This window comes from Phormidium sp. CCY1219, assembly GCF_035615515.1.
In the GTDB taxonomy this organism is placed as follows: Bacteria; Cyanobacteriota; Cyanobacteriia; order Cyanobacteriales; family Laspinemataceae; genus CCY1219.
The window spans coordinates 1-57671 of the sequence record NZ_JAJENT010000531.1 but is presented as its reverse complement, the minus strand read 5'-3'; the positions used below and the strand labels follow the sequence as shown (position 1 = coordinate 57671).

Genomic DNA, 57671 nt, shown 5'->3' with positions numbered 1-57671 from the left:
AGCCAACATCTCTTGCACCGAAGAAGAGCGCATGAGGGCGGTAGAGGACTTTGCCGTGCAGCAAAAGCTGACCTCGCCAGAAGTTCGAGAAGCCTGGTTAAAAAGCCAAGGCATGACCCAAGAGATGATGGTGCAACAGGTAGAGCGAAAGCTGCTGATAGAAAAATTTAAAACCGCCACTTGGGGGCCAAAAGTGCAAAGCTACTTTATGTCGCGCAAAAGCAGCCTCGATCGCGTCGTCTATTCCCTAATTCGCACCCAAGATGGCGGATTAGCGCAAGAAATCTACTTTCGCATTTCCGAAGGAGAACAGAGCTTCGAAGATGCCGCCCGCCAATACTCCAAAGGACCAGAAAGCCGAACCGGGGGATTACTCGGACCGGTGCCAGTTAACCAGCCTCATCCGCTAATTGGTAAACTGTTGTCAATTAGTCAGCCCCGTCAACTATGGCCGCCAAGGCAATTAGATGTATGGTTTGTGATTATTCGATTAGAAAAATTTATTCCAGCTCAGCTAGATGACGCCATGCGTCAGCATTTAATCAACGAAATGTTTGAAAACTGGTTGCGAGAGCAAATTCAAAAACTTGGCTCCTTGCAACCTATCGGGTTAGGCGCAGCTTCTCAATCATGACATCAACCGTTACACCGTCTCAAATCGCAACATTTCTGGCTCAAACCCCGCCATTCGATCGCCTCGGGGATAGGGCGCTGCAAGACCTGGCATCCAAATGCCAACTGCTGCGCTATCGGACTGGTCAAGCCATCTTTGAACCGGGGAAAATGCCCACCCAAGTCGCGATTCTCTACGAAGGTCAAGCGCGGGAATTGGGTCGCGATAGCCGATCGGAAGCAATGGTCAGCTTGCGACTCGCAGGACCGGGAGAAATTCTCGGCTGGGCCTCCTTAGTGCGCGGCGTCGCCTCAGAAAGCGCGATCGCCTCCTCCGAACTGATTTGCATCACCCTCAGCGCCCAACACTTTCTCGATCGCCTCAAATCCGAACCCGAGTTGCAGCAAGCCTTTCAACAACAAGCCGCCCTGTGTGAAGTCTTTGCACTACTCTCAGCGGAACTGGAACGCAGGGCAGATGCAACCACCAACCTGAAAGAACTCACCCTGAAACTCTGGCCCGATTCGGTGGTAGTGAACTTGCCCAAAGGGAAAGTGGATTTCGGCCAATTAGAGCGCGATCGCCTCTGGTTCCTCAGTGGGGGAGCGATCGGCGAACTAGAAATCAGCAGCCCCCTGATGGTAAATGCCGAGAGCATCGGGAAGCTCTCCAGTCCCCAAGGAGCCAGAGTCGTCGGCTTACCCCCATTCGACCTCGCCGGTTCGAGCGCCCCCGCCGAACCCGTGGAAGCCGAAGTGGTGCCCAGCGATCGCCCAGTAGAGAGAACCGAGTCAGACATTCCCTACGCCCCCGATCGCCCCCCCGAACCAGAACCCGACGAAAAACCCACCCGAGGGAAAACCCGCTACCCCTTCGTTCGGGGGAAAGGCACCATCAATGGTACCGTCGCCTGCTTCGAGATGCTGGCGAAACACTACGGCATTCGCGTGCGCCGCGACGTAGTGCGCCGCGTATTGGACAATCAGTACAACACCCACGGAAAGCTCACCCTGCAATCTTGCGGCGCAGTTGCCGGCATGATGGGATTTAACGGTCAACTGGTCAATGTCCCCGGAGACCTACTCGGTCGCCTGAAAGCACCAGCCATGATTCGCTGGAAAGATAGCTTTGCCTTATTGTTCAGCATCAGCGATCGCGAAATCGTGGCCGCCATCCCCTCCCGGGGAATCGTCCGCAAAAAACCCAAGAAATTCACTCAACAGTGGCAGCTCGAAGCCCTCCCCCCCACCGATGGGCAGGAAGCAGACACCCAGCAAGTCCTGCTGCTACAGCCACCCCCCGAAGAAAAGCGAGAAAAATTCAACTTCTGGTGGTTCCTACCAGAACTGCTCAAATACAAAGGCATCCTCGTCCAAGTCTTTCTCGCCTCATTTTTCGTCCAGCTCTTTGGCCTCGCCAACCCCCTAATCACCCAGGTGATTATCGACAAAGTAATCGGCCAAAGAAGCCTCGAAACCCTGGATATCCTGGGAGCCTTAATGGTCGGCGTGGCGGTCTTTGAAGGAGCCCTAACCTGGCTCCGCACCTACCTGTTTGTGGATACCACCAACCGCATCGACCTCAGCCTCGGATCCCAGGTCATCGATCACCTCCTGCGACTCCCCCTGAACTACTTCGACCAGCGGCGCGTCGGCGAACTCGCCGGACGGGTGGGCGAATTGGAGCGCATTCGGCAATTTCTCACCGGAACCGCCCTCACCGTGGTTCTCGATGCCCTCTTCTCGGTGATTTATATCGCCGTCATGCTCTCCTACAGCTTGTTAATGACGGCAGTTGCCCTCGCAACCGTCCCCTTCTTTACCCTGCTCATCGTCTTCGTCTCTCCCATCGTCCAGCGACTCCTCCGCAAGCGCGCCGAGCGCTATGCCGATACCCAATCCTATTTGGTGGAGGTCCTCTCGGGCATTCAAACCGTGAAAGCCCAGACCATCGAGATGACCTCTCGCTGGAATTGGTACGATCGCTACGCTCGCTACATCAGTGCCGGCTTTAAAACCGTCCTGACCTCCACCAGCGCTAGCTCGATCAGTAACTTTTTGAATAAACTCTCCGGACTGCTGCTGCTGTGGGTGGGTGCCCACATGGTCTTGAGCGACCCCCCGCAGATGTCCTTGGGTCAGTTAATCGCCTTCCGGATTATTGCCTCAAACGTCACCGGTTCTCTGCTGCGCTTCGTCCAGGTGTGGCAATCTTTCCAAGAAACCGCTATGTCCGTGGAACGTCTGCGCGATATTCTCGAAGCTCACCCGGAAGCAGACGAACAAGACCGCAGCAATATTCCCTTACCCGAAATTGAAGGCGCGGTTCGATTTGAGGGCGTGTCGTTCCACTTCCCCAGCAGCAAGTCCCTACAGTTGGCGAATGTCAATTTGGACTTCGCTCCCGGTCAGTTTGTCGGCATTGTGGGGCAAAGCGGTTCGGGTAAGAGTACCTTGATGAAACTGTTGCAACGCCTCTACGAACCCACTGGTGGTCGGATTCTGTTGGATGGGTACGATATTAGTAAGGTGGAACTCCATTCCCTGCGGAGCCAAATTGGCGTGGTGCTTCAGGATACCCTGCTGTTTAATGGCACGGTCCAGGACAATATTTCCCTGACCAATCCCGATGCCACTACCGATCAGATTATTGACGCCGCCAAAATTGCTGTGGCACACGACTTTATTATGAGTCTTCCCAATGGATATAACACTGTGGTGGGGGAACGGGGTTCTTCCTTGTCTGGGGGTCAGCGACAGCGGATCGCGATCGCGCGGACGGTTCTGCAAAATCCCCATCTGTTAATTCTCGACGAAGCCACCAGCGCCCTCGACTACAATTCCGAACGCCAAGTCAGCGATAACCTCGCCGAAGCGTTTCGCGGTCGCACGGTCTTCTTCATCACCCACCGCCTGTCTACGGTGAGAAAAGCCGATACCATCCTAATGATGGAACAAGGTTCGGTGGTGGAAGAAGGCACCCACGACGAATTAATGGCGCTCAAGGGTCTCTACTACTGCCTGTATCAACAGCAGGAATCCCAAGTATAGAACGTCAGCGGGAATGAAGCTTGACCGAGCGAGGGGCATTTTGATTCCTCCGGATTGCTTCATTCTCGATTCCGACTCTCCTGTATTGTTACCCCTAATTCCTAACCCATAAGCACTATGAAATCAGCAGTTTTCGACCAACCTGTTATTTTAGAGCGATCGCCAATTTGGTCTAGCATATTCATTTGGTTAATTATTGGCATGACCACCTCGGGCGTGGCTTGGGCGGCTTGGGCTAAAGTAGACCAAGCCGTTCCCACCTCGGGCAAATTAGAACCCCAAGGTGCAGTGGTGGAAGTCAAACCCCCCACCGGTGGCGTGGTGCGCGAAATTCACGTGGAAGGGGGCGAACTGGTTAGAAAAGGCCAACTCTTACTCACCCTCGACCCCACCGCTTCGGTGGCAGATGTGGAATCCCTGAAAAAACAACGCGACGCCCTCAAACAAGAAAATCAGTTTTATATCGCCGCCCTCAATGGCAATACGGTGGGCGAAGCCGGCTCGGAACTGGAAAACCTCACCAAACTGCGCGCCAACTTAATCTCGGAAAATCAATTTTTACGCGCCCAGCTTTCCGGCGGCACCACTGCAGGCAATGGCGGCGAATTTGACCTCAACCAAGAACAATTGCTCGCCGCTAGCCAACAAGAATATCGCTCCCGCGTACAAGCCGCAAGACTACAGGTCGAAGAGCTGCAAAAACAACTCGATCAAATTAACAATCAGTTGCCCACCGCGCGCGGACAATTAGTCGTGTCTCGAGGACAATTAGAATCGGCGCAACGGCAATTAGAAACGGCAAAACGCCAATTACCCACGGCGCAAAGTCAAGTAGCCATTGCTACCCAACAATTAGCCACCGCTCAGGCTCAACTGCAAAACGCCAGAAGACAATTACCGAAAGCACAAACGCAATTGGAAAATGCTCGCCGCCAATTACCGCGCGCCATGCAACAGTTAGAAGTGGCTCGCCGTCAAATTCCCACGGCTCAAGCTCAATTGGCAACGGCGAAAAAGTCTCGCGATGTCAATCAAAGTATCATGGATCGCATCCAACCGGTGGTGGCAGAAGGTGCGTTATCTGAACTGCAACAAGAACGTCAAGCCCAAGAAATTTTGCGAAGCGAAGCAGAAGTCTCTAATCGCGAAGCAGAACTTCTGAGTCGTCAGCAACAACTAGCAGCACAAGAAGCGGAAATTATTAACCGTCAAAATGAGATTTCGGCGCGGGAAGCAGAAGTTCTGCGAAGTGAAAATGAGGTTTCGGCGCGGGAAGCGGAAGTTCTGCGGTTGCGAAATGAAATCTCGGCGCGGGAAGCGGAAGTTCTGCGAACTGAAAATGAAATCTCGGCGCGGGAAGGGGAAGTTCTGCGGTTGCAGAATGAAGTGCTGTCCCGTCAAGGGGAAATCGAGCGCCTGACTAATGAAAAACAGCGGATTAATGTGGCGATCGCTCGATCCCGCGAAGAACTGCAAAATACTCAGGCTCTCTCTCGAAAAGATATCCTCAGCAAAATCGCCGAAAACCAAAAACGCATCTCCGATATCAATGGTCAACTGAGTCGCAGCAAACTCGAAAATGACAAGCGCATCGCCCAAATTGAAGGTCAGCTCGAAAAGGCAAATCTACAGTTGCGATACCAAGAAATTAAAGCCCCCGTCAGCGGCTATGTCTTCGATTTGAAACCCAATGCTGAAGATTATGTGGTGGTCGAACGGATGCCGGAACCCCTGTTGAAAATCGTTCCGAATCAGGAACTCGAAGCGTCGGTTTACATCCAAAATAAAGATGTGGCAATGGTTCTCGATGCCCTCCGCAAGGCGAAAGCTGAAGGGGAAGAAGGTGTCCCGGTGGAAGTCAATATCGAAGCCTTTCCGGCGACGGAATATGGCACGGTTAACGGCATGTTAACCGGTGTGGGTTCTGATGTGTTGCCACCGGAACAAACTCGCCCCTACTATGCATTCCCCGCCACCATCGAACTGGATTCTGAAAAATTCTTGTTAAATAACGGATTGCAGGTGGAACTCCAATCTGGGATGGCGGTTCAAGCTAATATTAAAATTGGCAAACGCAGCGTTCTCCAGATTTTCCTCAGCCGCATGACGAACAAAGCCAGAACTATCGAAACGGTGAAGTAAACCGCGATTGTTTTCTCCGTCAAGATGACTTAAAAAGTCTGAATCGTAACGGTTCGGACTTTTTATTTTAAATAACTTGAATCTTGTCATACCGAATCGGGTGGAGAAAATTCGGATCGCATGGGCACCGCCACCTGACTACTTATGCCTTCAGAGGGATGAGTTTTGTCACGGAGTGTGATACACTGGTAATTATTTTGAGCAGTACGATAGGTCTGAAGTTATGGCACCCCAAGAGAAACGACTGGAAGGAGTCGAGTTAATTGACTGTGCAAAAGCCAGTGTAAATCAGGGATTGGAAGCTGCCGCACGACAATGCGGTTATGGGGACGATCTCAGTAGTTTTGAACGAGAACTGAAAAAAGCCGGTCAGAAAACGGGCATCGAAATTAATGATTTGACCGATTTAATTACCCCTCAGCAGCAGATGAAACAAGGCAAAGGAATTGATATTGCTCCAGATTCCCAGGGGAGTTTGTAGGAATTTTTGTGAAATTGGGGGTGAAGAAAAAGGGGGTCGGGATTTTGGGGTGGCTGCGATCGCCGCACTTCTGTTTCCCTACCCTTCACCGACGCTAGGGGATGGGCGATCGCCTCTCTTCCCCCCTCTAATTCCCCTGCCGAATGTATTCTATCCAGTAAGCTGCTGTGATTCCCCACACGGCATTAAACAATACCACAAATACGGGTTAACATCCCCAACTCCAACCCCATCATTCCCTGTTTCGCTTTCCCGGGAAACACTACTAACAATTGCAAGGGTTGGCCCTAAACTCAACACCAACCCTTTGCTTAACGGGTGGTTTTTCAAAATAGGAAGAAAAAACAAAACTCCCCACAATCCACCCCACACAATTCTCGGATAAAGCCAGTTTGGGGTCAGTGCCGGCGCGATATTTACCCCGAGGGCACTGGTAATCCATAATTGCCCAAATAACCACACGGTTAGGGAGTTTGTCAACCCTCCTAAAGCGCCCTCACTGAAAAATACCGTGGCTTGTCTTGCAATCTTGTTCGTCATTATTTCTCGTTGGCATTGGTATCTTTGCCTCACCGTTTAGGCGGTTTTACCACAATTTCCCCCACTTTTCTACCCCTCGCTTTATCTCTCTGACTCCTCCTGAATATCCCAGCGCAACAATCGCGGAATTTCTGACAAGTCTAAGAGGTAATTAATAACCCATACCCCGATTTCTAATATCAATAATCTCTGCACCCAAAGGGTTCCACTGTCTTCCCCAAGCAGCATCGCGCCCCTGGCTAACTGCCAAATTCGATAGGGAATATACACGAATGGCACCGTTACCCACACGCAAGATTGCAGTTGATTCAGGGTGACGCTTTCGGATAAGACTTGCAATCCGACAAGGAGCAAATACGGCGCGATCGCCTCCACCACAAGCCGGTTTCCTAAAAATACTCCCCACCACAGCAATGCCCCCACGGGCAGCAAAATCCCTACAATCAGCACGATATACAACCACGGCGTAAACCAACTCGGCAACGATTCGGGTAGGTGATAGGGCGGTAAGTTTCTCCACCTGCGCCAAAAAATCACAAAAAAAGAATTCGCGATCGCCAAAAACCCTATCGTTTCCAGCAGTAAATTATAATTCATAACGGCTAATCTACCCAACCTCCATATCGACAAAAACTATCGCCAAAAAAGCATCTTCTCCCCTACCAAGCGCTGCACTCAGCCCTTTCCCCCTGTCAGGAAGCATGCAAATTATTTGCCCAACCTGTAAACGCCATTAATCCCATTTCTACAACCGGACCAACAACAACCAACCACCAATGACAAATTACAAATGACCAATGACCAACAACAAATGACCAATGACCAACAACAAATGACCAATAACCAATGACCAATGACCAATAACCAATGACCAACTAAGAGTTCAACTTGTGTTGTCCCAGTTTCTTCAATGAGAGAACCAGAGGCAATAAATCTTTTTTGGTCACGTATTTGAGGTTGTTTCGTTCTAGGTTAGCGATCGCAGTTTTTAACTCTTCTATCTGCTGCTCGAACTCGGTTTTAGAAGAAGCAGGTAGCAAGCCGATTTCTTTTTGCATCTGAGCGATCGCTTCGGAAAGGCGGACTAATTCATCCCCCAATAATTCAATTCTCGCCGGTGGGGGCAAATTTTCCAAGCGATCGCCCAATTGGTTGACCAAATTGAGCAACTCGTCATAATGCTCTTCTAAATTAACAATAGTATGAGAGTGCAAATCAATTTCTTTATGAAGGCGCTCGATTTCGCCATGTTCCAAGGAACTGAGGCGACGTTGCATTTGACCGTGCAGGGCGTTCACCTTCTCAAAAAGTTCGGCGATCGCCGCTTCTAAAGAGCTGAGTTGCTCGGCATCGGTTTGCGGGGAAAGGGCCTCGAATCGGTGTTCCAGTTGGCTCAATCCTGCAGTGGCGAGTCCTAACTCTCGTTGCAATTCTTCAATTTGATGGCGTTCCGGGTGCCCTTCCATTTGGGAACTCAACCCATCGAGTTTTTCTTTCACCGCGCTGAGGGAGTGGGAATTCTCCAATTTTTTCACCATCCCCGTCAGGCGCTGCAAATAGGGTTTGATAATCTTTTTGTTATGCTGCTCTAACCGGGCCACTCGCGCGAGCAAGGGTTCGAGTTCCGGTGACAGCCGATCGCCAGTGGATTCCCTTCCGGAAGCGATCGCTTGCACTTCGGTTTGCAGGTGGGAAAAATTGTGCGAGAGTTGCGCGATCGCCTCTTGCACGTCACTGAAGTTACTCGGCAAATTGGCGTTGTCATCCACCGATTCGGTGGGGATGGAAGTAGGGCCTCCCTCTAGGGTTTCCCACAGCTTGGCGATCTGTTCTTGGAGCAGCAATAGTCGGACATTCACCGTCTCCCACTCGTCTTCTCTTACCGCATTATTCTCTAACCGTTGAGTCAGATTTCGCAACTGAGTCAGTTCGTCTTTAAACGGATCCAAGTCTACGGGGGGTGCGACGGGTTTTTCTTCCCGGGCGGCGTACAATCCATTCACCACCTGACGCAGGTCTGCAATTTGGGCGCTGGTTTCTTGTCCGTGCTGGTGCTTGAAGCGCGATCGCGATGCCAGATTTAAGGACAGGGCCAGGGTCAGGGGAGCCGCTGCATAGACGACCTGTCCGGACAATGCAGCGACAAAGGTGCCCACTGCAGAAACCCCCACGCTGGTCCATTCGGCCCATTCTTGCCAATGACGCTGGTGGAGGTTTTCCCGCAAAGCTTGAAAAGAAGGTTGGATATTTTGCATGGTTTGTGGTAAGATGCCAATTCCCTGGCCAAATCATAACAGCGATCGCGAGCCACAGATGGTGGGAGGGAGAAAATCCACCGGCCATCAATCGGCGATCGCCCCTAAAACGTTCCAAGCGGGAATCTGTATTCCCGCTTGTCGGTCAACTCATCGCCACAAATATCGCCCTTCCCCAACCTGGGGAAGGGTTTAGGCTACTGGGCGGTACAGGAGAGCTTGTTGAGAGTCTCCATCGCTTGGCTGTGATTGAGGGCATCGCCTTGGCGAGAAAACAGGTCGGCGGCGATTTGTAAATCCGCCATTGCTCCTGGGATATCGCCGATTTCAGCGCGAGCCAAACCGCGATTGTTGTAAGCCCCGGCATAATTTCCATTGAGACCAATGGCCCGATCGAAGTCTTCGATCGCTCCTTGATAGTCGGCTCGGGCCGATCGCGCCACGCCGCGATTGGAGTATGCCACGGCATCTTCGGGCTTCAAACTCAAGGCGGTGGTGTAATCCTCGATCGCGCCGGCATAGTCCCCTTGGTTATACCGCGCCAATCCGCGATTATTGTAAGCCACCGCATCGTGAGGATTCAATTGAATCGCTTGGCTGTAATCTTCGAGGGCCCGTGCGTAATCGCCAAGCACCCCGTAAGCTTCGCCTCGGTAAAAGTAAGCGCCGGTTTGTTCGGGAGTTAGGGCGATCGCTTGGCTGTAATCGGCGATCGCGCCTTGATAATCCCCGCCATCGAACCGGGCAAACCCGCGATTGAAATACACCACCGATTCTTGGGGATTGAGTTCCAAGGACCGGGAGTAATCGGCGATCGCGCCTTCAATATCTCCCATGTGAAACTTCGCCAAACCTCGGTTATTATACGCCGTGGGCTGGTTGGAATTCATCGCGATCGCTTGGGTATAATCTTCCACCGCCCCGGCATAATCCCCAATATCCAACCGCTCGAAGCCGCGATTGTAATAGGCGCTGGCATTGGCGGGGTTAAGAGTCGGTTCGCTAAACCGGGCGGTTAGCTCGCGAATAATCCGAGGATCGCTGGTTCGCAATCCCACCTCTCGTTCCGGTAACGCATCGCTGCTGCTGAGGAAGTGGTGCGTCGCCACCATCGCCCAAGCGTCGTCACGGACGATAAAGTTTTCGTGGGTGCCGAGAATCTTAAAGCGCAGTTGGTTGGGATAGCTTTCTTTCAGCGCTTCTAGCTCGTTGAGGGCATCGTACAATCCCCGCTTGACTACCGGATCGCTTTGCCAGCGTTCGTTAATCCGGATGGGAAATTCGCCGGCTTCGATATCGCGCAGATGACCCCACCCGATGTCAATTTGGGCACCGCGTTTTAGGAGTTCTTCGATTTTTTGCACCAGGGAATGGTCGATGCTGGCACGACTGAGCCAGGGACAGACGAGAATCAGCCGCTGTTGAGTGCTGTCGATCGCGGTTTCGAGTTGCTCGCGGATGCTGGGGCGATCGAAGACAAGCTGGTACTCGTGGGCTTGAATCCCTTGCAGCAATTGGTGGATCTGCTCGAGCTGCTGTTCGACGCTTTTGGCGATCGCCAGTCCCATATTTTTCCCATCCACACTCAGCAGTTCGGAGGCTTCTGGGTGGCTGACCATTGCCTGAATCTGTTGGGTGAGCTGTTCGAGTTGCGGATGCAGTTCTCCTTGGGGAATTTGCCCCGCAAATTCTCGCAGTTCGGTTTCGAGTTGTTCGATGTCGCGTTCGAGGTTTTCGATCCGCAGGGGGGTAACTTCGGAAAAGTTATTGGCGGATTCGCTGACGCGCGCTAGGGCGGCGTGCAAATCGGCGACCTCTTGGCGAAGGGCTTGCAGGCTTTCTGGTTCGGTGCCTGGGGTGGATTGACTGGGGGGAGGAAGTTGTTCGAGGTGCTCGTAGAGTTCGCTAACGCTTTCTCGCAGGGTTTGAATCTGCTCGAATTCGGGACGGGCGTTAAATTGCTCTATCAGGTCGTGGATTTGATGGGTGACTTCCCGATCGATGGTGGCGCTGAGCGCGCCGTTGGTTTGGGATTCATCCCCGTAGCGCAAACGTTGCAGTTGTTCGGCGAGTTGGCGCTGTTCTACCCCGGCGTTTTCTAGGCTTTGGTTTAACTCGGCGATCGCGCTTTCTACTTGGGCGATCTGTTCGCGCACTTCGGTTTTGCTGGCGAGTCGATCGCTGGTTTGGTCCAGTTGCGTCACCCTGTCGCTGATGTCTGCTACCGCTTGCTGCAGTTGGGTCAGCTCGTCTTGGGAGGCAATCCCCACGGCTAACTGGCTCAACCGCCCATCGAGTCCCTCGATTTGTTCGTGAATTTCGGGATAGGGCAAGCTGGAAAGCTCGTCTACTCGCTGTTGCAAGGTGGCAAAGGCGGTTTCTAGGTTCGCGATCGCCTCCGGTGACAGTCCGGCGCTGAGTTTGTCGTCGATTTTATCGCTTAAGGCGTTCAGGGAGCTTTCCCAAGACCCCTGTTCTTGTTGCACGCCGACGAGTTGTTCGCGCAGTTGCGCTAGGTCTTTGGTTTGTGCCTGCATCTCGTCTTGCAGCCGATTGAGGTTTACGGCTTCGAGTGGCTCGATCCGTTGTTCCATCTCGGCGATCGCTTCGGCGACGGATTCGGCTATCTTGGCAAGGGATTCTTCTACCCCGGTTAAATCTACCGGTTGGATCGCCGATGCTGCTTGGCTCAGGTTCTGTTCGCCTAAGTGGTCTTTCAGTTCTGGCAATAGGGCGATCGCGCTGGCTAATGCGCTTCGCAATTGTTCCACTTGCTCGATCTCTGGCTGCTGGGCGACTTTCTGGCTCAGTTCTTCGAGCTGATGGCTCAGATTCCGCACCGGGGTGACGGCATCACTCAGGGCGTTTTGTCGGCGATCGAGCTCCTGAATGGCGCTTTCTAGGGCGCTGATTTTTTCTGGATCCCTTTGTTGATTCTCGCTTAAGCGCAGTTGCGCCAGTTCTTGGTTTGACTGTTCGAGTTGCTGCTTGATGCTGCTGAGGTCTCTCTCCTCTAGAGTATCGAGCTGCTGCTGTAGTTGGGAAATTTGCCCGAACACTGGGGTCAAATCCGTGCTGGGCGAGGGGGTTTCAATTTTCGAGACTCTGTTTTGGAATTGGGCAACTTTGCTGTTGATTTGCGCGATCGCCGCTTCTAAGCGTTCGATTCCCGCTGTTCCTTTACCACCGGCTTCTACGGCGTCTAGGCGGGCGATCGTCCCGCTGAGGCTCTCTTGCACGCTGGCATAGTTTTCCCGCAATCGGGCAATGTCTTGTCGCAAGGGATTTAGCTCGAGTCCCTTGGCTAGGGAAAGGGTGGTTTCCACCTGCTGCTGCAGGGCCTCTAGGGTCTCGGAATGTTTGGCTACTGCTGATTGCACGAAGTTAAATTCGCTGTCGGTGGGCAATCCATTGACGCGATCGCGCAACGCTCCTACCTCTTGGGACAGTTGCTCGTTGACTTGGCTGACCTTGTGCGCCGCGAGTTTCTCCTGCGCTAACCGACGGCGGTTAGCTAGATTAATCACCACGGATAGAGATAGAGGGGTCGCTGCATAGATAATCTGCTGCGACGCTACTGCGGCTACGGATCCGGCGACGGATCCCGCAACGGAGACATATTCAAGAATGTCTAGCAAACTTGGCTTAGTCATTTTGAATTGAGGGGCTGATAGTGATTGCTTGGAGGCTTTTTGTTATATGCGGTTCATTTTAACTCGCTTGCCATCCACCCGATCGTCCCAAAAGAAGCGATCGGATTCTTTTCTGCTACCTTTCGCTTGCCTGAAAAGCTCGATGGCAACCGATGCCTTCGATTATGGCATTGTTGCCTACCCTGGAAATTCGCTCGAACCTTTTACTCGCTGCCAAGGGGGGGCACTTCTATGGTGGCTTCCCCAGTGGCAATGTCGAGCAACCTCTCTAAGCCGATCGGTTCCATTGTCTGAGGATGAATCGGTTCTAATACGTCGATGAGCAACATCAGTTGGTCTATGGCAAGACGGGTAATTTTACCCCCCTCAATTCGGTTAATCTGCGGCCCGGATATCCCCGGCACCAACTCTGGATCGATATACAAGTCTTTGCCGCGCTCTTTGAGCAACTCAGACTCTTGGGTGGCGATGTATTGCCCCAGATCGTGTACCGATGTCCAACCCCGATGGTGTCTGAGCCAACGCAGGTATCGACCCAAGTGCAGCAGTCCAACTTGAGTTAACCGGCGATTTTTTGTCAGTGTGTTTTGGGGCATATGGGTAAAGCTATGAGTTTCTTGATTGCAAGACAATGAGTATGATGTTATCTTATCATAGCCAATTGCCTATGATTAATTATTGAGTTTTGGATTTCATATAGTTAATATGCGATTGCCCTGGAATAAAAAAATTCAGGCAAAATCGCGCTTTCCTCTCCTGGGCGGGAAACCCAGGGATGAAAGCGCATTTCCTGGCTCTTTCTGGCGCGTGCCGTTTGTCGTAGCGCGAGCTTTTATTACCACAAAACAGGACAGTCTGTCAACCCTTCAATGAGGGCTTGACAAAAATTAATCTTTGTGCTTTTCGGCAGCGCGTAAAATCAAGTTCCGGGCAACGGTTTGGGTGCCGGTATGCTCGAAGTAGTTGGTGGACATATCTAGGAAAGCGGCGACATAATCGAGTTTATCGTCGGCGATGTCGATAAATTGCTTCAAATGACTGAGTACGTTTTGTGGGTTGAGATTGCGAGATGCCACTAATTTATTCATCCACCCTTGCACGGAGGTAAAGGTTTCCCCTAAAAAGTTGAGTTTTCCGCTGTTGTTTTTGCCCGGAATTGCACTGCTAATGGTTTGAAAGGTGGGATTGGTTTCCAGTTGGGCGGGACTCATTTGCGTGAGAGTGTTATTCGCTTTTTGGATGAAATCCGGTCCGAGGGGAATTATGGCATCCACGCAGACTAATGCCGCCATCCGCATCACCGCTTCGTTATGATAGTTGGATAGAGCCGTGGCAAAGGCGGTAGGAGAGTTGGGAATGCCGTGCAGTTTGCTGTAGGCGATCGCTTCTACGGCAATTTTTAAGCACAGATCCAGGGTTTGCGTGGTGTCGGCTTTCGGGGTAAGTTTATTGAGGAAACCGAGAAATCCGATTTTTTCGCTGACTTTATTCGCCAGTGCTGCAGCACCTAGGGCTGTATCGGCGCGATCGACGGTTTGGTAAAGCCACAGGGCTTGCTGATAGCCCAGGGAGGAGTCATTATACAGGTCAAGGGCGCGATCGCGAATTTTCTTAATCTTTTTTTCCTTATGTTTGCCGGTCACTACAGCTATGCTGTTCTCAAAACCAACCAGGTTTTCCCATTCCCCGGGAACCACAAAATCTAGCGATCGCAGCATGTAAGTGGTGACACTGCTTTCGGGCAGGTTATCCACGGCTTCAATAATAGAAGGTTTTGCCATAACGTTATTTCGGTAAAAACCGACTCATACATCGGTGGGTCTGATTTCTATTGTAGTCCCGTTGCACGGCTTACGGGTTCCAAAAACGATGAAGTTGATTAGAGTCAAAGGATAGAATCAAGATTATGGCTCGATTTTCCGATTTTCCCCAATATTCCGAACGCTACGATCGCGCGGTGCAGTTTGCCCTCAGCGCTCACCGCTACCAACAGCGCAAACATCGCGATCTTCCTTATATCTTACACCCCCAAGCCGTCGCCAGCTACGTTTGGCTGCAAGGGGGTAGCGAATCGGAAGCGATCGCCGGCTGGTTGCACGACTACGCCGAGGATGTGGCCCCCTCGATCGAGGCAGGATTGCATACCCTGGAAGTGGAATTTGGCGCGGAAGTGGCGGCGATCGTTCGCGGTTGCACGGAATGCGATCGCACCGGATCGTGGAAAGAACGCAAGCAACGGTATATCCAGCAAGTCGCATCCAGTTCTGATTCCGTATTGCGCGTTTCTTTAGCGGATAAATACGATAACTTTGCCAATGGATATCTTAGCCTCGGCAAATCGCGCCCGGAATTGATTTGGTTTGGCTCGACTCTCGCCGAAATTTATCAGCAGCGCTTGCAAGAAAGTTGGTTGACCCGTCAGTTTGCTGCTGTAGTGGAGCGCTTGAAATTGCTATAGACAATCTGTTTTTTATTGGATAATTTATTGCATTTTGAGAGTTTTTTAATTGGAATTATGGGGATAAAAATATGGTGTGGTGCGTGACGCCCTGGCGTGGATTTGGGGGTTTGTCCCAGGGATGGGGTGACGGGGGTCACGCACCCTACGGTGGGGTGAATGGGGGGAGGGATTAGAAGTTGCTACTTTCGTTCGATTGAAATTCCAACTGCTGCTGCAACTCTTGGCGCAGGCGATAGAGGACGGTATTGGGTTCTACGCGAGATAAAATATCTTGGATGACCGTATTGGCACCTAAAGGACCCCAGGTACAGCCTTGTGCTAAATATACTTGTGCGGCTTGTCCCACTTTGTAGGTGCCGAAACCGGCCATTGAAGCTTGAGCGATCGCCGCACCAGCATAGCCGGTAATCCCGCCCACATCGCCAGTTGCGCCGACAATCGCCGCCGCACTCTTGCCAAACCCCATAAACAACCCATTTGCCAACTCACTCAGCAACAAACCGCTACTGCTAAATAAAATCTGCTGCCAGAGTTTTCCCGCCTCGTAGCCAGTCATCGGCAATCCGTATAACCGGGCCAGGGCGCGAATCAGCAACAAGTCAGCGATCGCACCGCCCATCAAATCCACCACAGCGATCGGATTGAGTGCCACCACCAACGCCTTATACTGAGCGAAGCGCCAAATCAACTGTTCCGCTTGCTCTTCGCGCGCTTCTATGCTACAATTAGCCAATGCTTCCTGCGCCTCTCTGGCCTGCACCAAGGCATTAATCGCCAATAGCGATCGCCCTTGCTGGTTCACCACCTGCAAAATTTTCTGTTTCAACTCGTCAATTTGTGCTGGTGGCGTTTCCCACTCGTATGACACCTGCCCGTCGGGCCATTCCACCCGCACTTGCAAGGGAGCCGGTTCTGCCGATACCATCACAATATCTTCCTGGTGCGGGAGACGGTCTACGGGTGCTTTTGCCTCCGCCTCACGCCAATCATCCTCCCATTCTGGGACGGTGCGCTTCTGCTTCGCCGAGGCAAAATACTGTAACTGTCGGTAAATTGCCCGCCGATCTTGCTCCGGATACAAGTCAACTTTATTAAACACCAAAATCAACGGCTTCTGGGTGCGGCGCAATTCGCACAGGGCGTCGTATTCGGTGCGGGTAATATCGCCAGAGACGACAAACAGAATCAAATCTGCCGCCTGGGCCACATTGCGCGCCATTTCCGATCGCGCCTGACCTTCCACTTCATCCAGTCCCGGGGTATCGATTAACTCCACCGGTAAATTGTCGGCCACATTCCACTGTACCGATCGCGGCCATTGGGTAATCCCATGGGTCGGGCCGGTGGTCAAGATTTTCTCACCCATCAGTGCATTCAACACCGCCGATTTGCCGCGACTGACCAACCCAAAGGCGGCGATGCGAAGCACATGGCGATCGAGCTTTTCCAGGGTCGCCGAGAGGCGATCGAGTTGCGCTTGTATCTGCGCCTGCTGCTTGACGTCCATTTCCCCGCGTCTGTTGCGACGAATGTGGGAATACCAGGACAGAGCTTGCCGGATGCTGGCGCGGGCGCTGTTAATCTGCGGATCTTGCCGAGGGGAAGCGGTTCCCATGGGCGGGGATTGGGATGAGTTGGGGGAATTAGGTGCTTGGCTCAAGGTTCGGAATCGATAAACGCTCTCCATCTCTATTGTCCTGCAAAGCTTGCACTTGTGCAGTGAGGCTTTCCGACTTCTTGGATTCCGGTGCCAAACGCTTCACCATTTGCTTGACAAATCCTTGCAAAAATGCTACGCGCTGATTTTGCTCGAATACGGCTTTTAACGTTTGTCCCAGTTTCTCCAAATTTACCCCGGATTCTACACTGGCATCTCGAGCTTGGAAATATTCGATCAAGCTCAATCCTGCCAACCGGGTGAGATACGCGGCGCTGATGCCTTGGACTAACCCTCCCGCCACGTAGGTGACGGCGTTGCTTTTCAAAATAGCGGTGACGGTTTGAGTAGACAGTTCCACTAACCCCAGTTTGACCAGTTGTTCCCCCAGGGCGGCGGCGATCGCCTTCTCTCGTTCTACCGAGAATTTTTGCTGGTAAATTTCCCCTAAATCGATGACTAATTGCGTGGTTACGGCACCCGTGGCGACCAAATCCAGTGCCGCCACCGGGTTGGCAAAGGCAGCCGCAGCGGAAATATACTGATATTTTTCTAGAACCCCCAAGGCGCGATCGCGTCTGATGTCATTCAATGTCTGTTGGGCGGCAGCTTTAATCCCGATCGCGGTGCGATAGCTCTGAGCTAACAAGAGCTGTTGCCGCTTTTCGCTGGCGATCGCGCTCAAGCGGGCGGTGAGTTCTCCCATATCCGGTGCGGGTTGTTCCATCGTTTCTTGCCAGGAGTCGTCACTTTGATACTGGCGCACTTTCACCGGGGCGGGTGCGGCGGCGATCGCCACTGCATCTTCGCTCTCCAGGGTCAGTTCCAAGCGATTTCTCACTTGCTGCAAAATTCCCGCTTGTTGTTCGGGCAAATAGCGGTCTTTTTTATTCCACACTACCACCACCGGCACGGAAGCATTCACCAATTGTTGTAAGGTTTGAAATTCCGGGTCGGTTAAGTCGCCGGTGGTGAGGAACAATACCAAGTCGGCGGCGGTGGCGGCATCCCATGCGGTTTGCGAAATGTTCCCGGCGGTATCGCCGCCTTCGGTGGCGGTAAATAATGCCGGAATTTCCCGAAAGGCGATCGCCCCGGCAGATGGTGGCGGGTTAAAGTTGGCATCCAGCCATTCTCGCAGGGTGGTTTTGCCGGTGCCTTTGCCCCCGAGGAGGGCCACTTGCAGGTCTTGGCGCTGGGTATCGCCGCAGAGACTTTCGAGGCGATCTCGCCACTGTTGGACAATCGGGGGGCGATCGCCTTCGCTTTCCACCTGGGTAATGATGGTTTGCGCCTGAGCGATCGCTTTGTCCAAGGTTTCGCGATTTACCGCTTCCGCCGCGATCGCTTTGATGGTGGGGGGGTCGCGTCTTTGGAATAACCAAAATCCGGCCCCCAGGGCGATCGCCCCCAGGATGCCGATTTCTCCCACTTCACTCCAGGAGTCTTGCACGCTCTCGAGTGCCCACAAGGCAAACGACAAACCAATGCCGCCAATTAAAATAGGTCGCCGCAGTTTAACCGCCATGATACTTGAGTTCCAATTTTTTCCGAATCGATAGATAGTTAGAGCGCGGCACAACCCAGAGGAATGCCTCGGCGCTGACGCCATCGCCCTCAATTTTATTGTACCGCTCATCCCCAATACCGAGGGGCAGCGATCGCTTCGTCGGATTTATCAACATGCAACAAACCCCTGCAACCATTTGCGATTGCAGGGGTTTGGGGGGTGGAATGGCGGGAGGCGGATTTGAACCACCGACCTTCGGGTTATGAGCCCGACGAGCTACCAGACTGCTCTATCCCGCGTCGTCGTTGTTTTGATTATAACCATAACTTAACCTGTTTGACAACCCCTTCGGTCAATTTTTTTTTGATTGCCCGGTCAAACCAGGATTGGTTAAGCGTTACAGCGATTATAGCATTCCCCCTGTCACGATGACCACCCTGGGGGCAGGGGAAATTTTTTGACGGGATTGCGGAGGTAGGAGGCATTTCCCCGGGGCATGGGGAGGCATTGCTTAAGAAAACATTAACAAAATGCCTGAATATCTGTTCAGATGTTATAGTTAAAACTGAAAAGCGATTCAAGAAAGGAAAAACAAAAATGGCTCCTGTAACTGACATGAAATGTGCTTGTGACTCTTGCCTGTGCGTGGTTTCCACAGATAAAGCCGTGATGAAAGACGGAAAATACTACTGTTCCGACGCCTGCGCCAACGGTCATCCGAATGGGACAGGGTGCGGCCACCAAGGGTGTGAATGCCACGCTTAAGCAGATCTCCAGCAATAGACAAAAAGACCCTCACTGCCGAACGCGAGTGCTTCGGCGGTGAGGGCGATCGCGTTAAGTAGAAGGCAAGTTATCGGTCGGTGGGGGTTCCGAGGGCGGTTCCTTACCCGGAATAAAATCTGGTGCGGGGTCGATAATGCGATCGCCGGCATCAATACAGATCGCCAACGCTTGGGTAGTAATCAAATCGATTTCATTTTTCAACCCCACCACACACTGGGCAAACCGTTCGGGCAATAAACTGCTACCGCAAAACTGCAAAATTGCCGGGGCATCGCTGACCTCAGAGACTTCGGCGATATCCACCACACAGGTTGCCAACTCCAGAGGACGCCGCACCTGCTGACAGGCAACCAAGGCATCGGAGGCGATAATATCGGTATTGACATCGATATCCACCACGCACTCGGCCAACTCTTCCGGGTCGAGGACCGAAGAACAAGCTAAGGCGACGCTTTCCGGAGGGAGTTGGCGACGCAACAGGTCTTCGGCGCAGATATCGTAAGGGTTAGCCGCCACAGCGGGTTTGAGAAAAGGGGAGAAGGTAGCGATCGCGGGCAACAAACCCATGCCAACGAGGGCCAATTTGAGGGGACTGCGAGGGAGGCGATCGCGGATTTGGCGAAACATTTGGGACTCCTCAGAAAAAAAACAACCGAAATTAGGGCATTACGGGTTTCCCCGACCCAATAAATCCAACAATGGATTTGAAAGTCGTTCCGTTAAAGATCTATACTAGAGAGTCTGGGAAAATAGTTTACGAACTGACGAGGAAACTTCATGGCACGATATCGAGGCCCACGGCTAAGAGTTGTACGTCGTTTAGGAGAATTGCCCGGTTTAAGCCGGAAATCTCCCAAGCGCACCTATCCCCCCGGGGAACACGGTCAGGGTCGGCGGAAGCGCTCCGAGTATGCGATCCGCTTGGAAGAAAAGCAAAAACTCCGCTATAACTACGGACTGAGCGAAAAGCAGCTTTTGCGTTACGTGCGTCGCGCGCGCCGCCTGACGGGTTCCACGGGGCAAGTGCTGTTGCAGTTGTTGGAAATGCGACTGGATAACACGGTTTTCCGTTTGGGGATGGCTCCCACGATTCCCGCCGCCAGACAATTGGTCAGTCACGGTCACATTCTGGTGAATGGTGGACGGCTGAATATTCCCAGTTATAGCTGTCGTCCGGGAGACGTTATCGCCGTCAGAGACCGGGATAGCTCTCGCAAATTAGTGGAAGCGAACCGGCAATCCCCCGGTTTGGCCCACCTTCCCAACCATTTGGAGTTTGATAAAGACAAACTGGAAGGCAAGGTGAACGGGATTATCGAGCGCGAATGGGTTGCCCTACAGATTAACGAACTGCTAGTGGTGGAATACTATTCTCGACAAGCGTAATTATTGGAATTGTGCTGCTTCTTACCGCGCAGCGTCATAAGTTTTGAGAAAGCCCCCAAATCCGTCAGTAAGGGGGCTTTTGATTTGGGGCAGGGTGGAGGAATTTGGCTGATAGGGGTCGCAAAAGCCTCGGGCGGGATGATTGGTTGGTTCCCGATGGGGATTAGCCGCCAATTTGGGACATGGTGCGGCTGTAGGTGCCGGTGGTGCCGGATTCGCGCTGTTTAAAGTTGATTTCGGGTTTGATGGCGAGCAAGCGAGCGACCTGTTCGCGAAGTTCCGGTAGGGGGGTGTGGTGGCGTAAGGCGGATTTTAAGTCGATTTGACCGATTTCGTTGAGCAGACAGGGGCGCAACCAACCATCAGCGGAGAGGCGCATGCGGTTGCAGCGATCGCAGAAACATTCGGACATTTGGGAGATAAAGCCGAGGGTTCCTTGGGCACCGGGGATTTGAAAGACATCCGCCGGGCCGTTCCCGCGAACGCGAGATTCATGCAAGCCCCAGCGATCGCGAAAAAGTTGGCGGAGTTGTTCCGAGGGAATCCACCCGCGATCGCCAAACAGGCGATCGTTGCCGATGGGCATAAATTCGATAAAGCGGACATGCCAGTGGCGATCGCGCGTTAATGCCGCCAAATCGAGCACTTCGCGATCGTTAACGCCAGGAATCACCACCACATTGAGTTTCAGCGGGTCGAACCCGACGCGATATGCCGCTTGAATGCCATCCCAAACCTGTTGCCACCGACTGCGCCCGCGAGTGCCGACAATTTCATCAAAGGTATCTGGATCGAGAGAGTCCAGACTGATGTTAATCCGACGCAACCCGGCATCGTAGAGTTGTTGTGCCATTGGCGCGAGTAAAAAGCCGTTGGTGGTCATCGAGAGGTCGCGAGTGGCGGGCAAAGACGCGATCGCCCGCACGATATCCACCACCCCCGGGCGGATCAGCGGTTCCCCCCCAGTCAAGCGAAATCGCGTAAATCCCAGGGGCACAAACACCTGTTCGAGTAAGGTTAATAATTCCTCATGGGTGAGCAAATTCTGTTGCAGGATATAATCCAATTCCTCTCCTTGCGGCATACAGTATTGACAGCGAAAGTTGCAGCGGTCAATCAGACTGATGCGTAAGTAATCCACTTGATTCATGCTCTCCCCCAATTCGGTGAACTTATCGAAAGCTGCTGCTTTCTTAATTTAACATTTTTTAAAACCGCCCCGGTTCTGGGAGCTTCACAGAACTCGCGAGAGACTCCCCCCTGGTGTCAGCATGACTATCCCCGGCGTTACCGTTTTCGCGAGACGTGGGGCAATCTTAGCGCTCGGTGAGGCTAGGGGCAAATAGCATCCATCGCCAATTCTGTCAAGTTTTGTTACTATTTTTTCTTGGCTATGCAATATTTAGTAATATTTTTTTGGAATAACATAAATCTGCCTTAAAAAGTTATGATTCTCTTACAAAAAGCCAAAGAAACTATTAAAAAGCGAAGGAATTCAAAAATCAGGGTGTATTGTAAGTTACAAGGAGTGAACTCTGGAGGTTGACACCACTGTGTCACGAGCCTGCATCAAACTCCCCAATGGAAAGTTGATTATCCCTGAAGGAATAATAAAGAAAAGTTAAAACTCACCTACAAATCCGTGAAGCAGGAAGACCCATTCCCAGAAGTTGGCAAATGAATCAGGTTTTTATCTGCACAGTGACCAACTGCTAGATAGAAAGCTAGGGGCTAGAAAAAGCGAGGATAGTATTGACCGATACCGGGCAAGCAAGCTATCGCGACAGCAACGAACTCGTATCGAGCGAGGGAGAGTCAGTCAATCCACCGCAACAGAAGCAAGAGGAAAAAAGATGCTACAAAAAATGCTGAGCGAACAAAACTTACAACCGTTCAATCAAAAGCCTGTAGAGAACGACGAATTTGTGGGAGAAAAAGGATTAGAAGAGATTGCTCGGTTAGCCGCTCAATTATGCAGCACGCCGGTGGCATTAGTGCAAAGCAAAGAGGGGGGTCAGCATTGGTTTAAAGCCAGACCAGAAGCGGGAATGGCGGAAATTGTATCCGGGTGGACTGAAGGGCGATCGCTGCATTGTTTTTCCATTGGAGACAAGAGCTGGAACGACTGCACGATCGCGTCTTCGTGCTTTAGCTTTTGCCAGAAGATACCCTTACTCGATGGGGAAGGCACTTGTCTCGGTCATTTGTGGGTAATGGATAACGTGCCACACAAGCTCGATACTGCTGTGGTGATGGCATTAGAAAGCTTAGGAAAAATTGCCGCACAATTGCTAAAAACCCACGGCAAAACACTCAGTCCTTTTTCCCGGAAAGCGGCGCGAATCAAAGCGAGACAGGAGGGGCAAAACCTAGAAGATGCGTTCAACGCCCATCCCGATCCCACTCTATTAATCGATTGTCAAGGAAAGATTTTACTCGTGAATCGAGCAGCAGCGAGACAGCAGGGCTATGAAGCGCGCAAACTCAACGGAACCTGCATTTACGAAATTTTACCCACCGAACTCGCGCAACAGATAAGCCACCACGTTAAAAAAGTAATTCAGACGCAAAAGCGAGAACAGTTTGGGACAAAGCGAGGGGATATCGACGCCAAAGGCACGATCGCGCCAATTTTCGATCGCAGAGGGAAGCTGAGCAAACTGGCGATCGTGATGCGAGAGACACAACTCGAGAACGCACTGCTCAAGACAAAAGCCGGGTTAAAAAACCCAAAAGGCGAGAAACTGCGAGATCCAAGCGGGCAATTGCAAGGGATGCGCGATCGCTTAACCCGAGAAATCGCCCGAGGGAAAACCCTAGAAACGCAACTGAGAGAAACCCAAGACATCGTGCAAGCGCTGCTCAACGCCACCCATGAAATCGCAGGCATTCTAGATCGCGACGGCACCATTTTAGCCGCCAACTCGATTGCGGGGCAACAACTGGGGATGAGTGCCAGTGAAATCATCGGTTTATGCGCCTACGACTTGTTACCATCCAAACTCGCCAACAGCAGAAAAGCCGCCATCGATCGCGTCTTCGAGACTGGAAAGCCGCAACAATTTGAAGACCGACATAATGGCAGAGATATCGACAACAGTATTTATCCCATCTGCACCCGCCAAAATCAAGTCACGAAAGTTGCTATTTTTGCCCGAGATATTACCGAACGAAACCCGTGCCAATTGCAGTTAAAAACCGAACGGGAAAGACTCTATCAACTCCTGGATAGATTACCCGCCTTCGTCTATTTGCAAGCCCCGGATTGCTCCATTCGGTTTGCCAACCGTTATTTTCGGGAAACCTTTGGCGAACCGCAAGGAAAATGCCGAGATAACCCGCCGGCAAAGATTCAAAACCCCGGCGAAGGATGTCCCACAAAAGAAGTGTTTAAGAGCCAAAAATCGCGTCAGTGGGAGTGGCACAGCGAAGACGATCGCACCTATGAAATCTACGACTATCCCTTTGCCGATATAGATGGGAAACCGTTAGTATTAGAACTCGGAATTGACATCAGCGATCGCAAACGAGCCGAAGAAGGATTGCGCTCCTCCGAAGCCCTGTATCGACTCATCCTCACCAATGTTTCCGATGCGGTATTCATCACCGACGACGAAGGAGCCTTAACCTTTATCTGTCCCAACGCCGAAGCCTTTTTCGACTATTCCGTTGCCGAAATGCAAGCAATGGGAAATATCAGCCACCTGATTGGCGAGGACCTATTCGATTTGCAACAGCTTAAAGCCGTTGGCGAAATTGAAAACATCGAGGGAGAAGTGCGGGAGAAAAACGGCAGACGCCGCACGGTTCTGATCAACGTGAAACGAGTCGCCATTCAAAACGGAACCACCCTTTACTGTTGTCGCGACATCACCGATCGCAAACAAGCGCAGATGGAGATGATGCAAACCAACTCCCTGCTAGAAGCCAGCGAAGAACGGTTTCGCCTCTTAGTCGAAGGCGTCAGAGATTATGCAATTTTCATGCTCGATCCGGTGGGCAAAGTGGTGAGTTGGAACGAAGGATCCGAAAGAATCACCGGGTATTTAGAACCCGAAATTATCGGTCAGCATTTCGGTTGTTTTTACACCCCAGAAGAGGTGAAAAACGACAAACCGCATCAGGCGTTGCGCTTAGCCGCCGTTGCCAGTCGCATGGAGGAAGAAGGGTGGCGCAGGCGCCATGACGGATCGTATTTTTGGGGGGATATGCTAATTGCCGCATTGCGAGACGAGAGGGGATATTTGCGCGGATTTTCCGTGGTCATTCGGGATATTACGGAGCGCAAGCGGCTGCAAGATAAATTATGGCACGCTGCCTTTCACGATGCCCTGACGGGGTTGCCCAACCGCGCCATGTTAACCGATGCCTTGTGGGATGAGCTAGAGGTGAAATCAGAGAAAGCCGAGTCGGGGTTTGCCCTGCTGTTTCTGGATTTAGATGGATTCAAATTGGTGAATGATTCCTTGGGGCATAATATTGGAGACGAGCTGCTGGTGGCGATCGCGCGACGACTGGAAAACTGCCTGCGATCGCGAGATTTAGTCGCGCGCCTGGGCGGGGATGAATTTGCCATTTTGCTGCGAGATATGCAAGAGATTGGCGAAGCGACAGCGGTGGCCCAGCGGATCCACCAAGTGTTAGAGGATCCGTTTCAGATTAAAAATCACAAAGTTTATACCAATGCCAGTATTGGTATCGCCTTCCACCGCAGTGCAGATGCGCGGGGAGGGGAATTGAGTGCCGGCGATCGCCCCGAGATTGGCGCGCATCAAGTGCGCCAGTGGCGATCGCAACAGCCCGAAGATATCCTCCGCCATGCGGATACGGCAATGTATCGCGCCAAACGAGAAGGGCGCGGCTGTTTCATGGTTTTTAACGAAACCATGCACGCCGGGGTTGTGGAGCAGTTAGAGTGGGAAAATGACCTGCGACGAATGCTGCAGCATCCCGAGGATGAATTGCTGCTGCACTACCAGCCGATCGTCTCCCTGAAAACCGGGCAGGTGACGGGATTTGAGGCCCTAGTCCGCTGGCAACACCCAGAGAAAGGGATGATTTCGCCGAGTCAGTTTATTCCGATTGCCGAACAAACGGGTGCGATCGTGCCGTTGGGGATATGGGTGCTGCGCGAAGCCTGCTGGCAACTGCGCCGCTGGCACGGGGAATTTCCCCGTACTGTGCCCCTGACGATGAATGTGAATTTGTCCGGGAAACAGTTTTCGCAACCGGATTTCATCGAGCAAATCGATCGCATTTTGGCAGAAACCGGGATTGATGCGAGCTGTTTGAAATTAGAAATCACCGAAAGCATGTTGATGGAAAATCCGGAAGCGGCAAATGCAATGTTGGCACAATTGCGAAAGCGTCAGATTCAGTTGTGCATTGATGATTTTGGCACCGGGTATTCGTCCTTGAGTTATCTGCGAAAATTGCCGGTGAATACGTTAAAAATCGACCGTTCGTTTGTGATGGATTTGGAGCGGGAGAAAAATAATGGGGAAATTGTGCGGACGATTTTGATGCTGGGGCATAATTTGCGGATGGATGTGGTTTGCGAGGGAGTGGAAACCCCCGGGCAGCTCGAGCAGTTGTCGGCGTGGCAGTGTGATTACGGTCAAGGATATTTGTTTGGCAAGCCGTGCCATCCGCAAACCGCATCCGAGGCGATCGCCACGGTTTATCGATGCAATCTTAGGGATTGATTTCTTGCACGGACCAACTGCGATCGCTTTGTCGCAAGTAGAGCCAGCGATTTTGCGGGTTGCCGCGCAATTCCAGGCACTCCACCCGGATCGGATCGAGCAACAGCAGGCAAAACGGGTCTGTGGGTTGCACCGGGTCCGGGGCGGGGGGGTCGAAGTCGGCGTTGGGGTGGCGAGGTTGTCCCGGCGCGGGCCATGCAAATTGCAAGCGGGCACTGGGGGAGAGGTCTTGCCATGCTATGTGGCGCGCTTGTTGCAATTCGGGGGTTTCGGCGTCGCTTTTGACTGAGGTGAGGGTTCCTTGCAGCCGATATTGTTCCCGGGTGATGGGAAAATACCAGCAGGCTTCGGCTTGGGGATTGAAATCGATTTGTTCGATTTTTTCGCTGCGCCCATCGGTGACGATTTTGAGCCGATCGCTGTCTTGGAGAAAGCCGCGAAACACTACGGTGCGGTTGGCGGGGCTGCGATCGCGGCGGATGGTAGCAAGCTGGAAATACTTCGCGTCGGCGCGGGCGCGGTTGCGATGGAGTGCCCGAGACAGGGGCGATCGCCAAGGTGCAAGAGACATGAGGGCTTTCCGATCTATTCCAAGGTTAGTGTTTTATTATACCGCTCCGGCGATCGCTGCGCGGCGCAATGCGCTGTAGGGATTCGGTGTTTCCGAGGGCGATCGCGGTGGCGATAAGCGAGGGGGTAGGGTAACATAACATATCCAAATCTGGGATAGGAATATTCTTAATTAAATCTTTAACGATCGCCTCTTGAGGCTTTATTTCTCTGACATGACTTCCGCACCTTTGTCACGGGTAGTCACGGGTAGGGGGGCAACGAGTTGCCCACCCTACAGGTAGTGCTTTATTGAATCTTTACCGGGGATGGGAATATTCTTAATTAAATCTTTAACGATCGCCCCTTGAGGCTTGGATGGTTTGAGTTTAGGTTGAGTTAAGTTCGAGCGATCGCGGGTTGGTGGCGGGCGGGTTCTCCCTCAGTTCAAAGCGTCAAGCCTAGGGTTGTGGCGGGGAAAATTCCTCTGGGGGCTGTCTGCCCCCTCACAATTTAAGCGAGGGACTTCAACCGGGTTGTGAGTCCCTTCTGCTACCATAGTGGACACCGGGGACAACACCCCATTCACGGGGAAGGGGGTAAACGAGAACCGGGAAGTGGTGAAAATATTAACAAATTTCAAGAACCCTTGACATTATGCGAATTTCTATGTAAACCCTTAATGAAAGGGGTCAACGGAATCCTGGGGCACTTCGGGTTTGGCGGGACCTATAATGGGCATACCACGGCGAATACAAGGTTGTGCGACAATCGGGCGCGCCCGATTGTTGTTGGTTGGAGTGTCGCTTTCCTGTAGGAGGGTGAAGTATGGGGTCAATTGCGAGAGCGATCGTTTTGCGGCACACTCGGCAGGAAAAAGCACTGGAGGGGCAACCGTAATGGCACGATCCGATCGCGGTTTTTTGGCTTTTGTCCTTCATTGATGGGATGGACATTGGCGGGAGATGCGCGCCTTTTCTCGATTGCAAAGCGATCGCATCCAATTGCAGTTATTTTACAACTTGTAAACACCGAGATGGGAGAGAGCGCGGCAATCTATGGCCGGCGCGGATGGTAGACTGCTGATGGTTTTATGTTAACGTAGAAAACGATTTTTCCACCTCAATGCCCGTGCAAAAATTCAAGGAGTATCGTAAATGGTGTTCGCCAGCCAATCTAGAGCAGTGGCAGGGAAATGCCCTCTTTTAATCCGCCAGTCAAGTCAGCGGAAAACTGCCTCTAAAAGCAGGTTTGGGGAGAGGCTTAAACTGGAGTTGGAAAATACAGAGCGCTTTGGGGAACAGCTAAAGTTAGCTCGTGAATTTAAAGCACAAAAAAAAGGAAGGGGAGTGCCAATCGGGAATGCACAATACCATCAAACAATTCAATGGAAAACCAAGACGGAGGCGATCGCTGCTATGGAGGATGAGCGCCGCAAGCAAGGTGATGGCTAAGGGAAAGCGTGCAGAAGCGATCGCGCCAGTGCAATACAGTTAGATGCGAACCGAACTGGGAAAAGAACATACAGGGGTCAATAAGATGTTAATACAACTGTTAGAAGATGCAGTGGTGCGATTCAAGTCGCGCAACTCAATGCAGGAAGGATGGGATGTTTCATGGGATGAAGCCATCGAGTTGATTGCTCAGGTGGCGAGGGAACTGAGTCGCCAGCGCCATCGAGATAGAGGTCAGGTGGAGAGCCACGGTAGAGGGGATAGATCCCCTGGCGACGCAGTTGCGCATTTCCGGGAGGAAGAGAGTTGCAAAGATGGAGAAGGGATTTCGGTTTCCACCCGGGCGCTGCTGTGCAATCAAGCGGGAGAGGGGGAAAACAGCAACCTCACCGAGTCGTGGTTGGATCCATTGACGCGGGGAGATCGAGCGAACCCACGAGAGATGTTCGCGGGTTTATGGTTGATCCAAGATGTACTGCAGCAGCTAACGGCTTTGCATGCATTGGATCGCGATCGCCCAGCAGATCCGCCCCAGGTGTCGGGTTCTGAAGGGGTGGAGGAACATCCCCCCAGGGAGGAACGGCAGTCAGGGTCATTGCTAAGGGAGGTTGACGATCGCGAAACCGAGGCAGGGGTACACTTGGCGCTACAACAGATGCAGCAGCACAAGGTAGAAAATCAAATTGCACCGACGATCGCGCCGTGGGGAACCCTCAGCCATCGGGTTTGGCAACATATTCCGCCCCCCCCTAACCCGCGCAGCCTAAGCGCGCGATGGGGGAGCGCAGATGTGTGGTTTCCGGGGGTACAACAGAGCGAGTCGGTGGAAATGCCTGGGTTGCCCCGATTAGAAGAGAGCGGCGAACCAGGGAATCGGGCAAGGGGGAGTTGGCAAGAAAGCGAGTGGGGAGATTATACCTTAGCCCAACACTGTCCGGTGGGAATGTTCTATAGCGATGCTGGGGGAGAGCGATTATTGTATGCCAACCCGCGCTGGTGCGAAATGACCGGGAAGCAACTAGGGGAAGCGATCGGGGTAAATTGGCTGACATGTATCCATCCCGACGATCGCGCCAAAGCAAGCGGGCGATGGCATGAGGCGCGGGAAGCCGAAGCATTATTTCACGGGGAGTACCGGGTACAAAATGCAGATGGCGAGACGCGCTGGGTGCTGGCGCAGGCGAGTCCATCCAGGGAAGGTGAGGGGAGACCGACGGGTTATGTGGGAACCCTGACCGATATTACCTATCGAGTGCGCGCCGAGGAGAAACTTCGCAAAGCTGCTTTTCACGACCCCTTGACGGGTTTGCCAAATCGCACGTTTTTCAAAGAGTGTTTGAGTCGGATATGCGAGAGACTCAGACGAGAGTCCGAGGAGATGTCGGCGGTGTTGTTTGTGGATCTCGATCGGTTTAAGGCGATTAACGATAACTTGGGCCATGAAATGGGCGATCGCTTGTTAAAATCGATCTCGCGGCGACTGTTAGCCTCGGTTCGCAGTGTCGATACGGTAGCGCGTTTGAGCGGCGACGAGTTTGCGATTCTGCTCGATGAGATCCAAGATGTGAGCGATGCCACCCGGGTGGCGCAGCGGATTCTCGCCAGCTTCAATTCACCATTCAAACTCAACGGGCATGAAGTGCTAACCAATGCCAGTATTGGGATTGCCTTGAGTCGCGATCGCGCCTCCGGGGTGGTGTATCATTCTCCAGAAGACTTGTTGCGAAATGCAGATACCGCCATGTACCGCGCCAAAACCCACGGACGCGGTTGCTACGAACTGTTCGATCGCACCATGCACGAACGCGCTGTGGCGCTGTTGCAATTGGAAAATGACCTGCGCCGCGCATTACCAGAAGCAAAAGCAGAAACTTTGCATCTGGATGCCACCGAGGACATGGAAGGCGGCGAAAATGGGCGGCAAGAAAGCATCGGATCGGTTCTGGATTGCTATGTGCCATCTGGCACTCGGTTCGGGGAGGGGGCAAGCGAGGGCCCCTTGTCGGAGTTTGCCATCTACTACCAGCCGATGATATCCTTGGAAACCGGACGGGCGATCGGCTTCGAGGCATTGGTGCGCTGGCAACATCCCGAGCGCGGTTTGGTTTCTCCCTCGGAGTTTATCCCGGTGGCAGAAGACATCGGGAAGATGCAGCAAATCGGTCGCTGGGTCCTGCAAGAAGCTTGCCGTCAGTTTAGCACTTGGCGACAGTTATCTCCTCATGCCGCTCACTTGACCTTAGGCATCAATTTATCCGGGAAACAACTGGCACAACCGGGCTATCTCGACCAAATCGATCGCATTTTGGCCCAAACCGGCATCCCGCCCCATCAATTGATGCTCGAAATCACCGAAAGCGTGCTGATTCAACATGCCGAAATGGCTAGCCAACTGCTCGAAGCATTAAAACGCCGAAAAGTGCGGGTGTGTATTGACGATTTCGGTACCGGGTATTCTTCTTTGAGTTACCTGCATCGTTTTCCCATCGATACTTTAAAAATCGACCGTTCGTTTATTAGTCGCATGAGTGCGGATAGCGACACCGCCGAGTTGGTTCGTTCGATTATCACCATCGCGCATCATCTCGGACTCGAGGCGATCGCGGAAGGTGTAGAAACCGAAACCCAGTTAGTGCAACTGTGGACCTTGAAATGCGAAGTCGGACAGGGGTATTTTTTCTCGCCACCTTTAGATCCTACAGAGGCAGAAGCATTAATTTTATCCTCGCCGCAATGGTAATTCGCCCATTGGAGAGAATTTAAAAAATTTTAACCCTGAGATTTTTCGTGGTGCAGGTTGACACAACCCCGCCAATTCCGTGCGGATCTATCCGGAACGTTCACTTTAACAATGCTCGCAGAGGCGGGAAGGAGAAACAACTTAATGGATTCCCCAATCCAATTTAAAATTTGAGAAACGCCGATTGGGATACAGGGGATTGGGTACCCAAATCCGTTGTTTTAAAACAGATAAAGCGGTGGCTTTAGCAAAAACAAAACCACAGGTTTCGGCGTTCCAATGCGGGCAGCGGCTCAACTGACACCGGGAAGAAAAAAAGCACCGATTTCGTGAAAGTATCCGCCACGGATCGAGAACCACACCCAAGGATATCCCCACCGAGATAAAGCTTAACGCCAAAAGAGAAATTTAACAAAAATTAATAAGAGGGCACAAGGACCCTTTGCATCGAGCGATCGCCTCAGCCATTAATCCAAAACGAGTTTTAATTTTGTGTAATTTGCTGCTGAATTAAAACCCAATTCTGTAATACCGTATTAAGGATCGGTTAAGAGTAGATTTTAATTGGATCGATCCTCGATGTTCCAGATGTCGGACCGCAAAGCGAAGCAGGAGGTGGGTCAACCCAGGTATGGCCGAACCACGCAGCACGACAGCCGCCGAGAGTCTGCCGGCAGGTTTAGAGCGCTCATTAGACCGCCTGGAAAGGGAAAATCGGCCTTAACCCATCACCGGGGGTAGAGAGGTCGCGACCCCCGACGGGGGGAATTTCGGGAGGTTGCTATTTCAACCGCCAGCCGCCAAATGGGTGCAGTCAGAAATAGGTGTATCGGGGGGAAGAGTGGGGAAGCGCCGAAAGCCGTGCTGCACCCCCGAGAACCCGTCCTCCCTCACCGCAACATCGGTCAATCCAGGGCGCGGTTTTCCAGCAGTTCCACCCGGGGGTGCATCGAGAAAGGGAAAACGGCAGATTATCCAAAGGAAATGGAGCGATCGCGTCCTCGACAAACAGCCAATCCCAAACCGTCAGAGTCAAACGAATACCCGTGGAACACCAAAACAAAAGCATTACCGCCATTATGAGCCTGTGCCAATCCATCCACCAAACCCAATCTCTGGAAGTGGTGCGCCAGCCGAATCGAGCGTCTTTATTGCAATTGCAAACCATCGGCTTAAAACTCGCACAAGCCGACGATTTTCACAGCGCCTTAAACTTAGCCGTGCAACAAGTGTGCCAAAGTAGCGGGTGGGATTATGGAGAAGCGTGGGAATTCAACCCGCAAACCGGCTATCTGCAATGCAGGCGAACTGACTACGGGCCTCAGGCACACCGAGACCCCCAGGCATTTCCCGGATTAGAACACTTCAGACAGCACAGGGAAACCCTTAGCTTTCTCCCCGGGATGGGACTTCCCGGACGGGTGTGGGTGCAAAAACAACCAGAATGGGTGCCGGATATTTCCCAACTCTCGCCATCTGTGTTTCCCCAGGTTCGCCTAGGGCGCAAAATCGGCCTCAAAGCCACCTTTGCGGTGCCGATTGTGGCGGAGAATCGGGCGATCGCCGTGCTGCAATTCTTCACGTTCAAATCGCGCCCGGAAGATCGCCGCATGGTGGAACTCATCTGCGAGATTTCCACCCATCTCGGTGCGGTGATTCAACACAAACAATCCGAAGAAGCCTTGCGTCAAGCGGAAGAAAAATATCGCCGCCTGTTCGAACACTCCATCGAAGGCATCTTTCAAAGCACCCCCGAGGGGCATTACCTGCTGGTCAATCCCACCTTAGCTCAGATTTACGGCTACGACTCTCCCGCTGAATTAATCCGGGAAATCTCCGACATCGAGCATCAACTGTATGTGGATCCCAATCGTCGCGCCCAATTCAAGCGCCTGCTGGAAGAAAACGATGCCTTGTGGAACTTTGAGTCGCAGTGCTATCGCAAAGATGGCAGCATTATTTGGATCGCCGAAAACGCCCGGGCGATCCGGGATGCCAACGGCGTGCTTCTCGGTTACGAAGGCACGGCGATCGATATCACCCAACGCAAACAAGCTGAAGCTCGCTTCGCCGCATTAGTGGAAAATTCCTCAGATATTATCGCGATTCTCGCCGCTGACGGCACCATTGAGTATGGTTCTTCTTCCCTCGATCGCCTCTTGGGATACAACCCAGAAACCCTCGTGGGGCAAAATTGGTTAGAGTACGTCCACCCAGAAGACCGATCGGCGGTTGCCGATGTGCTGTTGACGCCCCCCGCCTCACCCCCGGACGATCGCCCCGCACAGACGGATTGTGCTATCCCCCCTGCCCCTTCCCCTTCGGCAACTGCTGCGATCGAGTATCGCTTTCGTCATGCCGATGGCAGTTGGATCGATATCGAATCGGTGAGCAATCGCCGACTCGACGACCCCACGATCCAAGGCATCGTGGTGAATTCGCGCAGCATCGCACAACGCAAGCAAGCCGAGTCACAACTGCACCACCGACTGCTGATCGAAGCCGCTTTATCTAAAATTTCCCGCTTGTTTGTCTCCTCCCGGGAACCGGATTTCGGCAAAATTCTGGCACTGCTGGGCATTGCGGCTCGGGTGAATCGGGCGTATATCTTTTCCCTGGACGAGCATGGCAGAAGTATGAGCCAGATTTATCAGTGGTGCGACAGAGACCAGGAGGCAGAAAGCGAGGCCAATGTTTATCTGGACCCGCGCCAGTTTCCCTGGTTAATGCAGCAGCTCTTCACGGGGGAAATTTGCCCGATTGAGGAGGTGGACGAACTCCCACCGACAGCTCGTGCGGAAAAAGCACTGTTGCGGCGGCTTCATGCTCGCGCTGTGCTGCTGGTGCCGATTTATTCCCCCTCCGACACTCTGTGGGGATTTATCGGATTGGACGCGAGGGAACAACGTCGATGGTCTCCGGGGGATGTGCATTTGTTGCGCGTTATCGGTCAAATGATGTCGAGTTACTATCAGCGCAAGCAGGCGGAATCGGCTTTGCGACAGGCGGAGCGCAAATATCGCAGCATTTTTGAAAATGCGGTGGAAGGGATTTTTCAAACCACGCCGGCGGGCCGTTACTTGACGGCGAATCCGATGTTAGCCCGGATTTATGGCTATGATTCGCCAGCACAGTTAATGGCACAATTGACGGATATCGAGCATCAGCTCTACGTGGATCCGCAACGCCGACAGGAGTTTCGCCGATTGTTACAAGCACGGGAAGCAGTGTGGGGGTTCGAGTCTCGGGTTTATCGCCGCGATGGCAGCACGATTTGGATTTCGGAAAGTGCCCGCACAATTCGGGATGCGAATGGCCGATTGCTGGGGTATGAAGGAACGGTGGTGGATATTACCCAGCGCAAGCAAGCGGAAGCGGAACTGCACCAGCGCGATAGTTTGCTGTTGGGCGTGGCGGAGGCAATGAATCATTTGCTCACGGAACTGAGTATGCCCGAGGCGGTGATGAAGGCATTGGCGACTCTGGGCACGGCGGCGGGGGTGGAACGAGTGTATATCTGCGAGGCGATCGCTCGCCGAAGCAATCCAAACCATCACTCTATTTCTCACGAATTGGGTAACATTTGCCATCCCGACAGTCGGGAGTTGGCAGCTAATTGTGCTAATTTTGAGGGAGTTCGGGCTTGCGAGTTTATCGTGCGGTTCCAGTGGCGCTGCAACGATCGCGTATCGGCCAAACGGGAGGGAAGTTATACAATTGGCGAAAATTCTAGCGCGTTGGAGGCGTTGTGCCTGGGGAACCCCCGCGCCATTTTCGCACAATCAGCGCCGGAGGGAGAACGCGCGAGCTTGCAGGCAGAGGGCACTCAGTCGATGCTGATGGTGCCGATTTTGGTGGAACGGGAATTTTGGGGGTATATTGGATTTGATGCTACGCGATCGCCCCGCAGTTGGTCGAAAAGCGAAGAATCGATTTTAATCGCGATCGCCGCTAGTATCGGCGGTGCCCTACAGCGCCATTACCAAGAAGAAATCATTCGTCATCAAGCCTATCACGATCGCCTCACTGGGTTGCCTAACCGTCAGGTCCTCGACGAACGCTTGCCCCTGGCGTTGGAAACCGCTCGCATTTGCGGGCACCAAGTGGCAGTGATGTTCCTCGACTTGGATCGGTTTAAAATTATCAACGACACCCTCGGTCACGCGATCGGGGACGAATTGCTCGAACGCGCTTCGGTCCGCCTGCGAAACTGCCTGCGGGAAGAGGATATTATCGTCCGCTGGGGCGGGGATGAATTTATTCTCCTGCTCGATCGCCTCAGTACCCCTGAAGATGCCGCACAAATCGCCGAACGCCTCCTGGAATGTCTCCGCCCCGCTTTTTATATCGAGGGCAATCAACTCTATATTACCGGCAGTATCGGCATTGCTCTCTATCCCAGCGACGCCCACGATGCGGAAACCTTGATTAAAAATGCCGATATAGCATTATACCGCGTCAAGGAACAAGGGCGCAATGACTATCAGTTATATGCACCGGGAATGAATTCTCAGGCTTCGGAGTTGTGGGTGCTTGATAATTACCTGCATACCGCTTTCTCCACTCAGGAATTTCTGATTTACTATCAGCCCCAGGTGAATCTTCACACCGGGAAAATTACCGCAATGGAAGCCTTACTGCGCTGGCAACATCCCACGTTGGGCGTGATTCCACCGGATAAATTTATGCCCTTGGCAGAAGAAAATGGCTTGATTTTACCCTTGGGTCTTTGGGTATTGGAAACCGCTTGCGCTCAACATCAAAAATGGCGGGAATCCGGTTTGCCACCAGTGCGAATGGTGGTCAATCTTTCGGCGCGACAGTTTCAACAACCGAATTTGGTGGAGGCGATCGCTCAAGTTTTACGCACCACCGCCTTGGATTCCCAATGGTTGGGATTGGATATTACCGAAACTACCGCTATGCAAGATGCTAACTTAACCGTGGAGGTTTTGACTCAGTTGCAGCAAATGGGCGTCTCTACCGCGATCGATGATTTTGGCATCGGTTATGCTTCTTTAAATTACTTGAAAAAATTCTCGTTCCGAATGATTAAAATTCATCAATCATTTGTGGGAGATTTGGCCAAGCAATCTAAAGATTATGCTATCGTTTCCGCCATTATCACTCTGGCAGAACAATTACACATGAAGGTGGTAGCAGAAGGGGTGGAAACAGAAGCGCAACGGGATTGTTTGCTACAGTTAAACTGTCACGATATGCAGGGCTATCTGTTCAGTCGTCCCCTGGATGCTGAAGGCGCAACCCAATTGCTTCGGGATGGACTTTGGGGGCAAAATAACTGACAATCTTCATCCCTGTTGGGGCGGATGACCACAGGATTTCCAGGAGGAATCTTGCCGATTCACTCGCCCCGATCGCCCGCCCAAAGGTGGGACAATTATCTCAGATTAATCCCCTCCCCTCTGCGATGCCTTTTCCCGGTTTAGGGGAATTTCGATGGTAAATTTCGCGCCTTGTCCGGGGGTGGAAGAACAGGTTAACTCGCCGTGATGTTTTTGCACGACTATCTGATAGCTAATCGATAATCCCAAACCAGTACCCGACCCCACCGGTTTGGTGGTAAAAAATGGATCGAATAACCGCGATCGCCTCGATTCGGGTATCCCCGGCCCATTATCCGCGATCGCGATTTGCACGGCGTTGTTATCTGGGGTGACTTCGGTGCAAATGTGAATGGTCATTTGGGGTTGGTCATTGGTCATTTGTCCTTTGTCATTTGAAGCTGTTACCGATGACGAATGACCAGTGACTGATGACTCTAGAGCATCGATCGCATTATTGAGTAAGTGCATAAACACTTGATTGAGCTGACTGGGATAACAAGTCACTTTAGGCAAATGGCCATAGTCTTTTTTGACGTGAATAGCGCAGTGGTTGTGGGATTGTCCGAGGCGATGTTGTAACAGGGTTAAGGCATTTTCAATTCCGTCGTGGATATCCACGGATTTCATTTCAGATTCATCGAGGCGGACGAAATTTTTCAGAGACAGGACGATTTTCTGGATGCGCTCGGAGCCAGATTTCATCGAGTTTAGCAGATTTTTAATATCGCTGGTGATGAACTCTAAATCGATGTGTTGGATGGAGTCTTCTACGGTAGAAGTAAGGGGGCATTCTTGCTGAAATAGTTCGATGAGTTCGAGTAAGTCTTGAAAATAAGCAGAAACATGGGTAATATTGCCGTAGATAAAGCTAACGGGATTGTTGATTTCGTGGGCAATACCGGAAGCGAGTTGGCCTAATCCGACCATTTTTTCATTTTGGACCAGTTGAGTTTGAGCTTGTTTGAGTTGGGTTAAGGCTTGTTCGAGTTCTTGTTTTTGGGTTTGAATTAAGGCTTGGGCCTGGAGTCGTGCGGCTTCAGCTTGCTTGCGATCGGAGATATCCCGGGCGATCGCGAGCACTTCATGCGGACCGCTTGTGACAAACCTCACCTCATAGGCGTGCCATTTGCCATTTACTTGTTGCATGTATTCGCCAATTTGGACTCGAGAGGCGCGCAGAGTTTGCTCGACGTAGTATAACACCCAGATTGCGAGGTCGCTGGGTAAGGTATCGGAGACATATTTGCCGATCGCGCTGTCTTTGGAGAGGGGATCGGCGATCGGGAAAATCACCGCATTGTGCATCGGGGTGTCTGCATGTTTCTCCTCGGGGGAAATATCCCTGGCGATCGGCTGATTTTTGGCAAGGCGATAATCCAATAAAGTTCCCTCGGCGCTAATGCGAAGCATCAAATCGGGAATCGCTCTCAAAAGGCTTTGATTTTTGGCTTCGCTTAACTCTAATTCGGATTGAATTTTTTCTCGCTCTTGGATTTCCCGTTGGAGGGAATTATTTTTCTCTTCCAGGCTGCTTTGCAGTCGGCGCAAATGCAGGTGGGTTTCCACCCGCGATAAAACTTCTTTGTCTTGGAAGGGTTTAGTGATATAATCCACTCCGCCCACTTCAAAGGCTTTTACTTTATCCAAAACGTCATTGAGCGCACTGATAAAAATCACCGGAATTTGTTCCGTTTTCGGGTTATTTTTTAAGTGCTGACAAGTCTCGTACCCATCCATCTCTGGCATCATCACGTCGAGGAGAATCAAATCTACGGGGACAGTTTCACAGGCGGTGAGGGCCATTTTCCCGGTTACGGCTTTATGGACTTTGTAGCCTTCTGGGGTCAAAATGCCCGCCAAAACCCGCACGTTATCGGGGCGATCGTCTACGACAAGAATATGTCCGGCATTGGCTAAATTTTTTTCTAAGTTCATGGTAAAGTTGAAATAATAATTGGATTGACGAAAATGCAAATTACCACCCGTGGATCGGATAAGAGGGAGAGCGGTCAACTTTGAGCTGCCGATTTGTTGAGGTAGCCCGGTGGGGATATTTTAACAACTGAAGGAAAAAGAAGTCAATTAGGTTTGGGGTAGGGTAAAATAGAATTGAGTGCCGCATCCGAGCTGGGAATCGACCCAAATTTTCCCGCCGTGACGTTCGACAATTTTTTTACAAATTGTCAAACCGATGCCGGTTCCGGGATATTCCCCGGTAGAATGCAGGCGTTGAAACACTTCAAAAATGCGATCGCATTGTTGGCTTTCGATTCCGATGCCATTATCTTTAACTTGCAACAGCCATTCACTTTTATGATGGGGCGTTGCGGAAATTTCGATGGTGGGGATAACATCGCGACGGCGAAACTTAATTGCATTGCCGATTAAGTTTTGAAAAAGCTGCATGAGTTGGGTGCGATCGCCGAGGATTGTGGGCAGTTCAGAATGAGTAATTCGCGCGTCACTCTGGGCAATTTCTGCACTCAAATTCGACAAAGCGGCGGCTAACACTTCCTGACAATCAATGGTACTCCAACGCCGCGAAGCGGTACCGATGCGGGAATAGTCGAGCAAGTCTTCGATGAGCTGCTTCATGCGAAATGCGGACTGGATAATTTGCTCCACATAGCGATCGCCATCCGCCCCCAATCGATCCTCATATTTCCAACTCAACAAATCCGCATTCCCTACAATTGCCTGCAAGGGGGATTGCAAGTCATGGGAGGCAATATAGGCGAATTGTTCCAAATCCGCATTCGATCGCTGTAACTCTTCAGTTAACTGGCGAATTCTGAGCTGATGGGCGATGCGAATCAATACTTCCTCCACCTGAAACGGTTTAGAAATGTAATCCACCCCGCCCACATCAAACGCTTTTACCTTGTCAATCGCCTCATTGAGCGCACTAATAAAAATTACCGGAACATTCGCCATGTTGGGCAATGCTTTTAATTGCTGACAAACGGCATACCCATCCATTTCCGGCATCATAATATCCAGTAAAATCAAATCCGGCGAGACAGTTTCGCAAATTTTTAGTGCCATTTGCCCGGATAAAGCTTTGCGGACTTTGCACCCCCAAGCGAGCAGAATCGAGGACAAAATCCGCAGGTTATCCGGGTTATCGTCTACAATCAAAATATCTTTATTTGACAGATCCACACCGTTCATCATTATGAGTCCCTTATTCATTGTCCTGGGTCAATGCCATCACGGTTTCAAACTGGAAATTATAAGCTAAATCTCTGAGTGCATTGCTCAAAGGAGCCAGTTCTGCCGGAATTTCCGCCAGTAACTCCAAAATCTCATCATCGGTGCCTTGAGACGCCGCGATATGAACCCTTGTCCGCCAATCGGCTGGCATTTGAGCGCAAAGGGGAGTCAGATCTGCGGGATCGAGAAGGGTTTCGCACTCTGGAGATTCGCTTTTTTCCGCCTGGTTTTCGGCTTCATAAAGATATTTTACGCCCAAATGTTTGGTGAGGGATTCGAGGAGGATTTCTTGTCGCACCGGCTTGCGAATGAAGTCGTCGCATCCGGCGGCTAAAATCTGCTGCCGATCGCTGTCAAAGGCGCTAGCGGTGAGAGCGATGGTGATGGTGACTTGTCCGCGATCGCTGCGTTTAATGCGGCGGGTGGCTTCATACCCATCCATCACCGGCATTCGCATATCCATGAAAATCAGATGCGGTTCCCAGGTTTCCCACACCTCCAAAGCTTCTCGTCCGTTTTCGGCTTCGCGCACTGGAAAGCCAATCGATGTGAGCAGGGCCACTAAAAACTGGCGACTGTCTCTGACGTCATCCACCACTAAGAGGCGATAGGGGGGTTGGTTGGGGGCTAAACCGATAATTTGACGGTGGGATTGCGGAGCTTTCATTTGACTCGGATCCGGCGGGGCGATCGCAATCCGAAAGCCAAACACACTCCCTTGACCCACAACGCTCTTGACCGAAATCTCGCCGCCCATCATTTCTATGAATTTTTGCGAGATGGGCAATCCCAAGCCGGTTCCGGAGTGGGTTTGGCGACCAGTTTGGGTTTGCCCGAATGGTTCGAATAGCCGAGGCATCTCTGCTGGGGCAATTCCCGGACCGGTGTCTTCGATTTCAAAATCTAGGTGAGATTCGGGGGATGAAACCGTGGGTTTTGACTGGCTGGCGCGGGATGAGTCTGCTAAGCGAACCCGCACGGTAATCTCTCCTGTTTGGGTAAATTTTATCCCATTTCCGATCAAATTAATTAACACTTGCCGCAATTTTCCTTCATCGGTTTTCACCCATTGGGGAATGTCTGGCGCGAGGTCAAAATTGAGCTGCAAGCCTTTAGAAACCGCTTTTAAGCGCAGCATTTCTTCCAGGGTATGGAGGGTAGAGTGCAGGTCGAAGGTGGATTCATTGAAGACAATTTTTCCCGCTTCGATTTTTGACATTTCCAGGATGTCGTTGATTAATTCGAGCAGGTGTTCGCCGGCGCGATTGATAATCTGCAAGTATTCCTGGTGTTCGCCGCTCAAGGTGCGATCGCGATTCATCAGTTGGGTAAAGCCGAGAATGGCATTCAGGGGGGTTCGCAATTCGTGGCTCATATTGGCGAGGAATTCGCTTTTGGCTTGGTTGGCAGTATCGGCGGCGATCGCGGCTTCCTGCAGCGCCTGGGATTGCTCTTTCGTTTGTTGCAGCAATTGCGCTTGCTGCAATGCGACGCCCAACTGCGCCCCAATTTGAAGGACAATATTACTATCGCTGGTTTTCCACTGGCGCGCCCCGGAATTTTGATAGGCGGCGAGCAATCCCCAGAGTCGATCGCCGCAAAAAATGGGCACGATAATATAGGCTCTGACTTGAAGTTGTTCTAACCGTTCGATGTAACACTCACTAAATCCGCGATCGTAAATGCTTTCTACCACTAACGCTTCCTGATGGGTGGCTAATTTATCCACCGCCCTTTCGCTGAGATAACTATCCTCCCAAACCTGGGGAAAGCCAATCAAACTTTTCACCTGGCAATTGTCGTTTTCCACAAATTGTGGCGGAACGGAAGTCGAACCATTTTGCTGCATTTCTAGCACGGAAACCCAGCCCGGTGCGGTTGATTCGGCGACAAATTCCCCGCTCCAGTTGGGATTAAACTGATAAATGGCCACCCGATCGCAGTTTAGCACTCGGCGCAATTGAAAGGTCGTCTCGTTAAAAATGACCTCGATATCCAGCGATCGCCGCATGCGTTCTATGGCGACTGATATGGCTTTTTCCCGATCTGCCGCTTCGCGCAAAACCGCTTCGGCGTGCTTGCGCTGTGTGATATCCGTTGCGGTTCCGAGCAACTGTTTCGCCGTGCCATCGGGATTGCGGGTAAATAGGGTTTCTCGGCTCAAAAGATAGCGCCATTTTCCTCGGGCATCTCTCACCCGATATTCTAACTCAAAAATCTCCCCGTCTTCCGCCCGATCGAATTGTTGAAAATGGGCGGGAAGCTTCTGTAAATCCTCCGGGTGAATAATCTGAGGCAGAATATCCGTGCCCATGTCTTGAATTTCTTGCGGCTTATATCCGAGCATTTCGGAAATTTCCCGATTGGCATACACATTGCGCTCTGCTTTTATGTCGTAAATATAGAGCAGATTCGGAGAAGATAACGCCACTTTTTCGATAAAATCCTGGCTATCTCGCATGGCTTTTTCTGCTTCTTTTCTCTCGCTGATATCTCGGACAATACAAATCTTCTCGTCCGTTTCCAGCCGGGTTACGGAGACTTCTTGGGGGAAACAGGTGCCATCGCGGCGCAGTCCCATCGCTTCGGTGCGACAATACTCTTGTTCTAATAACAGGGAAACCATTTCATCAGTTAACCGTTGGCCTTCGGCTGCGTCGTAAAGTTCGAGCCAGCTTTTTCCTAACAGTTCTTCGGCGCTGTTGTAGCCAAATATTTGAGCGTGAGCGTCGTTTAAGTAAGCGTATTTGTCGTTCCTATCTAAAATGGCAATGCCATCGTTTGCTTTGGCAATGGCAACGGTTTGTTTCTGTAATTTTTGCTCGAATATTTTTCGATCGCTGATGTCGCGTCCTTCGGGAACGATCAGGATGACATTCCCGCTATCGTCGAGGACGGGTTTAATGGAAAAGTCAATGGTAATGGTGCAATCTCGCGCGCCCATCACTTCTACTTCATACCGCAAGCATTCTCCCTGGGCCGCCCGGGCGATCGCCGCTTGTAACTGTCGTTGTATCTCCCGAGACTTCCGCCACCAAGGGGTTTCCCAAAATGGCAGTCCGAGGATATCTTCTAAGGCGACACCGACAAATTCCAGGGCGGTTTTATTGGCGTCGATTAAGGTACCATCGGGTTCCAAAACGCCCATAAATTGGAAACTACAATTAAAAATCCCCCGCAACCGTTGCTCGTTTTTTTGCAGGGCGGCTTCCACTTGTTTGCGCGCGCCAATCTCCCGGGCGATCGCTAACACCGATGTTATCTCACCTTCTTCGGTCAATTCCGGTACCACGCGACAGGAGTAGTATTCCGTTGTTTGCCCATTTGCTCTTTCCAGTTCCAGTGTTTTTTCTTGCCCCGTCTCGAATACCTGGCGCACGGTTTCCTCCCACCGCAGGGCGATTTCGGGGGTTTCCACTTCGCCAACCGGGCGATGGATAATCTCGCCACTGGGTCGATCGAGCGCGCGGGCAAAACTGGGGTTTGCGTATAAAACCCGACAGTGGCGATCGAATCGCACGATGAGATCCGGCGCATTTTCTACCAATGCCCGAAATTCCCGTTCTCGCTTCTCCAGGGCTTTTTGGGCTTGGATGCCCTCTTCGATTCCCCGTTGCAAGCGCTGGTTTGCCTCTCGCAATTGTGCGGTACACCGGTCTAATTCTTGTCGCACAATGTCGAGGCTGGCATACAGTTCTACCGGATCCAGGGCTTCTAAAAGACTGCTTTGAGTGAGAATCCCGGCGAGGGTGCCTTCCTCGTTCATCACCACCAACCGTCGGATGAAATGGGATTCCATCAATTTATGCGCCTCCCACAAGGAATCGCTGGTTTGAATGGGCAATAAGGGGGCGCTCATCACCGCCTGGGCCTCGGTGGCGGTTAAATTCAGCCCCAATGCGCGAAACTGCACGATGTCGCGTTCGGTCAAGATACCCACCGGCACCATTGCGGAGTCGGGATCCCCGGGGGTAATCGGTTGGGCGATCGCCACGCAACTCACCCGGCGATCGGCCATTGTCTGGATAATTTCTAACAGCGACGCCGTGGGGGGCGCGTGAATCACCCGCTGACTCATCACTTCCTCCACTCGTCTGAGCTTGAGCAAATCCCTAGGATGCAGCAATTGGCGAATACTGCGCGGCCTAATCACCCCGATCGCCCGACCCTCGTCATCGATCGCCGGTAAATGACGAATTTTGTGCTGGCGCATCAGGGATAAAATGGCAAAAATATCCCGGGGTTGGGACAGACAAATCGCCAGCGGATCCCGGGTCATCACCGCCTCGACTTCCACATTTTCTAACTCCATCCCTGCAGCGGTCATTCTGACAATATCTCGTTCGGTCAAAATCCCCACTAAGCGAAGGTTTTCTTCTACCACTAAACCACAACTGGTTCGCTTCTGACTCATGCGCGTCACCGCTTCCGTGAGTGGCGTATTTGGCAACAGCAACAGGGGGTCTCTGTCGATAGCGGGAGAATTGTGTACTAAGGGGTTTAAAATAGAACTTTTCGTTAACATCGGGTTATTTTGTACTTGCAATACATATTTTATAGTCAGAGAAAAATTGCTCTCTCTATCGCACAGGCAGCCAAGCTTTTTTCCCTGTTCTCTGGCGGATAATTTAGGAGAAATTGGCTTAGATTTCGTAATTTCACTGATTGAAAAATAATTTTGGTTTTGAGGGGTTGGTTTAAGTAATCATAGCATATTATGGCAATCGAGAGCGATGGTTTCCGGTTTTCTGGGAGAATGTGGCCATCTCCCCGATGGGCTTGAGGTTTGAGTTGCTGCATAAAACCAAAGGGTGGCGCTTCAGCTAGAAAACAGGGAACAGTTAGAGCGGTTTTGAGGAACCTAAACGGCGAGGGATTCGTCTCAGATTCGTTTTTTCTTTTAAGGGGGTAGCAAGGCTCGACCAAATTGCAGGGCGGGCTTGATTAACCCAGGCTTGATTTAATACACTGCCGGATAGGCGATCGCGCCACTCCCGCACCGATTTCGGTAATTTCCGATTAAAAAACTGGAATTGAACGGCAGGATGAAGCTATTTTTACCCCACCCTGCCCGCTAGATTCCGCACCGATTTTCGGCAAGAATTACGGTGCTATTTTCTTCGTTTGCCCGCGCTTACAACTGTTGCAAAAAGCGCAAGTCGCTGCTATAAACCCGACGGATATCGTCGATTTCATAAAGCACCATTGCCAAGCGTTCCACACCGAACCCTGCTGCCAATCCGGTGTAAACTTCGGGGTCGTAACCCACGGCTTTCAGCACGTTCGGATCTACGCTACCACACCCGAGCACTTCCAACCATTTCCCTTGCCACTGCACGTCTACTTCTGCAGAAGGTTCGGTGAAGGGGAAATAACTGGGACGAAAGCGCAAGGGCAAATCCACCCCGAACATTTGGCGGACAAATTCTTTCAGGGTGCCTTTGAGATCGCAGAAGGTAATGCCTTTGTCCACGGCTAAAATTTCCACTTGATGGAATACGGCGGCGTGGGTGGCATCTACGGTGTCGCGTCGGTACACCCGCCCGGGGGCCACAATTCGCAAGGGAGGTTCGTGCTTCTCCATGTAGCGAATCTGCACCGGGGAGGTATGGGTGCGAAGCAGATTGCCATCGGGGAGGTAAAAGGTGTCCTGCATGTCCCGCGCCGGATGGTCTGCCGGTGTATTCAGTGCCTCGAAGTTATAATAGTCGCTTTCCAGTTCCGGTCCGCTGGCGACAGTGTAGCCCAACCCGACGAAAATATCGATCGCGCGATCGATGACTTCGTTGAGGGGGTGAACTCTTCCTTGAGGACGATACACCCCGGGCATGGTCACATCCAGGGTTTCCGCTTTCAGTTGCGCTTCGATTTGCGCGCTGAGCAAGGCGTTGTGGCGCTGCTCTAGCTCGCTTTGCAGGGCTTCTTTTACTTCGTTGGCGAGGGCACCAATGCGCGGTCTGTCCCCGGGGTCGAGTTTGCCCATCCCTCTTAAAATTTGGGAGAGCTGCCCTTTTTTACCCAGGTAGTTGACCCGCAGTTGTTCGAGTTGCTCTAGGTTTTCCCGAGAGGCGATCGCTCCGATGGCTTCAGTGCGGAGCGTTTGGAGTTGCGTCTCCAAATCGGTGAGCTGAGTAGTCATGCAAAATTATCAATCCAATTGTCCCGCTTTGTTGAGTTTAGCGTGATTTTAATCCGCGATCGCTTTTTCCTTTTTTCCCATGCCGGGAAAAATTCCTTCCTTGACTGAAATTGCCTTTTTTGTCTTAAACTAGAAATAGAATTGGCCAAACTATGTCTTATCGGGAGACTTTCCCATTTATGGGGGTGGTGCGTGACTCCCCCATTTCAGTGGGCGATTTTCCCCCAGGTGGGGGAGGGGGAGTCACGCAGCCTACCGCTACTTCACCACTCGGATTGGCTTTTGCTTTTTCTTGGATGATACAGGGCGTAACTTGCGACGGCGGGCAAACTCGCCGGTAAACAAGCCCACCACCCCGCGCCAGAATCCATCTACATAAGTAAACAGTACCGGCACGACCACTAAGGTCAACATGGTAGAAGTGGAGAAGCCGCCGATTACCGCGATCGCCATTGGAGAGCGCACCTCACCCCCCGCACCAATTTCCAGGGCGATCGGCATCATGCCCGCAATGGTAGAAAGTGCCGTCATAAAAATCGGACGCAAGCGAGACACCCCCGCCTGCACCACCGCCTTAAACTGCTTCATCCCTTGCTGCTGATTCGCTAAGGTACAATCCACCAGCAAAATCGCATTTTTCGTCACCAACCCCATCAGCATGACAATCCCGATCAGGGCAAACAATCCCAACTCTTTTTGTGCCACCATCAGGCCCAGCAGCGCGCCGCCAATCGACAGGGGTAACGCCACCATAATCGTCAGGGGATACAAAAAGTTATTGTACAGCAGCACCAAAATTGCATAAATCGATAGCACCGCCAATCCCAGCGCCCCGAGAAAGCGACCGAAAATATCCTGCATAATTTTCGCATCCCCGGAGGATTGCTGTTCCACACCGGCAGGTAAATCCATCGCGGGTAGAGCTTGTACCTTTTCCAGGGCATCTCCGAGAGAAATGCCTTGCAAGTTGGCTTCCATTACCACTTGACGAGCGCGATCGTAGCGTTCCACCTGGGCCGGACCGCTGCCGATCGTAATGCTCGCCACTGCTGAAAGCGGCACTAACTGCCCGGTTTGACTGGGAATCTGGATATTTCGCAACGTATCGAGATTTTGCCGATACTTTTGCGCCAACTGCACCCGAATCGGAATTTGCCGATCGCTCAAATCGAACTTCGCGAGATTTGCCTCATTATCGCCGATCGTCGCCAGAGAGGCAGTACGCGCGATCGCCTGCACCGATACCCCCAAATCCGCCGCCCGTTGCGGATTCGGCACAATCAATATCTCCGGTTTCACCAACGACGCACTGGAAGACACCTCCACCAACCCGGGAATCTCGCGCATTTGCCGTTCCAACGCATCCGCCGCTTCCTTCAGCGCCTGCGGATTTTCACTTTTTAGCACAATCGATAAATCCTTACTGCTGCCCCCAGCCCCGGAAGACTGAAAGCTCACTCTCGCCCCGGGAATCGCGCCAAACTGGCTCCGCATTTCCTGCTCGAACTCCTGCTGAGACAACTCCCGTTCCGACTCCGGCAGCAAATTTACATACAACGTGGCCTTATTTACCTCGCGACTCGCGCCGCCGGTACCCGCCGTCGCCAGCACGCTTTCCACCCCGGGATTGTCCTGCAACAGCCCCATCGTCCGTTGCGCCACGCGATCGGTTTCCTCCAGGGTAGACCCGGGAGGCAACTCGATATTGACCACACTCAGTCCCGTATCCCCACTACTAAACAGTCCCTTGGGGATATAGGGCACCAACTGCAAACTGCCGATAAACAACGCTACCGCAATCAGCAAGGTGGTAATCCGATGCTTCAGCGCCCAAGTGAGAGCGCTCCGATAGGGATGAAAGCCCCCGTTTCGCACTTTAGGCCGCGACGTGCCATTGCCATTCTGCCCGTTAGCCGAGTCTTGTATATTGGCCACAGTCCTCGGCTTCTCTTTTAGCAAATAGGCGCTCAGCATCGGCGTCATCGTCGTTGCCACCAAGGTCGAGAACATGGTAGACACCGAAACCGTCACCCCAAACGGTTGGAAAAACTGACCCGGCACGCCGCCCATAAACGCCACCGGCAAAAACACCGCCACAATCGTGGCCGTGGTTGCCAGTACCGCTAACCCGATTTCCCGGGCGGCATCCATTGCGGCATTAAACGGCTTTTTCCCCATCCGCAAGTGCTGGTCGATATTTTCGATCATGCAAATCGCATCATCCACTAAATTTCCCACCGCTAACGACAGCGCCAGCAGGGTCATCCCGTTCAGGGTATAATCCAGAGTTCGCATCACCAAAAAGGTGGGAATAATCGATAATGGCAGGGCCACCGCCGTAATCAAGGTGGCCCGCCAATCGCGCAAGAAAATCCCCACCACCACCACGGTGAGCAAACAGCCCATCACCAGGGCATCGATGGAGGCTTGATAGGATTCCCGAATCGAGTCGGCGTTGGTGACGATCAGTTCAAACTCGATATCCTCCGCTAGGGTTTTTTCCAGTTCGCTCACCGCCTCGCGCACCCCTTCTTCCACTGTGACCAGGGTACTGCCGGTACTCCGCAATACGGAAAAGGTGACCACGGGAGAACCGATTTCGGGCGATCGCGCCACGGACTTTTTTCTCTCACTTGCTATATTTTCCGCCCAAAACCTCGCACTTTGCCTCGCTTCGGCAAACCCATCGCGCACCTGCGCCAAACTTTGTAAGGACACCGCTTCCCCAGAAGGCAAGACAATCCGATACTGTCGCAAGGTCTCTACCGTGGGCGCAGATCCCAGGGTGCGTATCGTTTGTTCGCTCCCGCCAACTTCCGAACGTCCCCCCGGCAGGTTAATATTAAAGGCGCGGATTTGGTCGTTGACTTCCGTCGCCGTAATCCCGAGGGCTTCCAGGCGCGTGGGGTCGAGATCCACCCGGATTTCCCGGTCTACACCGCCCACCCGGTTCACTTGCGCTACCCCGGGGACGCTGAGAATCCGCCTCGCGATCGTCCGATCCACTAAATCGCTTAATTCTTCTACCGTGCGGCGATCGGAACTGACCACATATGTCATAATCGGTCCGCCAGCAAATTCTAGCCGCTGCACAACCGGGTCGTTGATATCTCGGGGTAAATTTTGCCGAATTTGTGCGACCGCATTGCGAACGTCATTGGTGGCGCGATCGCTATCAGTGCCCAAAATAAAACTAATCGTCGTTGTCGATACCCCATCGGTTACGCTGGAGGTCAGTTCGTCGATATTCCCCAACCCCGCTACCGCATCTTCGATTTTCTTCGTCACCTGAGTTTCTAACTCGCTCGGACCGGCCCCCGGTTGGGTAACGGTGACGCTCACCGCCGGAATATCGATGTTTGGCGTTTCATCAATCCCCAGTTGCCCGAATGACATAAATCCCACTATCGTCAAGATGAGAAACATCACTAACGTGGGAACGGGGTTTTTAATAGACCAAGTGGAAACGTGGAAAGACATATTAATTAGGAAATAAAGGGGTTTGTCTTTTGTGGTTTGTCATTTGTGGTTTGTCATTTGTCATTTGTCCTTTGTCCTTTGTCCTTTGTCCTTTGAAGGAGTACCAATGACTATTAACCAATGACCAATGACCAATGACCAATGACCAATGACCAATGACAATTGACCAATGACCAATGACAATTGACCAATGACCAATGACCAATGACCAATGACCAATGACAATTGACCAATGACCGCTGTTTATAGTTCTACGTTTGGGGGGACGGGATTTTCCTGTTCGATCGCGATGCGATCGCCGTCTTTGAGATAGGCGGCCCCTTCCACCACCAGGCGATCGCCGGGAGCCAAACCGCTTTTAATTTCCACCTGAGCCGTACTCAGGTCCGTACCTTCGGCGGCGGTAATTTCTCCCACTTCTACCGATTGTGCTTGGACCGTGCGGTTATCCAGAACCCGATAGACCATGCCACTCCCATCCGGTTGGGGTAACACTGCTTTTGCCGGCACGGTGAGGGCTTCTTGCTGGCTGGTGGTGATGGCGGCACGCAAAAACATCCCTGGTTTGAGCAATTCATTATTCGGGAGGCGCACTTTCACCGTAGCTTGGCGGCTTTCTTCGTCAACCAGGGGGGCGATATCGCGCACCGTACCGCGCACCTGGATGCGACTATCCGCATCGGAGGTAATGGTTGCCGGTGCGCCGATTTTGACTTGAGGCAATTGGGTTTCCGGGACTTTCACATGCACTTCGAGTTCGTTATTGGCGACGATAGAAAAGAGTTTTTTCGAGTTACTGGTGATATCCCCGACGCGAGCGATGCGTTCGGCGACGATGCCCGGTGCGGGGGCGCGCACGGTGGTGCGAGCTTGTTGGGTTTGCACTTGTTGGACGCGCGCTTGGCTGCTGCGGATATTGGCTTCGGCGCTGCTGACGTTGGCGCGGGCGCTTTCCACTTGGGCTTCGGCGCTGCTGACATTGGCGGAGGAGCGTTGAAGACGCGATCGCGCACTTTTGACATTGGCGATCGCGCTTTCGAGGCGGGCTTCGGCGCTGCGGATATTGGACTCGGCGCTGCTGACTCTTGCCTGCATACTGCTGATATTGGCGATCGCGCTTTGAATGCGCGCGTCGGCACTTTTAATATTGGCTTCGGCGACGCGCACCGCTTCTTTTGCATTTTCGGCGGTAGTGCGTCGGGTATCCAGTTCTTGTTGAGAAATGGCACCGGCGGCGGCTAAGGTTTGGTAGCGCTCCAGTTCCCGTTCGGCTTGCGCCAGTTCTGCTTTGGCTTTGGCGAGATTCGCCACCGCTTGTTCGCGCCCGGCTCGAGCTTCCACTTTTGCCGCTTCGGCTTGGGAAACAGCGGCTTGCGCTTCGGATTTAGCGGCGAGGGCTTGTTGGCGTCCCGCTTCGGCTTCCGATTGGGCCGCTAGGGCTTGAGACAGGGCGGCTTCGGCTTCGGATTGGGAGGCGAGGGCTTGAGAGAGGGCGGCTTCGGCGGCGGAAACGGCGGCTTGGCGTTCGAGTTTGCCCGATTCGGCGGAATCGAGTTGGGCGATCGCTTCGCCAATTTGCGATCGCTGTAGGGCATCATCTAAAATCGCCATCGGTTGACCGGCTTTGACGAAATCCCCCTCGTCTACCAAGACTTGTTGAATTTGCAATCCCGGTTGTTGGGGCAACACGGGAAGCAGGTCATAGGCTTGTACGGTGCCCCTAGCGTCGAGAGTTCGCCCCACCGTCGCTCGCGCCACTGTGGCGACGGTAACGGTTTGACTGGGGGCAGATTCGGCGGTTAATTGGGCTTGCGCCGGGGGTGGGTCTTGCGCGGTTTCGGCGGCGGGTTTGTCCAGGAAGCGCATTCCCCCCACCGCCAGGACAATGCCAATTCCCATGCCCGCCATTAGCCCTTTCCAGCCCCGGTTGGATTTGGGGGGGGTGGCGAATTCGTCGATGTCGTCGGAGTCGAGTTCTTCCTCGGAGGGGATGGAGGCGGTGGGTGAATCCTCCTCCGGGGGGGTCTCGGTGTCGGGATCGAGGTTGTCTGGTGTGGGTGTCACGGCGTGGATTTCTTGCGACTCAATGGGTTTTACTTCTGAGAAAGCGCGATCGGGCATGAGTGGTTCTCCCCCAGTCTTTGCGTGATAGTTTACGGAGTGCTAAGAAATATTGCAAATTGTTTCTTTTCTTAATTCTACTGGGAGGAGCCGAAACTTCCCGAGTGAATTTGCTTAGTCCCCTGCATCTGCCCTTGAGGCGCTACCCCCCCCGGATGGCGCTTGCAAATTACCAATTTGTGAATAATGAATCACAAATCCACAATTTTTGGGGACAGCGGGGTGACGGCTTTGGGAGTCCCTCCCTCCCGGTCTTAATTTTACAATTTACTTGCATGCAATTGAATTCAAAAAGCCATAAGTAATTAGGCTAAATCCCTATTGCATTATTGCATCAAAAAAAATAATGGGGCGAATAGAAGGGTCGGGGAAGGGAATCGAGGCCCTCGTCTGTAGGGAATTCCGGATATTTGCACCCGTAGCGATCGACAATCCGGATTGAACTCTACAATAAACTAAGAAACCGATTGAATTATTCTTGATGTTCCGGAAACGGGTGTTTTGGCGAATAGGGAGGGTGCAAATGGAATGAAGCTGTAGGTCTAATTGCGGCGATCGGGCAGAGGGGAGCCACCGAGCCTACCATGACAAGACCGGGTCAGATGCATTATATAGAAGTATGAACCATTTGCAACCCCTGGACAATCGGGAAAATTGTACTGGAACACGAGCGAGTACCCAATATGTTTAATGCCACTGAAATATTAATTGACACCTTCGTGCAAAAGCTGCGATCGGGCTATCGACGCACCTATGGGGGGTACAAACCCGACTACGAGGATATCATTGCCTGGGCGGGAAGCATGGCGCTGGAAAATATTGCCAACAGCGACGCCCTTTACCACAATGTGGAACACACGATTCTCGTCACCTTGGTGGGACAGGAGATTATGCGAGGCAAACACATCCGCGAGGGTGGGGTCTCCTGTGAAGATTGGCTGCATTTTATCATTTCCCTGGTCTGTCACGATATTGGCTATGTGAAGGGAGTGTGCCGCCAAGATCGAGGTGGATGGTATGCCACGGGGCAAAATGGGGAGATGATCCGCCTACCACCCGGAGCGAGCGATGCGGGGTTGACCCCCTATCATGTGGACCGCGCCAAACTATTTATCGACGAACGATTTGGGGGTCACAAGCTGATCGATGCCGAGGCAATCAAGCGCAATATCGAATTGACTCGTTTCCCGGTCCCGAAAGCAGAGGACCATCAAGATACGGTGGATTTTCCGGGGATGGTTCGGGCGGCGGACCTGATCGGGCAACTGAGCGATCCGCGCTACCTGAAGAAAATCGGCGCGCTGTTCTATGAATTTGAAGAAACCGGGACGAATAAGGCCCTGGGCTATCGACATCCGGGGGATTTACGCAAGAACTATCCCAAATTTTATTGGTATGGGGTTTATCCCTATGTCAAAAATGCCCTGGCATATTTGATGCTCACTCAGCAGGGCAAACAGGTGGTGGCAAACCTGTACTCGAATGTGTTCGTTGTCGAGCATGAAACCTTAGTGGAAGACGAGGACAAACAGGAGGCAGAGCAAAAAGAAGAGGTGAAACAAGGATAAGGATTTCGGGGCTTATGCTTAACTGGGGCTTCCCGCCGAGAAGCTAAAATACCGCCCACATCCCCCTCAAACCCGGTAAAAAGCCCCGTACCCTGACAAGCAAGCGGATACGAGTTAAACTTTTGCACGAGAAAGGTTAACCGAGCGACTGGGGAGGTTGGCGGAACTTCTCCACCTTTCCCGGGCGTTCCGTAGAAATGAGATCAAGGCAATAATGACTCAAATTTTTTCGCCCTTGCAAAAGTTTTTACTCACCTGGTTGCTGATTTTGATCGCGGGATGGGCTACCCTGAATGCCCTGAGTTATGTGGGCGAACTGATTAGCATTTTAGTGACCGCCGGGTTAATTGCGTTTTTGCTCAACTATGCTGTGGCGAGACTGCAACGGTTGGTGCCCCGCCCGATAGCGGCGATCGCCGTATATCTGGCAGCCGGTTTGCTGGTGTTGGCGATCGCCCTGACGGTGGTTCCTTCGGTGTTCAATCAAGGGCGGCAATTGTTGAACAATTTTCCGTCATTGTTACAATCGGCACAGCAACAATTGGCCGAGTTTCAAGCGTGGAGCTCTTCTCATAATTTGCCCTTTGACGTGCAAATTGTAGAACAGCAAATTGTGGAACGCTTCCAAGCTCAAGCCCAGGCGATCGCTGCTAAAGGGTTCGGGTTAGTCGTGGGCACTTTTAATTGGTTCTTGGATTTCATCTTGATTCTGGTGATTTCCTTTTACATGCTCTTGGATGGCGATCGCTTATGGCACCATCTGACCCGCATTTTCGCCCCCCATATCCGCACCCAACTCACCAACTCCTTGCAGCGCAATCTGCAAAAGTTCGTCACCGGCCAACTCCTTCTGGGTCTGTTTATGACCCTCACCCTCACCCCGTCGTTTTGGATTCTAAAAGTCCCCTTTTTCCTGTTATTTGCCGTGTTTATCGGCGCTTTGGAAATTATTCCTTTTGTGGGAGCTACCCTGGGCATCGGCACGGTTTGCATTATCGTGGCGTTTATTGACTGGTGGCTCGCCCTGCAAGTGCTGGCGGTGGCGATCGCCTTTCAGCAAATTAAAGATAATCTAGTCGCCCCGCGCATTATGGGCAACCTCACCGGTCTCTCGCCAGTGATTATTTTTGCCTCCTTGCTCCTCGGGGCGCGCGTCGGCGGCTTTTTGGGCGTCATCCTCGCTATCCCCCTCACCGGTGTGGTGAAAAGCATTGTGGAAATCGTCCTCGACCCCACCCTCCCTCCGCAAACTGGCAGTTTCTTCAATAACCCCCTGGTGAAAAAATTGCCCCCAGAAGAATTGCCAATTGACAATTGATAATTTATCCCGTTCCCAGCATTGCTGGGAACGAGGAAGGGTGGGAAAATAAAGCGATCGAACATCCCTACCGCTGCACGCTGCGCGGATCCAAGGCATCGCGCAACCCATCCCCAAGCAGGTTAAACGCCAACACGGTTAAAATAATCAACAGGGCCGGGGGCCACACCAACCAAGGTTGCAGCAGCAATACCGACGCATTCGTAGACAGAGACAGCATATTTCCCCAGGAGGGATCCGGTTGCTGGATGCCCAACCCAATCAAACTCAACACCGATTCCGCCACGATAAACCCAGGCACGGATAAGGTTGCGGCAATAATAATATAGGTGGCGGTTTGGGGCAAAACGTGACGGACGATGATATAAAATGGATTGGCTCCCATCGATCGCGCCGCTTGTACGAATTCGCGCTGTTTGATGGAAAGCACCTGTCCGCGAATCACCCGCGCCAATCCGGACCAACTCACAAATGAAGTAATCACCACAATTAACAAAAATCGCTGGGCGCTGGTAATTCCTGCTGGCAAAATTAACGTCAGAGTAACGAGCAAATAAATGCTCGGAATGGTCATCAACACTTCCACTAAGCGCATCAAAATACTATCGACAACGCCGCCAAAATACCCAGAAATTCCGCCGACAATGGTGCCGAGGGGAAAGGAAATGGTAATCCCCACTAACCCAATAAATAAACTAATCCGCGCTCCATGTACCAGACGGCTAAATTGATCCCGGGCCTGATCGTCGGTGCCAATTAAGTTAAATTTGGCAGGCCCGAGGGTGCCAAACAGGTGGACATCTCCGGGAATTAAACCCCACAGTTTATACTCGTCCCCTCTGACAAACAATGTCAACGGAGAGGGTTCTTGGTAGTTAACTTTCAGCAAGCGATCGCCGGTTTCTAGATCCACTGCACCCTGAGTGGTGGGATAAACGTGGGGACCGATAAATTCCCCGGTTTCTTGGTTGCGCCAGTAAATCTGTGTCGGCGGTAGCAAGGATCCGTCGGGTTGGGACACATAGGGGTCATATGGCGCGACAAATTCTGCGGCGATCGCGGTTAAATAAAAAATTAATAACAACACCGCCCCAATCTGAGCCAAGGGGTTTTTTTTCAGTTTTTTCCACCAGTTCATTTTTCACCTCTGTGACGAACAGATATTCCGATACAGTTATTGGTCATTGGTCATTGTTTATTGGTCATTGGTCATTGTTTATTGAGGAACAATCGGCTTGATTTTTCATCTCCAAAGGTAGAGGATAGCGCAATTGAATTCCGGTGGGATTCATTCATCTATTCCCCACAAAATTACGGCGACAATTACGGCTATGCCAAACCAGTTGGGGATTTGCCCGATAAAATGGATAAAGGCGATCGGTAGACTGACCAACCCGGTGGTAAGCAGCCACCCGGCAATAGTTAAAACCAGCATTACTAATACACCACTCATAATTTAATTGCCCAAAAATCAGAACAGTTAGCGGAGTTGAAAGGGACAGTAATCCAAAGTGTCACTCAGAATTTTAACAGAGACCAAACGCTGTTTATGAATGAAATAAGAGTGAAATTCGGAGTCAGTGCGAGACCGAGATTGATTAAAAATTTAGGAGGATAATCGAAAATGGGATTACATGGAATCGGAAAATTGAGAGGCGGGAGTTTATTGGGTTGGGCGATCGCGTTCAGCGCCTTGCCGGTGTTGGCACAAACAGCCAATTATGAAGGATTGACCCTTTCGCCGGGATTTTCACCGCAATCAGCGGAGGTGACGGGGTACACCGGGGGGTCTACCTCCTTGCCGGCGGTGGTGTCAGCGCGCGATCGCAATAATCAACCTTGCCTCGGGTTTGGAGACCCTACTCCGGATCATATTATGGAATTAACATCGGATTTCGATCGCTTAACCGTCTCGGTGGACAGCGGAGAGGATACGACTTTAGCGATCCTTGGACCGAATCGGGGCATGGTGCGCTGTGGGGACGATACCAGTAGCGGGCGAGATGCGAGCATCTCGGACCGCAACTGGGAAGCAGGTACCTACCGGATTTGGGTGGGGTCTCTGGAAGCGGGAGAGCGTTACAAATACACCCTGATGGTCAGCGAGTAGGGATGGGTTGAGCGTCAAATGATGCCCGCCACCCATCGGTTAAATCGACCCGCTCTTCCAAAATAGGGGGGCGGGTTGATTTGCGCGACTCTCTCGACAGGGGTAGAGGGAAAAACCCGCTTAACGATAAGATAGAAAGTGGTTAATTTGCCGAGAGTGGTAACGAAGCGTGCTCAATACCCTGATAGCTGACTTCCGAATTATCTTCGAGCGTGACCCCGCCGCTCGCAACTGGGTAGAAGTTTTATTCTGCTACCCCGGTTTGCAAGCACTACTGTTTCACCGGGTTGCCCATTGGTTGTATCGGATCGGCATTCCCGTAATTCCGCGCCTGATGTCCCATATCGCTCGCTTTTTCACCGGGATTGAAATTCACCCCGGGGCGGCGATCGGTCAGGGGGTGTTTATCGACCACGGAATGGGAGTGGTGATTGGCGAAACGGCCATTGTGGGGGATTATAGCCTGATTTACCAAGGCGTAACCCTCGGCGGCACCGGCAAGGAAACGGGCAAACGTCACCCCACCCTAGGAGAATATGTGGTGGTGGGTGCCGGTGCTAAAGTCCTGGGGAATATCCAAATTGGCAATAATGTCCGGATCGGTGCGGGTTCGGTGGTGCTGCGCGATGTCCCTTCTGATTGTACTGTAGTGGGGGTTCCGGGTCGGATCGTCTATCGCTCTGGCGTGCGGGTCAATCCCCTGGAACACGGACAACTGCCTGACTCGGAGGCGGCGGTGATTCGTACCTTGGTCGATCGCATTGAAACCCTCGAACAGCAAATGCAAAACTTGCAAACCGAGCAACCGACTTTGGTGCTGACGGGGGTTCACTCCCATGAGTTAGATTCCAATGAGATCGCCCCGAATTGTCGCCTCAAAGATAAGCAAATCCAGCAGTTTCTCGATGGTGCCGGGATTTGACCGGATAAGCGATCGCGCGGCAGAGTCGTCTCTGTCGCTACATTACCCAATCAGCCCGCTTCGGCGGGCTAAATTTTTGGCCGTGCAGTTTCCCCGCCCTTTCTCGATGTCGGCTGGAAACCCCCGGATGAGTTACCCGCCTCGGCGTTTATCGGCGGAATTGAGCAGGGTGGAAGAGGCGGGTTGCAGGAAACAAGCACTGACGAAGGCAAAGGTGCCGCCAATCAAGCCGATCGCTAACCACCATTTAAAATTGAATCCTTTGCGTTTGGCGAGAAATGCGGCGAGTGTGCCGATAATGCAGTGCAGTACCATCATCGCCCAGAAAAGGGGTAGGTTTTGTTGAATTGCGGATATTATCACGGCGATCGCTCTTTAGGCTGTTAATGACTCAAGCCTGATTTACTGGAAAATTCTAGATTATTCCGGAAATACCTCACGGCGTGTGGTAGAGTATTGAGTAGTGCAAA

At 52.2% G+C, this 57671-nt stretch carries 37 protein-coding genes and 1 tRNA gene (1 of these 38 running past the window's edge); 16 read left to right on the top strand and 22 right to left on the bottom strand.

What is annotated here, in order from left to right:
* From LKK83_RS14585 to LKK83_RS14570, 4 genes are all read left to right on the top strand, one after another.
* A protein-coding gene (locus LKK83_RS14585; RefSeq protein WP_324631919.1) for a peptidylprolyl isomerase crosses the window boundary here: on the top strand, window positions 1-634 show its 3' portion. 125 nt of this gene lie to the left of the window's left edge; 634 of the gene's 759 nt are visible here — the last part of the coding sequence; its start codon lies off the left edge, out of view; it ends in the stop codon at window positions 632-634.
* On the top strand, window positions 631-3663 hold the full coding sequence (locus LKK83_RS14580) for a peptidase domain-containing ABC transporter (RefSeq protein WP_324631918.1): 3033 nt from the start codon (window positions 631-633) through the stop codon (window positions 3661-3663). Before LKK83_RS14585 ends, LKK83_RS14580 begins: the two co-directional genes overlap by 4 nt.
* A 117-nt stretch (window positions 3664-3780) precedes the next feature.
* A complete protein-coding gene (locus LKK83_RS14575; protein ID WP_324631917.1) occupies window positions 3781-5805 on the top strand; it encodes an HlyD family efflux transporter periplasmic adaptor subunit in 2025 nt (674 codons plus the stop codon).
* A 223-nt stretch (window positions 5806-6028) separates the two neighbouring features.
* The gene (locus tag LKK83_RS14570) at window positions 6029-6286 is read left to right on the top strand and encodes a hypothetical protein (RefSeq protein WP_324631916.1); all 258 of its coding nucleotides are present in this window, start codon (window positions 6029-6031) and stop codon (window positions 6284-6286) included.
* A 150-nt stretch (window positions 6287-6436) separates the two neighbouring features.
* Here LKK83_RS14570 and LKK83_RS14565 read toward each other — a convergent pair whose 3' ends face one another.
* From LKK83_RS14565 to LKK83_RS14555, 3 genes are all read right to left on the bottom strand, one after another.
* Window positions 6437-6826 carry a hypothetical protein gene (locus LKK83_RS14565; protein WP_324631915.1) on the bottom strand — a complete coding sequence of 130 codons (390 nt, stop codon included), beginning with the start codon at window positions 6824-6826 and terminating at the stop codon, window positions 6437-6439.
* Between the two features lie 81 nt (window positions 6827-6907).
* Window positions 6908-7423, bottom strand: coding sequence for a DUF7733 domain-containing protein (locus LKK83_RS14560; RefSeq protein ID WP_324631914.1), 516 nt, complete (start codon window positions 7421-7423; stop codon window positions 6908-6910).
* Between the two features lie 278 nt (window positions 7424-7701).
* Window positions 7702-9081, bottom strand: coding sequence for a hypothetical protein (locus LKK83_RS14555; RefSeq protein ID WP_324631913.1), 1380 nt, complete (start codon window positions 9079-9081; stop codon window positions 7702-7704).
* A 13-nt stretch (window positions 9082-9094) separates the two neighbouring features.
* On the opposite strand from LKK83_RS14555, the gene LKK83_RS14550 reads away from it, so the two are divergent.
* On the top strand, window positions 9095-9277 hold the full coding sequence (locus LKK83_RS14550; protein WP_324631912.1) for a hypothetical protein: 183 nt from the start codon (window positions 9095-9097) through the stop codon (window positions 9275-9277).
* 1 nt (window position 9278) lies between these two features.
* On the opposite strand, the gene LKK83_RS14545 is transcribed toward LKK83_RS14550, so the two are convergent.
* From LKK83_RS14545 to LKK83_RS14535, 3 genes are all read right to left on the bottom strand, one after another.
* A complete protein-coding gene (locus LKK83_RS14545; protein WP_324631911.1) occupies window positions 9279-12734 on the bottom strand; it encodes a tetratricopeptide repeat protein in 3456 nt (1151 codons plus the stop codon).
* A gap of 203 nt (window positions 12735-12937) precedes the next feature.
* Window positions 12938-13330 (bottom strand): hypothetical protein, encoded by a 393-nt coding sequence (locus LKK83_RS14540; RefSeq protein WP_324631910.1) that lies wholly within the window; start codon window positions 13328-13330, stop codon window positions 12938-12940.
* A gap of 291 nt (window positions 13331-13621) precedes the next feature.
* On the bottom strand, window positions 13622-14515 hold the full coding sequence (locus LKK83_RS14535; protein ID WP_324631909.1) for a hypothetical protein: 894 nt from the start codon (window positions 14513-14515) through the stop codon (window positions 13622-13624).
* A gap of 125 nt (window positions 14516-14640) precedes the next feature.
* Between LKK83_RS14535 and LKK83_RS14530 the strand changes: the two genes are divergently transcribed.
* A complete protein-coding gene (locus LKK83_RS14530) occupies window positions 14641-15192 on the top strand; it encodes an HD domain-containing protein (protein WP_324631908.1) in 552 nt (183 codons plus the stop codon).
* Window positions 15193-15364: 172 nt separating this feature from the next.
* Here the strand turns inward: LKK83_RS14530 and LKK83_RS14525 are convergent, their stop codons facing one another.
* The 4 genes from LKK83_RS14525 to LKK83_RS14510 all read right to left on the bottom strand — a co-directional run bounded on the left by LKK83_RS14525 (window position 15365) and on the right by LKK83_RS14510 (window position 18661).
* Window positions 15365-16810 carry a GTP-binding protein gene (locus tag LKK83_RS14525; RefSeq protein ID WP_324631905.1) on the bottom strand — a complete coding sequence of 482 codons (1446 nt, stop codon included), beginning with the start codon at window positions 16808-16810 and terminating at the stop codon, window positions 15365-15367.
* Window positions 16811-16838: 28 nt separating this feature from the next.
* The gene (locus LKK83_RS14520) at window positions 16839-18380 is read right to left on the bottom strand and encodes a YcjF family protein (RefSeq protein ID WP_324631904.1); all 1542 of its coding nucleotides are present in this window, start codon (window positions 18378-18380) and stop codon (window positions 16839-16841) included.
* Window positions 18370-18537 (bottom strand): hypothetical protein, encoded by a 168-nt coding sequence (locus LKK83_RS14515; protein ID WP_324631903.1) that lies wholly within the window; start codon window positions 18535-18537, stop codon window positions 18370-18372. Before LKK83_RS14515 ends, LKK83_RS14520 begins: the two co-directional genes overlap by 11 nt.
* Before the next feature lie 50 nt (window positions 18538-18587).
* A tRNA-Met gene (locus LKK83_RS14510) sits at window positions 18588-18661 on the bottom strand.
* Window positions 18662-18959: 298 nt separating this feature from the next.
* Here LKK83_RS14510 and LKK83_RS14505 point away from each other — a divergent pair.
* Complete coding sequence (locus LKK83_RS14505; RefSeq protein ID WP_324631902.1) at window positions 18960-19127, top strand: metallothionein; 168 nt, start codon at window positions 18960-18962, stop codon at window positions 19125-19127.
* 72 nt (window positions 19128-19199) lie between these two features.
* On the opposite strand, the gene LKK83_RS14500 is transcribed toward LKK83_RS14505, so the two are convergent.
* On the bottom strand, window positions 19200-19775 hold the full coding sequence (locus tag LKK83_RS14500) for a hypothetical protein (RefSeq protein WP_324631901.1): 576 nt from the start codon (window positions 19773-19775) through the stop codon (window positions 19200-19202).
* Window positions 19776-19925: 150 nt separating this feature from the next.
* On the opposite strand from LKK83_RS14500, the gene rpsD reads away from it, so the two are divergent.
* On the top strand, window positions 19926-20534 hold the full coding sequence (gene rpsD / locus LKK83_RS14495) for a 30S ribosomal protein S4 (RefSeq protein ID WP_324631900.1): 609 nt from the start codon (window positions 19926-19928) through the stop codon (window positions 20532-20534).
* Between the two features lie 163 nt (window positions 20535-20697).
* Here the strand turns inward: rpsD and moaA are convergent, their stop codons facing one another.
* Window positions 20698-21684: a GTP 3',8-cyclase MoaA gene (moaA, locus tag LKK83_RS14490; RefSeq protein ID WP_324631899.1), complete on the bottom strand. Its 987-nt coding sequence runs from the start codon at window positions 21682-21684 to the stop codon at window positions 20698-20700.
* Window positions 21685-22387: 703 nt separating this feature from the next.
* Here moaA and LKK83_RS14485 point away from each other — a divergent pair.
* Window positions 22388-26239, top strand: coding sequence for an EAL domain-containing protein (locus LKK83_RS14485; RefSeq protein ID WP_324631898.1), 3852 nt, complete (start codon window positions 22388-22390; stop codon window positions 26237-26239).
* Here LKK83_RS14485 and LKK83_RS14480 read toward each other — a convergent pair.
* Window positions 26229-26810 (bottom strand): Npun_F5749 family FMN-dependent PPOX-type flavoprotein, encoded by a 582-nt coding sequence (locus LKK83_RS14480; RefSeq protein WP_324631897.1) that lies wholly within the window; start codon window positions 26808-26810, stop codon window positions 26229-26231. The genes LKK83_RS14485 and LKK83_RS14480 overlap by 11 nt on opposite strands.
* Window positions 26811-27945: 1135 nt before the next feature.
* Here LKK83_RS14480 and LKK83_RS14475 point away from each other — a divergent pair.
* The 3 genes from LKK83_RS14475 (at window position 27946) to LKK83_RS14465 (ending at window position 36288) form a co-directional block, all read left to right on the top strand.
* On the top strand, window positions 27946-28242 hold the full coding sequence (locus LKK83_RS14475) for a hypothetical protein (protein WP_324631896.1): 297 nt from the start codon (window positions 27946-27948) through the stop codon (window positions 28240-28242).
* Window positions 28243-28327: 85 nt separating this feature from the next.
* Entirely contained in the window at window positions 28328-30982 is a 2655-nt protein-coding gene (locus LKK83_RS14470; RefSeq protein ID WP_324631895.1) for a sensor domain-containing protein, read from the top strand.
* An 824-nt stretch (window positions 30983-31806) separates the two neighbouring features.
* Window positions 31807-36288, top strand: a complete 4482-nt coding sequence (locus tag LKK83_RS14465) for an EAL domain-containing protein (RefSeq protein WP_324631894.1) — start codon at window positions 31807-31809, stop codon at window positions 36286-36288.
* Window positions 36289-36393: 105 nt separating this feature from the next.
* On the opposite strand, the gene LKK83_RS14460 is transcribed toward LKK83_RS14465, so the two are convergent.
* The 6 genes from LKK83_RS14460 to LKK83_RS14435 all read right to left on the bottom strand — a co-directional run bounded on the left by LKK83_RS14460 (window position 36394) and on the right by LKK83_RS14435 (window position 51283).
* Complete coding sequence (locus LKK83_RS14460; protein WP_324631893.1) at window positions 36394-38265, bottom strand: response regulator; 1872 nt, start codon at window positions 38263-38265, stop codon at window positions 36394-36396.
* Window positions 38266-38412: 147 nt separating this feature from the next.
* The gene (locus LKK83_RS14455; protein ID WP_324631891.1) at window positions 38413-39504 is read right to left on the bottom strand and encodes an ATP-binding protein; all 1092 of its coding nucleotides are present in this window, start codon (window positions 39502-39504) and stop codon (window positions 38413-38415) included.
* A gap of 10 nt (window positions 39505-39514) precedes the next feature.
* Window positions 39515-44068, bottom strand: a complete 4554-nt coding sequence (locus LKK83_RS14450) for a PAS domain S-box protein (RefSeq protein WP_324631890.1) — start codon at window positions 44066-44068, stop codon at window positions 39515-39517.
* A gap of 609 nt (window positions 44069-44677) precedes the next feature.
* Window positions 44678-45682, bottom strand: a complete 1005-nt coding sequence (gene pheS, locus LKK83_RS14445) for a phenylalanine--tRNA ligase subunit alpha (RefSeq protein WP_324631889.1) — start codon at window positions 45680-45682, stop codon at window positions 44678-44680.
* Between the two features lie 258 nt (window positions 45683-45940).
* Window positions 45941-49162, bottom strand: coding sequence for an efflux RND transporter permease subunit (locus LKK83_RS14440; RefSeq protein ID WP_324631888.1), 3222 nt, complete (start codon window positions 49160-49162; stop codon window positions 45941-45943).
* A gap of 243 nt (window positions 49163-49405) precedes the next feature.
* On the bottom strand, window positions 49406-51283 hold the full coding sequence (locus tag LKK83_RS14435; protein WP_324631886.1) for an efflux RND transporter periplasmic adaptor subunit: 1878 nt from the start codon (window positions 51281-51283) through the stop codon (window positions 49406-49408).
* A 683-nt stretch (window positions 51284-51966) separates the two neighbouring features.
* Between LKK83_RS14435 and LKK83_RS14430 the strand changes: the two genes are divergently transcribed.
* On the top strand, window positions 51967-52851 hold the full coding sequence (locus LKK83_RS14430; RefSeq protein ID WP_324631885.1) for an Npun_R2479 family HD domain-containing metalloprotein: 885 nt from the start codon (window positions 51967-51969) through the stop codon (window positions 52849-52851).
* Window positions 52852-53065: 214 nt separating this feature from the next.
* Complete coding sequence (locus LKK83_RS14425; RefSeq protein WP_324631884.1) at window positions 53066-54169, top strand: AI-2E family transporter; 1104 nt, start codon at window positions 53066-53068, stop codon at window positions 54167-54169.
* Window positions 54170-54236: 67 nt separating this feature from the next.
* Here the strand turns inward: LKK83_RS14425 and LKK83_RS14420 are convergent, their stop codons facing one another.
* Window positions 54237-55307, bottom strand: a complete 1071-nt coding sequence (locus tag LKK83_RS14420) for an ABC transporter permease (RefSeq protein WP_324631883.1) — start codon at window positions 55305-55307, stop codon at window positions 54237-54239.
* Between the two features lie 150 nt (window positions 55308-55457).
* Window positions 55458-55622, bottom strand: coding sequence for a hypothetical protein (locus LKK83_RS14415; RefSeq protein WP_324631882.1), 165 nt, complete (start codon window positions 55620-55622; stop codon window positions 55458-55460).
* A 171-nt stretch (window positions 55623-55793) separates the two neighbouring features.
* Between LKK83_RS14415 and LKK83_RS14410 the strand changes: the two genes are divergently transcribed.
* Window positions 55794-56279 (top strand): hypothetical protein, encoded by a 486-nt coding sequence (locus LKK83_RS14410; protein WP_324631881.1) that lies wholly within the window; start codon window positions 55794-55796, stop codon window positions 56277-56279.
* Between the two features lie 169 nt (window positions 56280-56448).
* Window positions 56449-57201, top strand: coding sequence for a serine O-acetyltransferase (cysE, locus tag LKK83_RS14405; protein ID WP_324631880.1), 753 nt, complete (start codon window positions 56449-56451; stop codon window positions 57199-57201).
* A gap of 132 nt (window positions 57202-57333) precedes the next feature.
* Here the strand turns inward: cysE and LKK83_RS14400 are convergent, their stop codons facing one another.
* Window positions 57334-57564 carry a hypothetical protein gene (locus LKK83_RS14400; protein ID WP_324631879.1) on the bottom strand — a complete coding sequence of 77 codons (231 nt, stop codon included), beginning with the start codon at window positions 57562-57564 and terminating at the stop codon, window positions 57334-57336.
* Between the last annotated feature and the right edge of the window lie 107 nt (window positions 57565-57671).

Excerpts from the sequence above, each read along its gene's own strand:
- LKK83_RS14425 (WP_324631884.1), top strand. The coding sequence starts at position 53,066 with ATGACTCAAATTTTTTCGCCCTTGCAAAAGTTTTTACTCACCTGGTTG.
- LKK83_RS14530 (WP_324631908.1), top strand. The coding sequence starts at position 14,641 with ATGGCTCGATTTTCCGATTTTCCCCAATATTCCGAACGCTACGATCGC.
- LKK83_RS14430 (WP_324631885.1), top strand. The coding sequence starts at position 51,967 with ATGTTTAATGCCACTGAAATATTAATTGACACCTTCGTGCAAAAGCTG.
- LKK83_RS14505 (WP_324631902.1), top strand. The coding sequence starts at position 18,960 with ATGGCTCCTGTAACTGACATGAAATGTGCTTGTGACTCTTGCCTGTGC.
- LKK83_RS14525 (WP_324631905.1), bottom strand. The coding sequence starts at position 16,810 with ATGGGAACCGCTTCCCCTCGGCAAGATCCGCAGATTAACAGCGCCCGC.
- LKK83_RS14555 (WP_324631913.1), bottom strand. The coding sequence starts at position 9,081 with ATGCAAAATATCCAACCTTCTTTTCAAGCTTTGCGGGAAAACCTCCAC.
- LKK83_RS14440 (WP_324631888.1), bottom strand. The coding sequence starts at position 49,162 with ATGTCTTTCCACGTTTCCACTTGGTCTATTAAAAACCCCGTTCCCACG.
- LKK83_RS14480 (WP_324631897.1), bottom strand. The coding sequence starts at position 26,810 with ATGTCTCTTGCACCTTGGCGATCGCCCCTGTCTCGGGCACTCCATCGC.
- LKK83_RS14470 (WP_324631895.1), top strand. The coding sequence starts at position 28,328 with ATGTTAATACAACTGTTAGAAGATGCAGTGGTGCGATTCAAGTCGCGC.
- LKK83_RS14500 (WP_324631901.1), bottom strand. The coding sequence starts at position 19,775 with ATGTTTCGCCAAATCCGCGATCGCCTCCCTCGCAGTCCCCTCAAATTG.
- LKK83_RS14565 (WP_324631915.1), bottom strand. The coding sequence starts at position 6,826 with ATGACGAACAAGATTGCAAGACAAGCCACGGTATTTTTCAGTGAGGGC.
- LKK83_RS14435 (WP_324631886.1), bottom strand. The coding sequence starts at position 51,283 with ATGCCCGATCGCGCTTTCTCAGAAGTAAAACCCATTGAGTCGCAAGAA.
- LKK83_RS14560 (WP_324631914.1), bottom strand. The coding sequence starts at position 7,423 with ATGAATTATAATTTACTGCTGGAAACGATAGGGTTTTTGGCGATCGCG.
- LKK83_RS14580 (WP_324631918.1), top strand. The coding sequence starts at position 631 with ATGACATCAACCGTTACACCGTCTCAAATCGCAACATTTCTGGCTCAA.
- LKK83_RS14450 (WP_324631890.1), bottom strand. The coding sequence starts at position 44,068 with ATGTTAACGAAAAGTTCTATTTTAAACCCCTTAGTACACAATTCTCCC.
- rpsD (WP_324631900.1), top strand. The coding sequence starts at position 19,926 with ATGGCACGATATCGAGGCCCACGGCTAAGAGTTGTACGTCGTTTAGGA.
- LKK83_RS14415 (WP_324631882.1), bottom strand. The coding sequence starts at position 55,622 with ATGAGTGGTGTATTAGTAATGCTGGTTTTAACTATTGCCGGGTGGCTG.
- LKK83_RS14460 (WP_324631893.1), bottom strand. The coding sequence starts at position 38,265 with ATGAACTTAGAAAAAAATTTAGCCAATGCCGGACATATTCTTGTCGTA.
- pheS (WP_324631889.1), bottom strand. The coding sequence starts at position 45,682 with ATGACTACTCAGCTCACCGATTTGGAGACGCAACTCCAAACGCTCCGC.
- LKK83_RS14540 (WP_324631910.1), bottom strand. The coding sequence starts at position 13,330 with ATGCCCCAAAACACACTGACAAAAAATCGCCGGTTAACTCAAGTTGGA.
- LKK83_RS14485 (WP_324631898.1), top strand. The coding sequence starts at position 22,388 with ATGCTACAAAAAATGCTGAGCGAACAAAACTTACAACCGTTCAATCAA.
- LKK83_RS14545 (WP_324631911.1), bottom strand. The coding sequence starts at position 12,734 with ATGACTAAGCCAAGTTTGCTAGACATTCTTGAATATGTCTCCGTTGCG.
- LKK83_RS14575 (WP_324631917.1), top strand. The coding sequence starts at position 3,781 with ATGAAATCAGCAGTTTTCGACCAACCTGTTATTTTAGAGCGATCGCCA.
- LKK83_RS14455 (WP_324631891.1), bottom strand. The coding sequence starts at position 39,504 with ATGATGAACGGTGTGGATCTGTCAAATAAAGATATTTTGATTGTAGAC.
- LKK83_RS14475 (WP_324631896.1), top strand. The coding sequence starts at position 27,946 with ATGGTGTTCGCCAGCCAATCTAGAGCAGTGGCAGGGAAATGCCCTCTT.
- LKK83_RS14410 (WP_324631881.1), top strand. The coding sequence starts at position 55,794 with ATGGGATTACATGGAATCGGAAAATTGAGAGGCGGGAGTTTATTGGGT.
- LKK83_RS14570 (WP_324631916.1), top strand. The coding sequence starts at position 6,029 with ATGGCACCCCAAGAGAAACGACTGGAAGGAGTCGAGTTAATTGACTGT.
- LKK83_RS14515 (WP_324631903.1), bottom strand. The coding sequence starts at position 18,537 with ATGTTGATAAATCCGACGAAGCGATCGCTGCCCCTCGGTATTGGGGAT.
- LKK83_RS14535 (WP_324631909.1), bottom strand. The coding sequence starts at position 14,515 with ATGGCAAAACCTTCTATTATTGAAGCCGTGGATAACCTGCCCGAAAGC.
- LKK83_RS14550 (WP_324631912.1), top strand. The coding sequence starts at position 9,095 with ATGCCAATTCCCTGGCCAAATCATAACAGCGATCGCGAGCCACAGATG.
- LKK83_RS14520 (WP_324631904.1), bottom strand. The coding sequence starts at position 18,380 with ATGGCGGTTAAACTGCGGCGACCTATTTTAATTGGCGGCATTGGTTTG.
- LKK83_RS14420 (WP_324631883.1), bottom strand. The coding sequence starts at position 55,307 with ATGAACTGGTGGAAAAAACTGAAAAAAAACCCCTTGGCTCAGATTGGG.
- moaA (WP_324631899.1), bottom strand. The coding sequence starts at position 21,684 with ATGAATCAAGTGGATTACTTACGCATCAGTCTGATTGACCGCTGCAAC.